Raw genomic sequence first — 52,184 nt, 5'->3', positions numbered from 1 at the left:
GCGCTCTCGGACTTCCGGGGAAAACTTGGTTACCTTCTTGTTCATGGCTCCATTCTCTCAAGAGTTGGAGCCTCCACAAAACCCGGGGCGGTTCAAACCATCTCAGCACGATCTTTGCGCGGCGCCCACCCAGCGAATTTCCACCTCTAATCCAGAACAAGCTGAGTATTCGACCATCCTCCATCGGTGCGATCGGTCGCGTTTTGTACGGTCCAAACCTCAGATAGTTCGAAGAGAAAGGCATGCTGCAGGCCAAAAATGCAGAAGGCCGCACCGAAAGGTGCGGCCTTGATTGAAAAGGCATGTCGACGCTGTCGCGGTGCTCGTCCTCTAGAAGCAAGCGGAGCGGCGCTTAGGATTCGCTTACCTAAATGTTGCTCCTCCAGCGACTATCGTAGAGTCGACGATCTACGTGGCTGTCACGCTAAATCGGTCACCCCTATATTCATTCTCGGTCGCAAGAGCATCTTCTTCCTTCACGTTCGCGATCAGCCTTGCGGCCGTTCCGATTCATAAAGTACGCGAATACGCAAAGCAGGAAAGTAATTCCTAATATAAAAAATCCCAATCCCATCATATTCCTCCGTCTGCCGACGTTAGTAGGCAAAGAGTATCACTGAGGCCTGCGGTGCTTCGCCGCCGGAATTGCCGCCCGTGATGTCATGGTGCGGCTCACCAAATTGCACTCGTCAGCCGGCGAGTCGCTTAACACTTCCTAGCGGGTAGTGAGCCTGTATCCAAGGTAGCCGAGTGCAAAAAGTATGATCAGACCAAACATATCCACTCCTTATTTCGAGGTTATCGATCGAATCCGAATCGCCATCTTCTAAGCCACTGGTGCTGCGTCTGCGTCACAGGCGCCTGCACTGCTTAGGCCAGAAAGCTACATGTTTTGTCTAGCTTTCCGGTTGTTACATGTAGACGCCTAGGAAGCGCGCAACCAACACACCAAGATAAAAAATGCGCCCCGCAAGATGTACCAGCCTCCGACTGCGAAGAAACAGCCGAAGCTAGAGACGGTGCCCAATAACTCAGCAGCACCATGGAACCCCTCGCTGTAGATCCATGCTGAAGCGAGCCACATCAGGTAAAGGGCAAAGGCAATCACGGCTCGCTGCAAGAAGTGATGCCAGCCTCTGAACAAAAGCCATAGTTTCGCTAAACGGTTCATCGCTCCTCCTTCGCTCGCCGCGAAAATTCATACGTGATATCACCGAATTTCCAACCGGCGATCGCCACTGCGACGAGCGCGGTGAGATAGAGCCACGTGAGAGGTTCAGTCAGACGGTCACCGTGCAGAATTGCGCAAAGAAGTCTGTATTCCATGTCTGTTTCTCCTGTTGAGGTATATGCACCGGCGCGTAGCGCGATCGCGACGTCACAGATGCACAATTCAGGATTGCATGCCTGTTGCAAAGTCAAGTCGACGCTTAAGGAATTGCGCGCAAAAAATTCGATACTTCAACGGACATGGGTACGCGGATAGCGAACTTGGCTAACGCCAATGTGATATTTGCTGGAAGGCAATTGTTCGGACGCACGCTGCAATGGGGAGGACGACGCACGCGGGCTCATTGAGCTGAATTGATCGGTGGCCGCTAGTCTGTGCCAGCGCGAATCGGATATCCGGCTGCCTCTGCGAGTCGGGGCGACGCTACTGAGCTTTCACGTCACGAATGCAAGCAACGGGTGCTTGATGAGGAAGAAAGTTACGCGCGCTTGAGGGTTACCGAGATGTCCCAGCACAGTCGCGCGCGTCCTACGGCAGGTAGGCTTTTTTTATCGACCGGGTCACGATGAAAGCATCTCCATTCGGCGAATTTGAGAGGATGCGCCTCACCCTACAGGCAAAATCGCCACGACGGTGTACGAGCAAATCGTACTGCACCTCGCAAAGTATTTTTCGACATATCGAGTCCGAATCGACAGCTCATTGTCAATCGGCTAGAGCCATCGCAGTAGGAACGGCAGCAGAACCGGCACGACAAACGCCGTAAACACGCCGTTCAGCCCCATACCAAGTCCCGCGAACGCACCCATTTCCTCGCTCACCTGAAACGCGCGCGCGGTGCCGATACCGTGCGACGCGACGCCAATCGCGAAACCTCGCACCTCGGTTTCGCGCACGCCCACGGCATTCAGAATCCAGCGCGCCGTCACCGCGCCGAACACGCCCGTCGAGATCACCAGCACCGCCGTGAGCGAGGGAATACCGCCCACCTTCTCGGCGACGGCCATGGCGATCGGAGTCGTCACCGACTTCGGCGCAAGCGATGCCAAGGTCTGCGGCGTCGCGCCCAACAATTTCGCAATCCCCACCGCTGATACGATTGCCGTCAACGAGCCGGCCAGCAGACCACCCAGCAACGGCAGCGCGGTACGTCGCAATTTGTCCCATTGCCGATAAAGCGGCAACGCTAGCGCCACGGTCGCGGGCCCAAGCAGGAAGTGCACGAACTGCGCACCCTCGAAGTAGACGCGATACGGCGTAACGGTGAGCTTGAGCGCAATCACCACGATCGCCACGGCGATCAGCACGGGATTCGCGAGCGGATTGTGCTTCGCGCGCGCATAGACGTTCAGCGCGATCAGATAGGCGACCAGCGTAAGCGTCAGGCCCAGCAACGGCGACGCAGCGAGATACACCCAGATGGCGTCGAGCTTGTCGATCGGCAGATGCGAATTCACGATGCACCCTCCTCGACGTGACGACGTCGTTGCCGACGCAACAATGCGCGTGTGACGAGTGCAGTAACGGCGATACCCAGCGTCGTGCTCACGATGAGACTCGCGATCACCGCGAACGCTTCGCCACGCACAGCTTGCGCCGACACCATGATGCCCACGCCCGCTGGAATGAAGAGCAGCGAGAGATGGCGAAGCAGTTCGAGCGCAGTGGGTTCGATGGCCGTGGCGGCGGCGGGACGCATCATCGCAAAGGCAAACAACAACAGCATGCCGATGACGGGACCGGGAACGGGCAGCGAGAAAACGTAGGAAACGCTCTCGCCGAGACACTGGAAAATCAGCAGGACGGCAAGGGATCGGAGCATGGTCGGGGCGTTGCTGGACAGGCAGCATGAAAGCTTGCGATGCGCCGCCAAGTTTACAGGAACGTTGCACGCGCGGCAGCGTGCGCCCCATCTAATCAGCGCGGTGCGCGCGGATCGAAACGCATCCGGATCGATTCGAGCTCCGCAGGCAAACGCTTCGAACGCGGCTTGCGGCGCGGCAGATCGACAAAACCCAGACGCCGATACAGCGCCGCCGCGCGCGTATTGCTCGCCAGCACGTCGAGCACGATCTCGCGGGCGGGCGTATCGAGTCCACGCTCGACCTTGCCCAGCGCGTGCGCAAACAGCGCGCTGAACGCGCCAGTACCGCGCGATTCTTCACGCGTCGCGCAGTGTGCGATCAAAGTCTGGGCCCGCTTCGGCTTGGGCAATTCAGTTTCGAGCACGAGGCCGCGCAGCAGCATCGGCACCGTGCGCAGCAAGCCGAAGTGGCGCAGCAGCGTGAAGACCACATGCGGATCGTCGGCGAGAATGCGGCGACCGTCGTGCGCCGCCAGCACGGCGACGATCTCGCCGTTGGCATCGACGGCGACTTCATGACGACGCCACGAAAAGCGCCCACCGTTAAGCCCGAAAGCAAAGGCCAGAAACGTGATGCAGCGCTCGGGCGACACGCCCAGAAAGAACTCGAACTCATGCTCGCCCGAAGCGAACACGAGCGGCGCGCACACGAACGCGTCGCTCGCACGCGCGGGACGGAATGTGAGCGTCTGCGCCTGCGTCGCGATTGAAGCCGATACCGTTGTCATTGCAACGTTCCTTTATGCCCTGGCGAGGCGTGCAAGTGCCGCGACCGTACGCGTAATCTGCTCGGGCTCATGCGTCGAGCAGATGAAAAATCGCAGCCGCGCGGCGCGTTCTTCCACCGCCGGATAAAAAATCGGCTGCACGTTGATGCCTTCGTCGAACAGCGCGTTGCACCATTGCGCGGCCTTCAGCGAGCTCCGCGTGATGACCGGCACGACGGCGTAACCCGCGCTCGTGCCCGTATCGAGTCCGGCGGCGCGCGCTTCAGCCAGAAACTGATGACCCCGCGCCTTGAGCGACGCAACCCTCTGGGGCTCGGCCCGCAGGCGGTCGAGCGCGGCAAGCGACGCCGCCGCAAGCGTCGGCGCAAGGCCTACGCTATACAGAAAGCCCGGCGCGAGATGACGCAGCATATCGACCAGCGGCTGGCAGCCCGCGATAAAGCCGCCGCAACCCGCCAGCGTCTTGCTCATCGTGCCCATCCACAGATCGACGTCCTGCGGCGCGACGCCCGCATGTTCGCGGATGCCGCGCCCGGTTTCGCCGAGCACGCCCAACGAATGCGCCTCGTCGACCATCAGGAACACGCCGTGACGACGACGGATTTCCACGAAGCGCTCAAGCTCCGGAAAGTCGCCGTCCATGCTGTAGAGACCTTCGATCACCACCAGCACATTGCGATATTCGTGGCGCACGCGCGCGAGCAGGCTGTCGAGTTCCTGCCAGTCGTTGTGCGCGAAAGCGAGGCGCTTCGCGCCGCTCAGTTGCGCGCCCTGCACGATGCTGTTGTGCGCGAGCGCGTCGTGCACGATCAGATCTCCATGACCGAACAGCGCGCCGATCACCGTCACATTGGTCGCATGGCCGCTCACGAAGGCGACGCAATCGTCGGTTTCGTAGAAGTCGGCTAGCGCGCGTTCGAGATCGCGCTGCACGGGGCGCTCGCCCGCCACCATACGGCTCGCGGAAACCGACGTGCCATAGCGCGTGATCGCGCCTTGCGCCGCCGCCATCACCGCTGGATCGGAAGCGAGGCCCAGGTAGTTGTAGTTCGCGTAGTTGATGTACTCGCGCTCGCCGATGGTCGTGGTCGCGCCCGCCATGCCTTCGTGCACGCGGAAAAACGGCGACTGCACCTTGAGCGTCTCGCCCATCTCTTTCATCAGCTTGACCTGCTGATAAAGCGGCATGGCTTCGAAACGCACGCGCGCATCGAACGATGCGCCTTCTACGCTGGTCGCTTTCTGATGCGCGACAACGCCCGACGGCTGCGCCGCTTCGTTCGAGACGCGCTCCAGTTGGCGCTTGAGCGCCGCGGCAGCGAGTTGCTGCCGGATCTTTTCACCTACGCCCATCTGCGCGCGATTCCTTGTTTGATTTGCGTGCGCGCCGCTCAGGCGTCGCACTCGGCCCATGTCCACGCGTCGCGCTCGGCGAGCAGCGCGGACAACAGCCGCCAGTTCATTTCATGGCTCGGGCGCAATGCACTCACGCGCGCCAGCAGCGGCGCGCCAGCGAGCGCGAGATCGCCCACGAGGTCGAGCACGCGATGGCGCACGAACTCGTCCGGAAGACGCATGCCGCCGATCACGCGATTGCCCACGATCGAGGCCGTGCACGACAGCCGCGCCCCGCGCAAAATCGGCGTGCGCTTCACGTAACCCGCCGCGATGGCGGGCAGCGCCCATTTCACGCGCCCGTACGAGCGTGACGGCGCGATCTCGCGCGCGAATACGTCGGGCGTGAGCGCGCCTTCCCAATGCATGTCGCCAAAACCCTTGAGGTCGTTGCGCACGCTAACTTCGTAACGCTCACATGGCTCGATGCGCATCTCACGGCGCTGCGAACCTTCGCCGTCGGTCACGACCACCGGCTTCGTCACGCGGATAAAGCGTTGCGGCTGCGCAAGCGCCGTGCGTCCGCAGGCGCGGATCGCGTCGATCCAGGGCGCTGCGCTGCCATCGAGGATCGGCACTTCTTCGGCGTCGAGTTCGACGATGGCGTGGTCGATGCCGCACACCAGCAGCGACGCAAGCAGATGCTCGACCGTGCGCACGCCTTCGCCCTTCGTCACACCATCGCGCGTGCGCAGCATCGTGCAAAGCGGCTGCGCCTCGCGCAAAGCCGGATCGGCGCGCAGCGTGGCGACTTCGCGGCCCGCTTCGACGCGGCGAAACACGATGCCGTGAGCCGCCGTGGCGTCGGGCACCGGCAGGATGCGCACGTTCACGCGGCGGCCCGTATGCAGACCGTGGCCCGCCAGCGTCAGTTCGCGCGCGAGCGTGCCCTGCGTGTCGCGCCAGCCCTCAGGCGCCCTCATTCGACCAGCTCCTCGACAGCGGGCGTGGCCGACGTCGAAGGCTCGACCTCGATCGCATGCTTGCGCGCGAGCGCCGCGGCCGCTTCGGTTTGCGCGGCGTTCTGCGCGGCGTTCTGCGCGTCGGCCTGCGCTTCGAGCGGCGAATCGGCGGATTCGGCGTCGGCCTCGATCGATTCGACGATGCGCGCCGCCAGCGAGCGCACCGTCGCGCCTTCCGCGATCGCCATCACCGAAAGCTTGACCTCGAAGGCCTCTTCCACCGCGAGGCCGAGCTCCATGCCCATCAGCGAATCCATGCCCATATCGAGCACGGAACGCTCCAGTTCCACCTTTTCCGGCGCAAGGTGCAGGATGCGCGCGATCTGTGTGCGCAGCGTTTCTTCCACCAGCGCGAGCGCTTCGGCATGCGGCAGCGCCGCGATGCGCCCGCGCAGTGGCTGACCGCCATCGCTTGCCGGTTCGTTCGCATTGCGCGTGCGCAGCGCCGCGTAACGGCGCGCGCTGGCCGCGGGCATACCGCGCGAGAGCGCCTGCCAGTCGAGGCGCACCACGGCCTCGCCCGCGCCGCCCGCCACCAGCACGCGTTCAAGCGCAACCAGCGCTTCATCCGACGAAATCGACGCGCCGCCAATACGCGATTGCAGCGCCTCGCGCGTTTTCTCGTTGCGCGCCAGGAAGCCGACGTCGTCGAGCGGGCCCCACGCCATGAAGGTGCCCGGCAGACTCGCAGCGCGTCGCATTTCCACCAGTGCTTCGAGGAAGCTGTTCGCAGCCACGTAGCTCGACTGGCCCGGATTGCCAAGCGCCGTCGTCGCCGACGAATAGACGATGAAGAAGTCCAGCGCGCAATCGAGCGTCGCGCGATGCAGATTCCACGCGCCCGCGAGCTTCGGCGCGAGCACGGCTTCGAAACGGGCGTCGTCGAGATTGCGCACGAGGCCGTCGTCGATATGCATCGCCGAATGCAGCACGCCCTTGAGCGGCGTGCCGCGTGCGGCGATCTGCGCGACCAGCGCCTGCACTGCCGCGGCGTTCGTCACGTCGCAGGACACCACATGCGTCTGCACGCCGTACTCGTCCTTCCAGCGTGCGACTTCGGCGAGTGCGGCGTCGTTCAGCGTGCCGCTACGGCTCGCGAGCGTGACATGACGCGCGCCGCGCGCCACCATCCAGCGCGCCGTCGCGAAGCCCAGACCACCCGTGCCGCCGATGACCAGATACGCGCCGTTCGCATCGCAGCTCAGCGCTTGCGCCGCGTGCGTCGCACCGCGCGTCGGCGCAGGCGTGCCCGCCGGATAACCGACCAGCACCTTGCCGATCTGACGCGCCTGCTGCATGTAGCGGAATGCTTCTTCGACGCGCGCCGCCGGGAACAGGCGATACGGCAGCGGATGCAGCACGCCATCGGCGAAACGCTGCATGACGGCTTCGAACAGCCGCGTCGTCAGCTCGGGCAGCGCGCCCATGAGCTGATCGGCGTCGATGCCGAAATAGCTGATGTTGTTGCGGAACGGCCGCAGACCGATGCGGCTGTTCTCGTAAAAGTCACGCTTGCCCAACTCAAGAAAGCGGCCGAACGGACGCAGCGTGTCGATGCTGCGCACCATCGCCTCGCCCGCGAGCGAGTTGAGCACCACGTCCACGCCCGCGCCGCCGGTCGCGTCGCGCACCTGATCGGCGAACGCAAGGCTGCGCGAATCGAACACGCGATCCACGCCCAGCAGGCGCACGAATTCGCGCTTCTCGCGGCTGCCTGCGGTCGCGTAGACCTCCGCGCCCAGCAGACGTGCGAGCTGGATCGCGGCGATACCCACGCCGCCCGCGCCGCCGTGCACCAGCACGCGCTCGCCTTCGCGCACGCGCGCCAGCTCGACGAGCGCGTACCAGGCGGTAAAGAACGTGGTAGGAACCGTCGCGGCCTCTTCGAACGTCATCGAAGCGGGCTTGCGCGTGACCGCACCCGCCCGCGTGACAACACGCGTGGCGAACGAAGCCGGCGCGAAACCGAGCACGGCGTCGCCAGCCTTGAACGTGGTCACGCCAGCGCCAACGCGCGTAATGCGCCCCGACAGTTCCATGCCGACGGTCGCGCCCGCAAAGCCGGTTTCAACGGCTTCGTCGGAAAGCAGGCCCATCGCGTACATCACGTCGCGGAAATTCAGGCCGGTGGCGACCGGTTCGATTTCGACTTCGTCGGCTTCGAGTGCGCGCGGCACTTGCGCGAACCATTCGAGGTTGCGCAGCGAGCCCGGCGTGTCGAAGGCGAGCACGGAGCCTTGCGCGGTCACGCCCTTTTCCGGCGCGCGACGTTGCGCCTGCGCCGCATCCAGCATACGCGGCACGAAACGGCCACGCGCGTTGAGCAGCACTTCTTCTTCGACATCGCCCGCCAGCAGTTCCAGCGCAAGCGCTTCGAGGGCGTTTGAAGATGCCGCCGATACGTCGATCAGGCGGCAGCCCAGTTCGGGATGCTCGTTCGAGAGCACGCGGCCCAGGCCCCAAAGCGTCGCCTGTTCAGCGCGCCGAGGCGCGCGATTGTCGTCGCCTTCGAGCGCGAACGGCGAACCGTCCTGCGTGACGATGCTCAGTTGCACCGGCAGCGCGGACGCACCGAGTTCGCGCACAAGGCGCGCGAGTGCCACCGAAGTCGTGCGCTGCGCCTGCATGAGCGCGGTGCCGTCGGCATCGACGGGCAGCGCGGCATCGGGCGCGACGAACACGAGATGCAGCGGTGCGCCATCGCGCGCGGCGCTGATTGCGTGCAGTGCGGTCGCGACTTCGGTTTGCGCGATGAGTTCGACATCGCCGCCGTGTGCGCGCAGTGCTTCGGCGAGACCGGCGGCGCGAGCGTCCGCCACGTCATCGGCGTGGACCAGCAGCCACGGCGCTTTCGCCGGTTCTACCGCCACAGTGGTGTTCGTCAGCTGACGCATCGGTGCGCGCGCAACGATCATCGCGGGCGTACCTTCGATCTCGTAGCCCTGTTCCGCGAACGACACGACATCGGTGAAACCGGCGGCTTCCAGCAGGCGCACCAGATCGGCGGCATTCAGCGACGATGCCGCACCGGCACGCACCGGGCCGAAGACGATATCGGTAAAACGACCGCGACGCGGTTCCGCCAGCGCGACGAACGCGCCCGGCGCGAGCCAGCCGCGCAGCGCGGTGAGCGCCGCGAGCGGGTCGTTCTGACCGGCCAGCAGGCAGTTGGCGATCACGAGGTCGTAAGGGGCATCGTCGTCGCTTTGCAGCGCCAGACGTCCGCCCGGCTCGCCCGCAACCAGCGTGACGAGGCGCGCGCTATGACCGCCCTCGGCTGCCAGCGCCGCCTGTTGCGGCGCGGTGCAGGCGATGGCGTAATCGCAGCGCGCGAGCGGCAGCGCGACTTCGAGCGGACGCGGCACATCCACATCCGAGCGGCCGATCTCCAGCACACGCAAACGGCGCGGCGCTTGCCACGAGGCCACCGCGCGCGAAGCGAACGCGGCGATCAGGGCGCGCACATGCGACCACGTCGGCGACGCTTCGAAGAAGTGCTCGACCAGACTCTTGCTGGTCGGCGACATCAGCTTTTCGGGCGCCATCTCGCCCGAGAGCAGCGCGGGCAGCGCCGAGCCGCAATGCGCGAGCAGCGTGAGTTCCGCGACGTGCGCGGGCGACTGTTCGAGCAGGCTGTGCCAGAGTTCATCGACCGGCGGCATCGCCTCGCAGGCCTCCGGATCGCGCACGAGCAGATCGCCCTCAAAGTGCGCGAGACCGTCTTCGACCAGCATCGAGGCCAGACGCGCGGCCAGTTCCGGCAGCGGCCCGAACGCAAGGCCCGGCGTGCGGAATGCGCCGATCTTTTCGAATGCGCGCAGTGCATAGCCGCTGGCGAGCACGTCGACGAGCGGCAGCACTTCGGTCAGATGCATCGCGCGGCGCTTCTGCGCGTCCTGGCCGTCGTGGTTCGCCAGCACGCGCTGCGCTTCTTCGAGCAGCGCGGCGGGCGCGGGCAACGCAGACGCATCGAAGCCGCCGGGAAGCGGGCGCGCTTCGAGGTGATAGGTGTAGCGCGACGGTGCAGCATGACGGCGCGCCTGGAGATCGACGCGGCGGAAGCGGCACTGCGCCAGGCGCGCGACCACGCGCGCGGCGCTGTCGAGGAAATGGAACGAGACGACCACCGAATGCGGACTGCGGCGCTCGACCACGGCCAGCACCTGGCGGATCGTGTCGCCGCGCAGATAGTCGATGCGGCCGAACTGCACCGGCAGCCAGGCGGCGCGGTCGCCGTTGTTGGCGGCGGTCAGCGCGAACAGCGGATGGAAGCCCGCATCGAGCAGCGACGGATGCAGGTTGTAGCGCGCGAGATCGGCGTCATCGGCGAGTTGTGGGGCGGCGAGTTCGGCCAGCACCGCGTCGCTGGACGCACGCACGCATTGCACGCGGCGGAATTGCGGGCCATAGGTCAGGCCGATCGATTCGGTGGCCGCGTACAGCGTGGGCGCGTCGATGGCCAGTTGCGTCGACAGCGATTGCAGCAGGCGCGCGTCCGGCGCGGTGTTGGCATCGAGCGTATTGCCGCTCGCCAGCAGTCGGCCGACCACGTTGACCGACCACGCGTCGTCGCTCATGCGCTCGCGCGTTTCGATCGTGAACGCCGCCGTGCGCACATCGATGACGAGGCGGAACAGCTTGGCGTGATTCGCCTGGAACACCACCGGCTGACGGATTTCGACGTTTTCGAGCGCGCAGGTGTCGGTCGCGAAGAACACGCGCGCTGCGGCCAGCGCCATCTCCACGAAGCCTGCGGCCGGATAAGTCACGCCGCCATCGACGACGTGATCGGCCAGATACGGCAGGCGCGTCGGATCGATATGGTTTTCCCAGCCGAATGCGTGCTCATGCAGGCGGTAGCCCAGCAGCGGATGCACGCGATGGCGGTTTGCAAGGCCATAGCCTTCGACCGTCGGCACCAGCCAGTAATGTTCGTGCTGCCACGGATACGCGGGCAGCGCCACCGGATCGGTATCGGCGACGCACGGCACCAGACGTTCGCGATCGACGCGCGCGCCATGAGCTACTGCGGCGAGCACCGCGCGATGCAGCGTCGCGGCGCTGTCGTGCTGACGCTTGAGCGTGGGCAGCGGCGCTCCGGTCTCCTTGAGCGCGGCGAGCGTCTGCTTCACGTAGGTGCGCAGAATCGAATGCGGGCCGACTTCGACAAAGAGACGCACGCCCTCGCCCACCAGATGCGCGATGGCGTCGCCAAAGCGCACCGGCTCGCGGATATTGCGCCACCAGTATTGCGCGTCGAGTTCGTTGCCTGCGAGCGGTGCGCCCGTGACAGTCGAGACGTAACGACGCGTAGCAGCGCGCGGCGCGATATCCGCAAGACCCTCGCGCACCGGCGCTTCGATGCCGTTCATATGACGGCTGTGGAACGCGTAGTCGAGATCGAGCAGCTGATAGAAGCGGCCCGTGGCCTTGAGCGCGGTACCGATCACGTCGAGCCCCGCGAGCGAACCCGCCAGCGTCACCGACTGCAAGCTGTTGATACCGGCAACTTCGACATCGCCGGTCAAGCCTTGCTGCAGGATCATTTCGCGCGCTTCGGACTCGCTGATGCCGGCGGCGGCCATGCGGCCCGTGCCGCGCGTGAGCGCCTGAGCGCGGCTGCGGATCTTGACGACCTGCACGGCATCGGCGAGCGTCAGTGCGCCCGAGGCCCACGCAGCGGCCACTTCGCCGACGCTGTGACCGACGCATGCGTCATAGGCCACGCCATGCGCTTCGATCACGCGCACGATGCCAACCTGGATCGCGAACAGCAGCGGTTGTGCGTGTTCGGTAGCGGCGAGCGTTTCATTGTCTGCGCCCGCTGCGAGCATGGCTTGCAACGACGGGCTGCCGTCCGCGCACCAGAGCGCATCCACTTCTTCGACTGCCGCGCGGAACACGGCGTCTTCGGCAAGCAGTTGCTTGCCCATGCCCGCCCATTGCGAACCATTGCCCGAGAACACCAGCGCAATCGGTGCATCGTCAGCCACCACTTCCGCGTGGACCAGCGCGGCAGGCGCGATCTCGCCCTGCGCTTCTGCGTTTTGCGGATGCGCCAGCGCGGCGAGCGCCGCCTGCGCTTCATCGAACGTTGCGGGCGCAATGATCGCGCGATGTTCGAGCCATTGGCGACGATGTGCTGCTGCGGCAGCCAGCGTGCCCCACGACTGGCCTGCATCGAGGCGTGCGAGATAGCGCGCGGCGAGCGTTGCGAGTGCGCGCTCCGAACGTGCGGTGAGCACGAGCGGCGCGAAGCCTTCTGCTTGTGCTTGCAACTTGATTTCAGCTTGCTGAGCGGGCGCTTCCGTCAACACGACGTGCGCATTCGTACCGCCAAACCCGAACGAATTCACGCCGACCACCAGTTCGCGGCCATGCGCGCCAATCGGCGTCATGCGCTCGACCACGCGCAGATGACCACCCGCGAAATCGATATTCGGATTGGGCTTTTCGAAATGCAGCGAACGCGGCACCGCACGATGCTTCAGGCACAGCACGGCCTTGAGCAGCCCCGCCATGCCCGAACCCGTTTCCAGATGGCCGATATTGGTTTTGACCGAACCGATCAGCAGCGGCGAATCCGCATCGCGGCCCGCGCCGACCACATCGGCGAGCGCGCGCGTTTCGATCGGATCGCCCACCGCCGTGCCCGTGCCGTGCGCTTCCAGATAATCGACGGTGCGCGGATCGATCTGCGCGCGCGCGTAGACCTCGCGCAGCAGCGCCGCCTGAGTGGGCGTGCCCGGCACGCTGATGCCGCCTTGCGTGAAGCCGTCCGAATTGACGCCGCTGCCTGCGATGACCGCGTGAATCGTGTCGCCGTCCGCGAGCGCGCGCTCAAGCGTCTTCAGCACCACGACCGCGCCGCCTTCGGCGCGAACATAGCCGTCGCCGGTGGCGTCGAACGCGCGGCAACGCCCGCGAGGCGACAGCATCGACGCCTTCGAGAAGCCGACAAAACCGTAAGGATGCAGCAGCAGATTGACGCCGCCCGCGAGCGCCATGCTGGCGTCGCCGGTTTGCAGCGCCTTGACGGCCTGATGCAGCGCGACCAGCGACGACGAGCACGCCGTATCGATCGACATGCTCGGCCCGCGCAGATCGTAGACCCACGAAATGCGGTTCGAGGCGATGGAGAGCGTGTTGCCGGTGGCCGAATACGGATCGACGGTGTTCAGGTCGTCCATATTGCGATTGCCGTAGTCCATACTGGCCACGCCCACGTAGACCGCGCAATCGCTGCCGCGCAGCGCTTGCGGACGCATGCCGGCGTCTTCGAACGCTTCCCACGTCAGTTCGAGCAGCAGACGCTGCTGCGGGTCCATCTGCGTGGCTTCACGCGGCGAAATGCCGAAGAAAGCCGCGTCGAAACCGGCGACATCGTCGAGCACGCCTGCAGAGAACGTGTAGCTCTTGCCGGGCTCGCGCTTCGACGGATGCTGATAGAACTCCGTGCCGAAACGATCGGCGGGAATCTGCGTGACGGCGTCTTGCTCGTTTTCGAGCAGACTCCAGAATTCGTCCGGCCCGGTGACCCCACCCGGGAAACGGCACGACATACCCACGATTGCGATCTTGCTGTTCTTCATAGCTGCTCTGTTCTCTCGGACATGCTCGCCGCGACCTCGCGCCCGCCCGCCGACTCCATCGTGTGGAGCAGCGCGGCGCCGAGATCCTCGACGGCTCTGTCTTGCTTCCTGGCCGGCCGATCTCCGAAATTCCGCCAGATGAAGTAATGACTGCGGCTCGGTACCGTGCCGAGCCGTTCGAATACGTGCGGTAACGCGGGAACATGATCGCCGTAGAAACACAGCACGGTGTCGCGGCGGCGCGCGCGCAAATGCGCGAGCAGCTTGCCGATCATGGCGTCCGCGTTCGCGATGTGACGCAGATACGCGGTGAGATCCTTGTACGCGGGATCTTCCCCAAGGGTGTGATAACGGCCGGATTCGCCTTTTTCTACAGTTTCCAGATGAAGCGGACCGTGATTTTCCATCGTCATCGCGAAGATGAACGCGGGTTTCGAGCGCGACGAGTCTAGCTCCTTGACGATGAGATCGGTAACACTGTCGTCCGAAATATACGGCCCAGCGCGACGAGCGCTGGCGAAGGCGCGGATGTCCAGGAAACGGTCGAAACCTAGCAGCGGGAAAACGCGCTCGCGGCCGAAGAAGTCGGCGTAGTACGGGTGGATGGCGACGGTTTCGTAGCCAGCTTTTTTAAACCCGTTCGCGAGCGACGCGCAGGCGCGGCGGACGAATGCGTACGGGTAGAAGCGCGCGTAGCCGAGTTTCGACGATGAAATGCCGCTGAGGAGCGCGAATTCGGAGCGCATCGTATTGGCGCCCCACGCAGGGACTTCCAGTTGGCCGTGAGTGGCCGATTCTCGCAGCGCAGCGTCGAAATGGCTGTAGAGCGAAGGTTCGATTGCCGTGCTTGACTCGCGCGCGTCGAAGAAGGATTCGCTCTGGATGACGATGATGTCGGGACGGTTCTTCGGCTCGAAGGCTTTTGCGAATGGGCTTGTAAGCACTGCGCGTTCGAAGGCGCGGAACGTCGCGCGGCGCATGCCGTTGAGCAGGTACGCGACGAAGACTGCGAAGAAGCCGTGGCGGTGTTGGTCTTCGAGCGGATCGAGCGTAAGACGCAGGCGCGCTGCGAGTGCGTAGCCGAGTGCGAGCCATAGCGCCGCCGTGGCCGCAGCGCCCGCTGCAATGGGCGCGCTCGCCGCCGGATCGAAACAGAAACCCGCCGCCACGGCCCCGACGCCCACGACGATCGCCACCACCGCCCCCGCGCTCAAAAACGGCAGGTAAAGACGCGGATGCGCGAAAAGCTGGCTGAAAAGACTTAAATCGGTAAAAACAAACGGCTCGCGCAGCGAAGCGTATTTGGCATTGCTCACGGTGCTCACGAGCGCAACCAGCGCGAGCGCCATGAACGCCGAAAAATGCGGGCGCCAGGTGAGCGCTAAAAACAGGCTCGCGAGGAAAAGCACGCTGGTGATGTGCAGCGAAATGGCGAGCAACGGGCGGCGCAAGGCGGCCCGCGGGAGCGCGATCGCGTCCGCGGCGAACGACAGCACGACGGCTGCCGCAAAGGTGATCGCGATCGACAATGCCACGCTAGCGCTCCTCGCGCGGCAGATAGGACAGGCGGCCGAGAATGGCGTCGGCAAGCGCGGCCGGCAGCAGCGTGAGAAGGCGCATGCCGAAGGCGAGCAGGCCGGGGAACGCGATTTCGGCGCGGCCTTTTTGCAGCTTGCTCTGGATGTGGTGCGCGGCTTTTTCAGCCGACCAGAGGAAGGGTTTTTCGCCGGGGAAGACGTCGCTCATGGCGGTTTTGACGAAGCCTGGGAGCACGATCGAGACGCGGATGTTCTCGCGGGCGAGGACCGGGCGCACGGAATCGCCCCAGGCTTTTAGCGCGGCTTTGCTGGCGCAATAAGCTGGGGAGATCGCCATGCCGCGTAGCGCTGCGATCGAGCTGATGAGCGCAATGTGGCCGTGGCCGCGCGCGCGCATGCGCTCGATGACAGGCAAGGCTGCGTTGAGCGCGCCAGTGAAGTTGGTGTCGACGATGTTGGCGGTGCGCTCGCGCCCTTCCCAGTCGTTGGCGTGCGCGAGCGTGCTCGCGACTCCGGCGTTGGCGATTAGCAGGTCGATGGGGTGGTTTTTGTCGAAATCGGTGAGCCAGTGCTCCATGGCAGCGGCGTCGCGGACGTCGAGTGCGGCCGTGATCACCACCGCGCCCTTCGCGCGGCAAGCCTCAGCGCATGATTCAAGACGATCGGCGTTGCGGCCGACAAGCCCTAGTGTCACGCCAGCAGTTGAATAGGAAACTGCAAGGGCACGCCCCAAGCCCGCACTAGCGCCCGTAACGACGACATGACTGATCGCGCCGCTAGCCATGCGCCGCCTCGAGACGGTGAACCGCCCCGGCCGTCGCCATTTCGATGCCCGATCGCGTATAGAAATCGCCGTTAATCTGCGTGTGATGTACGACGTAGTCGAGAAACGCCTGGTAAAGGTTCAAGTCCGGCATCGACGCACCAATCCAGAAGTCGTCGAGGTCGCCCTGCCAGGTCAACCCGGACATACTGTAAATTGCCGCGCCAAGTGCAATTACTGGACGGCCGTGATGAAGCGCCGACAGACCAACCGTGCTGTTCACGACCACCACACCCTGTGCGCGATCGAGAAGCGTAGGCAAATGGCCGGCCTCAATGAAACGCAGACGATCTTCGAAATCCAGCTCACGCGCGAGTCGCTGCGCATAACGGCGGTAGTCGATTATGCCCGTATCGAGGGGATGGTTCTTGATGACCAGCAGCGCGTCGCTGGGAGCGTAGCGCGCAAACGATTGCACGACCCTGTCTATCGCCGCACGCACACAGTCGAATGGTGAATGGACAATGATCTGTGCGTCGGAATTCAGTTGCAACGGGAAGAGGTAGTACCTCCGACCGGAATCGCAAAGCTCCCGCGTCACGCGCTCCGCTTCGCGATGATGTTGACGCTGACGTAGTGCACGCGCAGCCAGCCCCCCATACTCAAACAAACCGTTTCTCGGGCGGTGGCTATGGTAATACGGAAAGCGCAACGCATAGAGCGCGTTCGCTGCTCGGTAGCGAATATCGTGACTACCCCGATCAAACAGGTTGTAGCCTGTAGAACGGCCAGCGGGACTCGGCGGCGTGATGCTCCGCTGGTCAAGATACCAGTCCGGATTGCGCGGAAGTAACGAACGGCCGTTGACGCCATGCTGCTCAAGCGTCAGCCAGTGCGGACGAACATAGCCCTCCTCGAAAACATGCACCCGCAGACCAAACGCCTGCGAGACCGGATGCATGTGTCGATGAACCTCGCGACAATCGCCGAACATAATTACGTCCGTGAAATCGCCTGTTCGCGCAACATTCGTGTACCACTCGGGTAGATCCGCCAGTTTCCCGCGGTAGTTCCAAGACTGCCCGCCCCCCCCATAAAGCAGATCGCCCCCGCAGAAATTTACCCTGCGCAGACTGTGTCCGCGGTCCCGTAGAGCGTCGGCAAGCCGACTGAAAAATGGAGAAGCCGTGCCCTGCAAGGCAAGGAATGAGCGAGGCATGTATTTTTTTTAAACGACGCGTCGGGCCTTGCCGAAAGGCATCTGCTGTTTCCGCGATGCCTTCTGTGAATGAACCCCGTGGATGTCACCGGATGTTAGCGGATACTACCTAGTCTTACCGAGTTGCGAAGAATACATCATTGCAGCGAAAACTAAAATCAAGACAAAGAAAAACTTAGAAATATGTTGTAAGAGGCACGAGTATAATGGTGCCGCGCATGTCGGGTGGTTAGAATCGGCCGCCCGTATGCCGTCTCCACGCACATAAATGCAAGTGAAAGCTCACCGAACACATGCTAGGTGCTTGAAGCGCTGCGCGCGGGGCGTGTAAAAACAGGTAGGCCGCCGATCCGATGAAAGCGTTTTCGTGGTTTCGGCGGTGCAGTTTTACGGATATTTTCACTTCTTTGTCGTACGACGCTACCAACAGCGAAATATGCAAAGGGGCTAACGAGCCTGGGAAAAAGTTGGAAAACGTATCTGGCAGGACGGCGACGTTGGATTCGCCAACAAAAAAGCGAAAAGGCCTGATCGGGCGTGTCAAAGGAATCAACCGGCTCTTTGCGTTGACGGTGCTGGTCCCAACGACGATCGCGATAGTCTATTACGGGCTTATCGCCTCGGACATCTATGTATCGGAATCCCGCTTTGTCGTACGCAGCGCACAGCGCCAATCCCAATCGAGCGTGGTCGGCGCCTTGCTGCAAGGCACTGGCCTATCGCGCGCGCAGGACGATACCTACCCGGTCATCGATTACATCCGTTCTCGCGATGCATTACACAAGCTGAACGACAAGGACTATATCCTCCAGGCATACACTAGCCGCGGCGACTTCGGAAGCCGCTTTCACCAAAGCTTCGACGACAGCTTTGAGGCGCTTTGGAAGTACTACGACGGCCACATCGTGACGGTCGACTTCGACTCGTCTACGTCGATCACGACGCTCAAAGTCCGCGCATTTACGGCACACGATGCTGCACACATCGACGAGCTCCTGCTCCAGTATGGGGAACAGCTCATCAACCAGATGAACACACGTGCCGCACAGGACGCGATCACGTTTTCGCAGCAGCAGGTTGACCTCGCCGCAAAGAAGGCCAAAGATGCAGCGGCGGCACTCGCGTCGTACCGCAATTCGGAAACGATATTCGATCCGGACAAGCAATCAGCGTTGCAATTGCAGCAAATCGCGGGCCTTCAGAAAAACATGATGGACGCGAATACGCAATTGGCGCAACTCCTTTCGATCGCGCCAGCGAACCCTCAAGTTCCAACATTGAAAACTCAGATCGCGACGCTGCAAATGCAGATTGCGACCATGACGAACGCAGTTGCGGGTAGTCGCGGCTCGCTTTCCGACAAAGCTGCAAGCTACGTTCGAATGCAACTTGACGCGGAGTTTGCGAATAGAGAGCTTGCGTCCGCCATGACTTCGCTCGAAAACGCGCGGGCCGAAGCGCAGCGCCAGCAGCTCTATCTCGAGCGGGTCATCCAACCGAGCGAGCCCGATTCCGCCATTGAACCGAAACGCTTGCAGTCGATCGCGGCTACGTTCCTCCTCGGCATCGTGGCGTGGGGCATTCTGACGATCTTCATTGCGGGCGTCAAAGAGCACAAGGATTGAGACTCGCGATGAATACGGAATCGTCGTTCCTTCGATCGCTGAAGATTCAGCTCCGAGTGATGGGTGCGCTGATCATGCGCGAAATCATCACTCGCTATGGCCGCCACAACGTCGGCTTTTTGTGGCTGTTCCTCGAACCGATGCTTTTCACCCTCGGCATCACGACGCTTTGGACACTGCTCAAGGCAACGCACGGCAGCAACCTGCCAATAACAGCGTTCGCCGTAACAGGATATTCCTCACTAATCTTGTGGCGAAATTGCAGTAACCGCTCAGTCAAGTCCATTGAGGTCAACCTTGCCCTGCTCTACCATCGCAACGTGCGTGCGTTCGACGTCATCGCTACTCGCATCATCCTCGAAATCATTGGCGCGACAACATCGCTGATTGTTCTGACGATCACTTTCTCCGCAATTGGTTGGATGAGCTTTCCCGAGGACATTTTCACCATCCTGATTGGCTGGTTCCTGCTCGCATGGTTCGCATTTTCTTTGAGCCTAGTCGTTGGCGCTCTTTCGGAACGGTCTGAAACTATCGAACGTGTCTGGCACATCATCACCTATTTGATGTTTCCGCTGTCCGGTGCAGCGTTCATGGTCGACTGGCTACCGGAAAAATTTCAACGCTTGATCCTCTGGGTCCCAATGGTTCACGGGACAGAGATGATTCGCCATGGCTTCTTCGGCGCTGCTGTACATACTCACGAGCAGCCCTGGTATCTCATAATCTGTAACATGGTCCTGTTGCTCATTGGCATGGCTTTGGTCAGGGAAACCGGCCGGAGGGTGGAACCCGAATGATTGTTCTCGACAACATCGTCAAGACTTATCACACTCGCTCCGGCTCGCGCATGGTGCTTAAAGGCATCGACCTGACGATTAAAAAAGGCGAAAAGGTTGGCATTCTGGGCCGTAATGGAGCGGGTAAATCGACGCTAATTCGTCTCATTAGTGGCGCGGAATTGCCGACCAGCGGACGCATCCATCGTGGAATCAGCATCTCATGGCCACTCGCGTTCGGAGGCGCGTTCCAAGGAAGCTTGAGCGGTCTCGACAACGTGCGTTTTATTTGCCGCGTCTATGGCGCTCCGATCCAACCTGCGATCGAATTCGTTGAACATTTCTCCGAACTCGGCATCTATTTGAGAGAGCCTGTTAAAACCTACTCGTCCGGGATGCGTGCTCGACTCGCCTTCGCCATCTCGCTCGGTGTCGAATTTGATTGCTTTCTTATCGACGAGATCGTCGCCGTCGGCGACAGTCGCTTTCACGAAAAGTGTCACATCGAACTGTTCAAGAAGCGCCAGGATCGTGCAATGATCATCGTGTCACACAATCCGGACTATATCCGCGAGCATTGTGATCGGGCCACGGTGCTCATAGATGGTGTCTTGCACGATTTTGGCACAGTCGATGAGGCACTTCATCATTACCACATTATGGCTGGATGAAGTAGCAGTGTCGCGCATCTGGCCCAGACGCTCGATATGTCGTCCCGAGGTCTCTCGGTACGAAGTCGTGGTCGATCAATGCGATACGAAAGCGATCCGGTTCATCGGGGCATTGCGACGCCAATATGGCGAAAATATCAAGCATGCATGGTGACCCGTCACTACAAAACCACCACTTTAATGAGCAGCGCAAATGGATAACACTCGTCCTTCGCTGAGCACGATCATAGAGTTACATCGAGGCAACGCGCTCGACAAATGGAAGAGCTACATTACTGCTTATGAGCAGCTATTCGAATCGTATCGCGACGAATCGATCAGCCTTCTCGAAATCGGGGTCCAGAACGGAGGATCGCTTGAAATCTGGAGCAAGTATTTCGCGAGCGCGAAGTGCATCGTTGGATGCGACATCAATCCGAAATGCGCGGATCTCGTTTTTGACGACGAAGCGATACGTTTTGTCATCGGCGATGCGAATGCCAACGACGTGGAAAATCGCATCCTCAATGAATCGGAGCGGTTCGACATTATCATTGACGACGGGTCACATACGTCAGGTGATATCGTGCGCTCGTTTGCGAAATATTTTCCGCACCTCAATGACGGCGGAATCTTCGTGATCGAAGATCTTCACTGCAGTTATTGGCTCGATTTTGAAGGGGGATTGTTTAATCCGACTTCGTCGATGTCGTTCCTCCGGATGCTTTCCGACATCGTGAACTTCGAGCACTGGGGGACGGCACAGTCACGTCGCGCACTGGTACATACGTTTGAAAAAACGTATCACACAGTGTTCGACGAGGTTACACTCGCACACGTTCATTCGATCGAATTCCAAAACTCCCTCTGCATAATCAGAAAAGCTGCACCGACGGAAAATATCCTCTATTCCCGCGTAGTGCGCGGCACAAACGCAACTGTCTACGCCGAGGCCCCTTCGCTTCACGGTATGCGTAACTACGCGCCACCAGACCAAAGCGCCAGTCCATGGTCCGCTAGGGTTGATCTTGATGGTCTGCTCGGCGTTCGCACACAGGAAATTGAAGCGCTGAAGGCGGCACTAATCGATCAAAAAAGGCAGCACGACGAAGCTCTAGACAAGTGCCACCAAACGCTCGCTGAGCGCGACAAACTTTACGCTGATCGCGAGCAATACCACGAACGCCGCTACACGGAGGCGCTCGAAAGCTACCACCACTCACTCGCTGAACGGGACAAGCTTAGCGCCGCTCGCGGGTTCGACCACGAGAGCTGCCTTGCAAGCATACGACTTGAATACGAACGTCGTGGTAAGGAGCGCGATGCGCTACGGACTCAGCGCGAGCAGTCTTTGCTCGAACAACTGTCTCGCTCACACGAACGCATCAAGCAGCTGATCGAAAAGCAGATCAAGCGCGACCGTGAATACGTAATTGACATGTTGGGCAATTCCTTCGAAGACGACAATACTCAACGTTAAACCTTAATCGCCGTGTTTACCGATCGCATTGAAACCGTGCCTTAAGGTAGCCGGTCGCACCGATTCGTTGGTCGAATCCTGTCCGCGCGACCACTCGAAACGAATTTGCCGGACGCTAATACCTAATCTTTTGACAATATGCTGCGGGTTTGATCAATGATTGAAAGCCTCACCATCTCTTGGGGAATTTGATGAATACTCCCGACAACGATTTCGAAGTTAGCGATAGCGCTCAGTCGATTGGGCTGCAGGCTATTGCAGCATCGAATGAAGGCGATGCTTCGACACGAATGCACGAAAACGAGTGCAGCGTTCCTGCGGATCGCGACGACGGTGAGTGGCAGACTAACTTTGAACGAGAAGAAGCACTGCTGGAGCAGCTTGCGGCAGCACGCCAGCAACTCGATGACGACCTTACTTCACTGGCAGACAATGAGAGTGACTTTTCTCGGCAAATGATCGAGAGTGTCAAGGAGCTCGTCGCAGGCCAGCGACGACACGCGGCCGCACGTGAAGCGGCGGCCCTCGCAGAAATAGTGCGTGCGAGCCAAAGCCTTGAATCCCGCGCAGACGCCCTATCAGCTGCACAGCGCGCACTCGCAGTGGACCTGGACAAGTCCCGCGCGCTCGTAAAAGAACAGGACAGCGCGCACAGAGTCCTGATAGCAACAACTCGTGATGCACTTGAGGCGCGGTTGGCCTTGCTCGAGAATTGGACAAGTGAGCAAGCGGCACGTACAAGTGAGGTTCACGAGCAACTCGACGGTTATATGTTGCGCCTCGAAACTCGCGAGTGCGAGTTCGCGGAGCGTCTCGAATCATTAAATTGCGAGTGGCAGCGCCGGATCGACGACGATCGCGCCGTCAATCGTGAGCTTACCCGCGCTAACGCCAACTTGATTGAGCAGACGCAGCAACGCATCGAGCTCGCATTTGGCAAGCTCGTGGCCCGAGAAGCCGAACTCGCTGGGCTACTACACGAACTGAAGCGCGTATCCGAACACCATCGACAGGATCGCGAACAGTACTTTGCATTGCAGCTTGAAGGCAAGCAGCGGGCAATTGACGATCTGCAAATCAAACTGACTGTCAAGGAGCAGCATCATGAAGCTGCATACGCCCAGCTTGCTGGGCAAGTCTCTGCGGCTTGCTCGGCGCTGCCATGGCGATGGATGCGGCCAATGCGTGCACTCCAGGCACAACTCGCGCCACAGAGCGGGATAAAACGAAGTACGGCCAATGATGAGGACGCTGGAACAATTGCGTCATTGACGCAGCCACCACAGCGGATCATCCGCCACGCTATATCAGACTGCACGAAGGCCGCCGCAGCGGCCCGACCTACCGGGGAAACCATTCCGATGATTCAAACGCACAGTCCCGCATCCAGCCTGTCTGAGCTGATCGCACTTTATGACGAACGTTTCGTGACGGTCGCGTATCACACGCTACTGCGCCGCGCACCGGACGTCGAAGGCATGCGGTATTACCTCGCGCGCCTGCGTTCAGGCATCAGCAAAGCCGAACTGATTGCGCAGCTCCACCTCAGCCCTGAAGGTCGATCGGCTCGCGTCAAACTACCCGGTCTGGATCGTCTGATGCGGAGCTACAGGCGCGAGAAATTGCTGTCACCCCGGAACTGGTTCCGTCAAACGTCCGTGACACGCGCACAGGAAAGGGACAATTCGATTCGTGCGATCGAAAACAAACTGAATGTGCTGAGCGAAGCAATACAGTTTCAGTTTGCGGAAATGAATCGCAATCTCTCGCATCTGAACAACGTCGTGGCAACAGGCGCGCTCGGTGCTTCCCAGGCTGCCCTCGCCCTCGAGGCGCCCGCCGAATCCACGCCGTCAACAGTTCACGATCCGATCGCTCGCCGCTACGAGGCGATGCTCGCATTGATCACGCCTCGTTTCACGGCTCAGGCGACGGAACTGTCAAGTCTGTCGACGGAAATTCGAATCTCGATTCTGATGCCGGTATATAAGGTGCCCCTTAAATACCTTGCTAAAGCAATCGAGTCCGTGCGCTACCAGAGCTACTCCAACTGGGAGCTTTGCGTCGTAGACGACGGATCGAATGACCCGGCCCTCGCTCAGTTCTTGCGCGACGCCGCGGCACGCGACACACGCATTCGGGTTTCGATAGAGAAGACGAATCGAGGCATCGCTGGTGCCACGAACATCGCCCTCGCAATGGCATCCGGTCAATACATTGCCTTGCTTGACAACGACGACATGCTGACCAGCGACGCACTGCATTGCGTCGTCTCGGCGATCAAGGCGAACCCGGATGTTGAGATGCTTTACTCGGACGAGTGCAAAATCGACGAGTATGGGATGCCGACCGAGCTGTTTACTAAGCCAGACTGGAGCCCGAGCATGCTGTTTAACTGCATGTACACGGGCCATCTATCCGTCTACCTTAAGACGATCGCGGATCAAGTCGGCGGTTTCCGCTCTGCGTACGATTTTTCGCAAGATTACGACCTCGCACTGCGCGTTGCAGAAGTTGCCAAGTGCGTGCACCACATCGATCGCGTACTTTACGGCTGGCGAATGATTGCGGGCTCCTCCGCACAGGGTGACAAACCGCACGCACGCACGACCAATGTTGCCGCGTTGCGCGATGCGGCCAAACGCCGAAATCTGGTAGGCGAGGCATTTGGCGAGCGTGCCGCCAATCACTTCCGGGTGCTGGTTAGCGCGTTGAAGCAAAAAGTCTCGATCGTGATCCCATCGGACAACCTCGACAACATCAAGGAATCGATAGCGTCCATCGTTGACCAATCGCTCTATGGTAACTACGAGATCCTTGTCGTCACCAATTCGAAGTTGATCAGGAAGCTCGATACACCCGACTTGCCGAACTGTGTGCAGTTAGTGTCGTTCGACCGACCATTCAACTTCTCGTTGAAGTGTAACGAAGGGGCTGCGCGCGCCACCGGTGAGATCGTCATTTTCTTCAACGACGATGTACGCGTCGTGAGCCGGGATTGGATCGAAATGATTATCGAGGGTTTTGCGATCGATCCGAATGTCGGCGTGGTCGGGCCAAAACTTCTCTACGAGAACTACCTGATTCAGCACGCAGGAATGGTGTCTGGTGTGCGCGGCCTTGTCGGCACGGCGTTCCATTGCCTGCCGCACGAAACGGATCGGCATTTCAGCATGGCGCAGTGGATGCGCGAGGTCTCGCTTATCTGCGGCGCATGCCTCGCCATGCGAAAGGACGTATTTGACGAGCTCGGGGGTTATGACGCGGTCAATGCACCGATTTCTCATTCGGATGTAGATCTGTGTTTCCGCGTACGCGAATCAGGTCGGACTTGCCTCTATACCCCGCACGCGACGCTCATTCACATCGGCCATATGTCTATCAGCGAGACCGAGAAGGCTGAGAAAGCCGAAACTCGTCGCGGCACAAAGCCCAAAAAGGACAAATCCGATATCTTCCTGTTGCGACGCTGGGGGAAAGAGGTCTCCTACGACCCTTATTTCCCGCCCGCAATGCGCGACATTCTCTATCACGACTCGCCGGACGCGTGGCAGTTGTACGCCGATGTGCCCCAGAGCCCAGAGGGCGGCAAGGATATTCTGCTGGTCTCCCATGATCTGTCGGGCAGCGGCGCACCGCGCGTCGTCTTCGAGATGGCACGCGTGCTACGGGAGGCAGGACATTTCGTTGTGGTGGCCTCACCGACTGACGGTGTATTCCGCCAGCAACTGAACGACATCGGTGTGCCCGTTATCATCGACGAGCTTTTGCTGCTCCAGCATCCGTCAGTAGAGAGATTTGCGAAGAATTTCGACACGGTGATTGCCAATACGGTCGTCACGTGGCCGGCCGTCATGCAATTGAGCCACGTGGTCGACACATACTGGTACATCCACGAAATTTCCTTGCTTGAACACCTCCTGAACGTGCAGCCAGGCATCAAAGGGGCATTCGACGCTGCGACCGGCGTTTGGGTCGGCAGCGAGCATGCTGCAGTGCTGGTTAAGCAGTTTCGGCGCAACGCAGAAGTGCTCAAGTACGGCGTGCAACCCCATCGCGCCGACCCTGTCGTTCCGATGAAAGTTAGCTTCCCGCTAAATGTATCACTGATGGGTAGCTACGAGCCACGCAAAGGGCAGGACCTTGCTGTCGCAGCGTTCGGCTTGCTGCCTCCCGAATATCGCGCAAAGCTTCGGCTGAATCTTTATGGCCGGATACTTGATGACGCGTTTTTCCGTGCTGTCGAGGCTAGCGCGCAGAAACTGCCGGAGATCTCTATTTTCACGGAAATTCCGTATGAGCAGTACGTTGAAGAGTTGTCTGCTGCAGATGCGATCCTGATTGCCTCGCGCGACGACACGCTGCCGCTGGTCTCGATTGACGCGCTCGGTGTCGCAAAGGTCTTGATGTGTACGAATACGACTGGCACGTCGTCATATATTAAACATGGCGAATCCGGGTTCATTTCACGGTCCCCGAGTCCACTGGACATCGCCGATATGCTGCGTGAAGCTGTCGACCGGGCGAACGACTTGCCCAATATCGCCATGCAAGGCAAGCAAGTCTTCGACGAGCAGTTTTCGACCAAGGCGTTTACGAAGGCGTTTTTCAACGCTTGCGGTGTCCCTGCTGTGATGGTGACCAGGACCGAATATGCACTTGCATGAGCAAAACCTGTCGCGGCTGGCTGGCGCCCGCTGCGCCGTGCTGGGAGCGAATGGGTTCATCGGGACGAATCTCTGCATCGCGCTACACTATGCCGGAACCACCGTTGTCGGCGTGGGTCGCTCCCAGCGTGCTCGCGATGTGCTTGTGGACAAGGTCGAGTGGCGTCGCGCTGACCTGGCCACCGGGAGCGCATTCGAGCACGCTGTGCGGGACTGTGACTTCGTCGTTCACCTCGCAAACACGCTGCTGCCGACACCGTCAAATGCCGAGAAGGTCCGCGACGTCCAGGAGAATCTCATCGGTACTCTCACACTACTGGAGAGATGCCGTGAACTCGGCGTGGGCAAGGTCATTTACGCTTCGTCTGGCGGGACTGTGTACGGACCTCAGACAAATACTCCGATCAGCGAAGACGTGTTGCCGCGTCCGATTTGCTCCTACGGCGTCGTCAAACACGCGGTCGAAGGTTACCTTCATCTCTATCGGCAATTGCATCACCTCGACTACGTAGCGCTACGAATCGCAAATCCGTTCGGGCCGCACCAGATGCCGCACGATCAAGGTCTCGTCGCTGCGCTGTTCGGCAAAGCGCTGGCTGGTACGCCGATCAGCATTTGGGGCGATGGCAGCGTCGTGCGGGATTATGTCTATATACAGGACGTCGTTGACGCGATCATCGCTGCGATGGTGCTTAACGAACCCGATGCTCCGCGTATATACAACATCGGCAGCGGCGTCGGCAGGTCTGTCAACGACGTCATAGCGTCAATCCAGGCTATACACGGCGAGTTGCCCGAAGTTGGTTATCAACACGCCCGGGCCGCCGACGTTCCAGTGAACGTGCTCGACATCCGCCGCGCTCAGACGTATTTGGGCTGGAACCCTGCTACACCTTGGCACGACGCATTGCGGGCCACATATATATGGCTTCATGACGCTCTGGGCGCCTCCGCAAAGGCGCAATCCTATGCAATCGTCTAGGTGGGCCGCTGTTACACATTGGTTCGGACGCTGGCGCTGGAAAAAGTCGTCACTGCGACCCACCACGCCATCGACAGAGCCAGGTTCAGTATTCCGCCTCGGGGGAACTGTGCGCCCGGGATGGTACATGCTTGAACTGCAGGTCGTTCTGCCGAAAACCCGCACGATCTGCGGTATCAGGACACCTGCTGCACGCGAAGATCACGTTGATCTTCCGTTCACGGTCTATTCGGGGCGCCTCGGCAAAAGACTGGTCCGCGTCAATCAGAACGGACCGTTGGAGTTGCATTTCGACCTCCCCTGCACGGATGTCTGCATCGCCCATTTCGCTTTAGTGCGCGTTACGCAGCGCTTCGCGACTTCCAGGATGCACAAACGCCTGATGACGTCGCATCCTGCATACAGAATTACCGTCAACCGGACAAGCGCGCCTCTCCCGACGGACGCACTGTGGCACCATTACTGCGACGTATTCGAAGAGGGTAGCGATATTGGCGGCTACACGAAGTGGGTTCAGGCATTTGGCACCCTGAGCGAAACCGAACGCGATGCCATCCGCGTCGATATCGGAACGCTCGCCAGCACGCCACTGATCTCCGTTGTCATGCCGGTCTACAACCCGCGCATCGACTGGCTCCGAGAAGCTATCGAGTCGGTTCGCGCGCAACTCTACGACAACTGGGAGTTATGCATCGCTGACGACGCGTCGACAGATTCGCAAGTGGGCGACTTACTCGACGAGTATCGCTCGAAGGATTCCCGCATCAAGTCCGTCCGCCTGCCCATCAACGGCCACATCTCCGCCGCGTCGAATGGCGCGTTGGAACTGGCGACTGGCGAATGGGTCGCATTTCTCGACCAGGATGATCTACTCGCCGAACATGCTCTGTTCGAAGTGGTCAGCGCAATCGGTCACACGCCCGCTGCGCGAATCATCTACTCCGACGAAGACAAAATCGACGAAGCGGGATTGCGCTCAGATCCATACTTCAAGAGCGAGTGGAACCCCGATCTATTCTACTCACACAACTTCTTCTGCCATCTTAGTGCTTACAAACGCTCACTGATTAGCGAGATCGGCGGCTTCCGTATCGGCTTCGAGGGAGCACAAGACTACGATCTCGCCTTGAGATGCATCGAACGCACTGCGGCGACAGAAATTCATCACATCCCCCGCGTCCTGTACCACTGGCGCGCACACTCGTCGAGCACGGCATCTCAAGTAGAAATCAAGTCTTATGCACTCGATGCCGGCCGGCGTGCGCTTCAAGAGCACTTCGCAAGGCGCGGCATCGCAGCGGAGATCGAGAACGATGGAGTTGCCTACCGGCTACGCTATCGACTGCCGGACGTATTGCCGCTTGTGAGTCTCGTAATACCGACACGCAATTCGCTGCATCTGTTGCAGCGCTGCATTGAATCGATTCTTAAAAAAACAACCTATTCACCGTACGAAATCCTCATCGTCGACAACGGTTCCGACGACCCCTCCACGCTTCGGTATTTGCGCAAACTTGCAGACGAGAAGCAAATACAGGTCATCCGGGACGATGAGCCATTTAACTACTCCCGACTCAACAATCTCGCCGCCCGCCATGCACGTGGCGCCATCTTCGGCCTCGTCAACAACGATATTGAAGTAATCACGCCTGACTGGCTCTCGGAGATGGTCAGCCACGCAGCGCGTCCGGAGATAGGCTGCGTTGGCGCACGGTTATGGTACCCCGATGACACGCTTCAACATGCGGGTGTCGTGCTCGGCATACATGATATAGCGGGGCACGTTCATCGGTTCTTTCCGCAAGGACATCCCGGCGCGCGCGGACGAGCGTCCGTCATTCAGGCATTTTCGGCTGTAACAGGAGCCTGTCTTGTCGTGCGCAAGGATGTATTCGAAGAGGTCGGAGGCCTGAACGAAAGGGAACTTGCGATCACCTGCAACGATGTGGATTTTTGCTTGCGTGTACAGGCAGCGGGATACCGGAACATTTGGACTCCGTATGCTGAGTTGTACCATCACGAGTCGGCCACTCGCGGCCACGACGACACGCCCGAAAAGTGCATACGCACCGCTCGCGAAGTAGCATATATGAAACAGATGTGGGGCGACTTGCTGCACAACGACCCAGCCTACAACCCAAACCTGACGCTCGAAGCCGAAGATTTCGGATACGCATGGCCGCCACGATGCCAAGCATCAGGCGCGTCGAGCAAGACCGTCGGCACTGGCGCGCACGTTACCCTGACATGAGCTATTCCGTCTTGCCCTCTACCCAAAAGCTTCGCACATTGCTGGAAATGCGTCCGGCACTCGACGGATTCGCCGGGATACCACAGGAAACCCGGTTGTTGTTCCGTGCTTTCTGCGATAGTCAGTCGATCGACATAACAGGTCTGCTGCAGACGTCACTGCGCTTTCTCATAGCCGGGACGCCACGCGAGTTGAACTCTCGTGAAACTACGCGCGAGCCTGACAGCAAGCGTTACGATCGCTACTCCCGCTTGATCGTCAGTCTCGACACAAAGCCGAGCGGCAAGTTATTCGACGAAATACGGTTGTACCTGAAACGCCGACGCGTGGCCTACCGACTGATGCTTTCCGCCGTCCTCGGCGGCAATCGCAAATTAGTCAGACTCACAAAGTTCGAGCCTCGACATTTTGAGGAATACGTCTGGCACGCGCTATTTGAAAAAACGCTCCCGCCAGAGGACTTTGAACCCGTAACGAGTCGCGATCACCTTGTCTGTCAAGTGCCTTGGAATATCCTACAATCCGCAGGATTGCTGACGCGCAAGTGGCGAGGCCGTCCGGTTTATCCGACGCTTGATACGTCTGGCATCGACATCTTCGTCGCACAGACGCCTTACCCTGGACGCGTCACAAAAAACACCAAACTTGTCATCCGATATCACGACGCGTTGCCAATCTTCATGCCTCATGCGTTCGCAAACAAGGCCCGGCACCAGGCAACACATTTTCAGGCTCTGGCAGACAACGTCGCTAGCGGTGCCTATTTTGCCTGCGTCTCGGAGACCACACGCCAAGCCTTGATGACCGTCTTTCCGGAAACCGAAGCGCGCAGCGTCACGATCCATAACATGGTGTCGCACCATTACTTCTGCGAGAATCCTCCCCCCGCACGAGTCGCGCAAATCGTCCGTGCTCGCCGCAATGCAATTGTGCACGACGGGGTGAGCACGCCCCAGGATGTCGACACGACCGACGATGCCGGCATGAAGTATCTATTGGTTGTCTCGACAATTGAACCGCGCAAGAATCACAGCCTCCTAATCTCCGCGTTCGCTGCGCTACGAACCGAATATGACAGCACTCTCAAACTTGTGATCGTCGGCAGCAACGGATGGGGAGCAGACCAAATCGTCCGTGACATGCGGCCGTGGATCCAGCAGGGCGCGCTATTCGCGCTTGATCGTGTACCTGCAAGTGAATTACGCGTGCTTTATCGACACGCAGCAGTGACGGTCTGCCCTAGCCTGGCCGAAGGCTTTGATTTTTCGGGAATTGAGTCAATGCGCAGTGGCGGCGCTGTTGTCGCGTCGGACATCGCAGTACATCGCGAAATCTACGGCGATGCAGCCGAGTACTTCGATTCTCACTCGGACACCAATCTGAAGGCCTGCCTGCTGCAAGTGCTCTCTGACGAGAATGCCAGCGCGCGACGCAAGATGATGATCGAGCGAGGCGCCGCTGTATCGGCGCGCTATTTGCCCGAAGCAATCTTGCCAAAATGGGAGGCGTTCCTGACGCAAATTGGTCGGCAAGACACGTAAAAATCTGAAGAACACTATCCTCGAAAGCTAAGGCCGCCCGTTAAGAGATCAAGCGGGTTTGTCCACGGGGCGCGGAATAGCTATGCCAACAGAAAGGCAATCTCGAACACGACAAGCAGGCTCTTAAATCAAGGAACTATTACGCCTCGAACAGTTGGCTGTCGATCGAAAAATGTACAACGTTACATTTTCGATCGATGCAAACAGTAAGAGGATCCACTTGAGGCGTTCTTGATTTCTTTATCGACGTAACCACGAACGAGACTGGCGTTTATTCCGAAGTAGTACCTTTCACCGTGGTCGCCTCTGAAATCAAGCTTTCGAGCTTACCAATCTGACGCTGGAGACTATGGCGCCGTAACGTCGCCCGATGAAGTTCCGCATTGGCTTCAGCGTACATTGACAGCGTCTCCTCGGCACGAAACCAGTTTTTATCCACGTAAGCCAGCTTTTCTTCAATGTTATTTTCGTAAATATTCGCACTATCCAAAACAGGACTCATTTCCTCTGCGTCACCGTCGACTTCTTTGCCATCGATTGATGATTCAACCTCAGCCTGAGTGGCACGCAGTTTGTCCAGCTTGTTTCCAAGATGCTTAACGATCGCATCGGCTTTGCTACTGTCTTCCTCCAAGAGTCGCGTCATCTCCCGCATCTGGTTCACCCGCGGGGGGACAAGCGACTCTATGATCCCAATGGAATCGATCCGATTATCAACCTCCAGATTAAGTCTTAACTCCTCTGCGCGGTCCACATCCGCACTGACGGCATGGTAGCCACCTTCGGCGTGAAAAAATGCCGTTGCTTTGGCAGCTAACTTTCCGTCTGGATCTGAAATACCAAGAAACTCCCTCAGATCTTCCACCAATTGACGAGGTGATTCGTTAACTTCGTCAAAATTAAAAAATGCGAGTGGATATGGGCATCGACTGGTGAACTCAGCGATCGCTGAGAATACTGGCGCTATATCCCGCATGGTAACTGCCATTGGCAGCTTATTGTGACGACCAACAGATTGACAAACAGCAATTGGATTCCGCAGGGCAATAATAAAATGCGGATTGCTGAGGTAACACGCCAGCTTGTCGACAAAGAAGACAGCACGTGGTGATTTCCAACCCCACATCTTATATTGCTTATCTAGATCTTCAACACGATGAATGATTGCCTGAGAACTATCATTCTCATGGAACAAATCAATCTCGTGCTTTAATGCGTGAGCGTTGTCTCCCATAAAGACACCAAATTCCCTCAGCATTCCGGAAATTAGCGAAGTGCCGCCCCGCGCGAACCCGAGGACAACAATCGTTTTATTTTCCACCACCGCGTTGCCGGGAATCATAGTATGGAAGCTTCGACTCATTTTATGCCCTTATTTAATCAAGTAGATATTCTTCTGCTTCAACCCAAAGGCCGCTCGTCATTCACGCGGCACTGCTTGCGCCGTCAACTGACCGTTCCGTTTTTATTAAAAAAATGCCAAGGATAACTGGAATTAACAACAAGCGTTGAACCTGATTTTTGAGACTGCTGACCAGTTCGCTGGCAACGATATTGGTGATCCGCGGCTTCGAGAGGGTGGTCCGTCGGTAGTGCTTCCTTCGCAACCTACGTCACTACGTGACGTTGCCGGCGCGCTTCTTCAGTATTCCGATTTTTTATGAACGCAATTCAAACGAAAGAACCTGACGTCGAATCGCGGCGAAGCGGAATCGCTCCGTTCGCCGCGTAACAACAGCAACATTTATCTGAACGTTTGGACGCCAGTCACCACGGGATATGCGACTGAAAAGAACAGATTCAAAACCTTTTGCCACTCGCTCACTGGGGCATTCGAGACGTACAGAAGGTCCTTATTGTCCATCATGAAATTTTGCGCAACGAAGAACGAATTGGCGTCCCGCAAATCCACTCGATAAATCACAGGCACCTTTCCATCCGCGGTGGTGCGAACCGGCTTAGTCGGCCATGTCAGCGCGCTCGCATCTTCGAATCGGAAAATGAATACACCCCGGACGTCCGAGCGAGAATCTTCCAATCCACCTGCGCGAGCCAATGCCTGAGCAAGCGAGACCCCTTGAGCCTCGAAGTTAACTTCCTGATTCTTGCCTGTCGCGCCGAGCACCGTGAAACTATAGGGCTGGAACACCGCAGTCACGACATCGCCTGCGTGCAACGGCACGTTTTGCCGTGGATCACGAATGAGCGCCTGCATGGGGAGTGAGGCGACAACATCGCCGCGTGTCACCTGAACAGTCACCTTGTCGACCGATTCACGCGCGCCACCTGCGAACGCGATGGCATCCAACACACGTTCGCCACGAGCGCTCAAAGGCATGCGCTTGTTGGCCGCGACATCACCAACAACTGTCACGTACGACGTAGCGTTACTCGCAAGCCGCACAAGCACCTGCGGATCATGCGCGATACCGCGCAAACGCCCCACGATGTCTCGTTGAAGCTGGCTTGGAGTACGTCCCGCAGCCTTCAATGCGCCGATGAACGGGACCGTGATGTTACCGTCGCCGTCTACGAGTTGCTCTGGCAACGCTGTCACCTGGGACCCTGCCCCGATGCCTTTACCTTCCGCGCCAGATGCAGAAAATAACGTCGCCGGAGGTGCTTCCCAGATGGATACGTCAACGAGATCGCCAATCCCAAGTTGCTGCCTGAATTCCGTGTTGCCTCCAAGGGTCGTCGCAAAATCTGCGGATTGCCGCTCAGCGAACAACTTGCGCGCGACGCTATCGGTCAGATCGACAATCTGGATACCCGCGGCATCGGGGGCCGCCTGTACGTTATCAATCTGCGATCTGCTTGGACCGGAGGTTGGAATCGCCCCCGCGCAACCCGCCAGCATCACAGCCCCGGCAACATACGTTGCCCACAAAGCCCCATATGACAAACGCGACATCGCTTTCCATTTTGTAATTTCCTAGCGGCCAGAATTGTCGCACGATGACTCTTCAATTAGTATGTCGCCGACAAAAAAAACACGTGCCAATGATCTGCGAGGTCAGGCACGCCGGGCGATTCAGAGCAGAAAACCTCTTTGCCAGTCAAGATAAGCAAGTCAAGAATACGCAGCTTCGAAAAATTGCCGCACCCCGACACTTGAAATAGAATGGACGTATTAGAAAGTATTTGACAGTAACGTTAGAAGCCAGCGACTCCTGTCGCCAAGACCAGAACGCATCCTCGTGTCAAGAATTCTCCTGGACGTCACCCGCCTGTTGACACGCCTTTACGACGGTCTGCTACCCACTGGTGTTGACCGTGTCGGCATTGCTTACATCGAGCGTTATGGCGCCGGCGCGCACGCAGTCCTGAGCGAACGCGGTTTTTCGACGGTTTTATCTGAAAAAGACTCGCAAAACGCGTTCGGATTGATTATTTCCGGCGTGCGCAAACGTTATGCAATTCGCGAACTCGTAGCACGCGCCTGCATCAAGCATCTGGGCCCAAAGAACAGGGACAAAGGCGTCCTCCTCCACACCAGCCATAACGGCATGGAATTTCAGCGCTATTACAACGCGATGAAAAAGCGCGGGTTGCGCCCGGTCTTCATGGTCCACGACCTCATCCCGCTGACCCACGCCGAATTCTGCCGCCCCGGCGTCGACGCCGCGCACCGCCAACGCATCCACACCGCGCTCACCCACGCTGACGGCCTGATCGCCAACTCCCAGGACACGCTCGACGTACTCGCCGCCGAAGCGAAACAAGCCGGCCTGCCCTTGCCCGCCAGCGTCGTCGCCCGGCTCGCCCCTGCGATCACCACGCGCACGCCGCATCCCGCACCCATCGCACAACCCTATTTCGTTGTGCTGGGAACGATCGAGCCGCGCAAGAACCACTGGTTTCTGCTTCAAGTCTGGCGGCGCCTCGTTGAACGTCACGGCGCTGCAGCGCCGAAGCTCGTTGTGATCGGCCGTCGCGGCTGGGAATGCGAGAACGCCATCGACATGCTCGATCGCTGCACTCACCTGCAGGGCGCCGTGATCGAACTGCACGGCTGCTCCGACGAGGACTTGCGCACGTGGATGCAACACGCGCAGGCCTTGCTGTTCCCGTCGTTCGTCGAGGGCTACGGCATGCCGCTCGTCGAAGCACTGGCGCTCGGCGTACCGGTGATTGCCAGTGATCTCGGCGTATTCCGCGAGATCGCCGATAATATCCCCGACTATCTCGACCCACTCGACGGCCCGGGCTGGCTGGCCAGCGTTGAAGCCTATGCAGCGCCCAACAACGGCGCGCGCGCGACGCAACTCGTGCGTATCGAGCGATTTAGCGCACCTAGCTGGGCGGATCACTTCGAGGCCGTCGATCAGTTCCTCGCCTCGCTGAACTAGCGTGAACCGTCCGCCGTCCTTTTCCGCCGCCTTGCACCTCGCTGCGCTCAAGCGCTGCACCCGCGAGCTCGGCTGGCTCGTGGGACGATCCAACGTCCTCTGGTGCGACAGCATCGCAGGACGCATCGCGCTCACTATCGCCCAATTGACGCGCCGCCGTTTCGAAGCCGCGTGGCAAAGCCCACTCTGGACGCGCGAGACTCGCGAAGCCCGACCGCTCGCCTGGTTTAGCGTGCCACGCGCGAACGGGTCGCCGGCCTCATTCGCCCGCGCGATCGACGCAGCATTTCTATGCAATCAGCATAGAGACGCCGCGCCTGATATCAACCGTCTGATGGCACGCGTTCGCCTCACGCACGCGCTCGACCCGGCTCGGCGCACTCCGCGGCCCGCGACGCCGCTGCAACTCGCCGATGCCAGCACCGAACGCGTATTGCTCATCGACGAACGTTCATCGAGCACGCACGACAGCCTCGGCGCGCGCGCGAGGCGCGCGGCGTTCGCGCGGATGGTGGCATCGGCCGAAACCGCTCACCCGCGTGCGCAGTTCTGGCTGATCCGATCGCGCGCCAACGGACGCGGATGCTGGCTTTCGCAAGCATGCGACGCGCTGCCGCACGGCATTTTCCACGCCTCAGCCGACAGCACCGCCTGCGCCACAATCGATCAAGTCGACCGCGTCTATACATTAGCCGCGCCCGAAGGTCTGCACGCCCTGCTGGCGAACGTGCCGCTGCATGTCTTTGGCTCGCCGTGGTATGCGGGCTGGGGGATCACGCACGACGAACACCCGCAGCCAGCCCGACAATCGCGCCCAACGCTTGCGGCGCTTTTCGACATCGCGTTTCTGCACTTCGGCCGTTATCTCGATCCGGCCACACACACGCCGGGCACCCTCGACACCTTTCTCGACAGCCTCGAACTGCAACGCCAGGTCGCGGCCCGCTTCGAAGCGCTCGGCGATGTCGTCGGCGTGCGCTTTCAATGGTGGAAGCGTCCGTTCGCCACGCCCTATCTGGGCGCTGGCGGCCACGCGCTGCGCTGGGCCGATTCCACAGCCGAAGTGGCACCGCACGAGTGCGCTGCGCTCTGGGGCGCCCGCAGCGCCGAAGGGCTCGCCAGCGGCGTGCGCCAGATCCGTATCGAAGACGGGTTCCTGCATTCGCTCGGCCTCGGCTCCGACATGAACGCGCCCCACAGCCAGGTGATCGATACGCGCGGGCTTTATTTCGACGCGAGCCGCCCGAGCGATCTCTCGATGCTCCTCAACGAAACGTCGTTCACCGACGACGAACTCAAGCGCGCGGGCCGCCTGCGCGCGCAGATCGTGGCGAGCGGCCTGACGAAATACAACCTCGGCCGCCGCAAGCCGCAGTGGCAAGCGCCAGCGGGCAAACGCGTCGTGCTGGTGCCCGGCCAGGTCGCCGACGACGCCTCGATCCGACTCGGCACCCGCGCCATTTCAACGGCGGACGCGCTGTTAAAGGAAGTGCGCGCGCGCAGGCCACACGCCTTCATCGTCTACAAGCCGCATCCGGACGTTATGTCAGGCAATCGCAACGGGCTGATCGACGCACAGCGTCTCGCTGATATCGTCGACACGCAATCCGATGTGCTTTCCCTGATCGAAGCCTCCGACGAGATCCACACGCTTTCCTCGCTGGCCGGTTTCGACGCGCTGCTGCGCGGCAAAGAGGTGCACGCCTACGGCATGCCGTTCTACGCAGGCTGGGGCCTGACGCACGATGCGCTCGCGCCACTCCCATGGCGCGAGCGCACGCTCACACTGGACATGCTCACGGCCGGCGCGCTGCTTCGTTATCCGCTTTATTGGGACTGGGATCTCGGCATTTTCACGACACCGGAAGCCATCGCGGCACGCCTGGCCCCCGGCGCGGCGCGCCCGCTACGGTCCGTCCAGGGCGATCGTTGGCGGTTCTGGCGCAAGGCGCGACGCTGGACGCACAATGCGCTCGCACACCTCGCCTGGCGCATCGGGCAGCGCGTCGGGCAAACTCGCAACGGTTAATTCGGGCCGTATATTGCAGCGCGAATCGTTCGGATAGAATGCGGAACGACACGCCCGACGCCGCGTACGGGGAGCCCCGGGCGTGAGCCAGTCAGGCTGCCCGTCTTACAGATTCCTCAGACGGCCGCGCCTTCCGTCACAGCACGAACGAATATCCGCGGCGCCACTTCGTCGGCCGCGTTCCGCGATCCAATCGATAATGACCATCCATCCGGTAATTCTTTGCGGCGGAAGCGGTACCCGCCTGTGGCCGCTCTCGCGCGGCAGTTATCCCAAGCAGTTCCTCAATCTTGCCGGCGAGCGCACGCTCGTTCAGCAAACTGCGCTGCGCGTGCGTGATATCGACGGCATGGCTGCGCCGATCGTCATCGCCAATAATGACCAGCGCTTTCTGGTGGCGGAGCAACTGCGCGAAGCCGAGGTAAAACCCACTGCCATCGTGCTCGAGCCGCTCGGGCGCAACACCGCGCCCGCCATCGCCGTGGCGGCGCTGATCGTGCTCGACAAGTCGCCCGAAGCGCTGCTGCTCGTGCTGCCGTCCGATCACGCGATTCGCAACGACGCGGCGTTTGCCCAAGCCGTGCAGGCCGCCGCTCACGCAGCGAGCGACCAGTATCTCGTCACGTTCGGCATCGAGCCGACCGAACCGCATACGGGCTACGGTTATATCCGCCTTGGCGAGTCGCTTGGCTACGAAGTGCCAGCATGGCGCGTCGACGCTTTCGTCGAAAAGCCAGATGCACCGACCGCCCAGTCCTTACTCGCCGATGGCCGATATCACTGGAACAGCGGCATGTTCATGCTGAAGGCGTCGACCTTCATGGATGAACTGCGCCGCTATCAGCCCAAGGTCGCCGAGCAGGCGGAACAATCGCTCAAACTCGCGCGCGCCGACCACGACTTCCTGCGTCTGGACGAGGCAGCGTTCGCGGCTTGTCCGAGTATTTCGGTTGACTATGCCGTGATGGAGAAAACCGACCGGGCCGCCGTGATTACCGCGAACGACATTGGCTGGAGCGATATCGGCTCATGGTCCGCGCTTGCCGAACTCGCACAAACCGACGGCGCGGGCAACGCGGCGCTGGGCGACGTCTTCCTGCACGATGTCGCGAACAGCTATGTGCGCTCGGAGCATCGTCTGGTGGCGGCAATCGGCGTGGATGATCTCGTTATCGTCGAAACCGCCGACGCTGTGCTCGTAGCCCATCGCGACAACACGCAGGATGTGCGCAAGATCGTAGAGCATCTGACGAAGGCGAAGCGCAGCGAGTCGATCACGCATCCGCGCGTCGTGCGTCCGTGGGGTTCGTATGAAGGTGTCGATCAGGGCGAGCGGTTTCAGGTGAAGCGCATCGTCGTGAATCCGGGCGCGCGGTTGAGCCTGCAGATGCACCATCATCGCGCCGAGCACTGGATCGTCGTAAAGGGCACCGCGCTCGTGACGAATGGCGATCAGCAGATCATGCTCAGTGAAAATCAGTCGACCTATATTCCGCTTGGCGTGACGCACCGGCTCGCGAATCCCGGCCGCATCCCGCTCGAACTGATCGAAGTCCAGTCCGGCGCTTATCTAGGCGAGGACGATATCGTGCGGTTCGAAGACAACTACGGCCGCACCGGTTCGTAATATCGCGAAGGGGCTTTTTTAAAAAAACGCCCCTTTTTTCATCTTTGCGTAACAGATTGTGGGTTTGTCGCGACACCATCCGGGCCGCAAACGTTTGAAAGCCCACCTTTGTAAACGATTGTAACGCAATGATTAAGGAACTATTTCCAAAACCTTACAGTTCACTCTAAAATCGTCGCCGGAATAAGCTTTCAAACCAGACGGATAGGCGCAGGCTCCGTCAGACTCGAATCGAGCCGAAATCACTGTCAGCGCAGCAAAATCAAGATCAGTTAGCGCGTGCGCCCAGGTGCAAGAAAAGCGCGCAAAACACTAGACCAAATGAAACGAGAGCCAATGCAGATCGTCGTTGAGAGCCCGACGAGCATCCAGCCATCGGACCGTGCGCGCATCAAGGGGCAGCGCGCATTCGTCGTTTGGCTGACAGGGATTTCCGGGGCGGGGAAATCCACCCTCGCCAATCTTCTCGAACAAAGCCTGTACGCGCGTGGCCTTCATACCGCGCTGCTCGACGGCGACAGTCTGCGTCTGGGGTTGAACAGGGATCTCGGTTTTTCCGATGCGGATCGCAGCGAAAATATTCGCCGCGCCGCTGAGGTTGCCAGGCTGATGGTCAACGCAGGCCTCGTGGTGATCGTCGCGACGATATCGCCAATCCGCGCCGCTCGCGAATCCGCTCGCGCGCTCTTCGCTGAAAACGAATTCTTCGAAGTCTTCGTCGATGCTCCGCTCGACGTGGCGGAAGCGCGCGACGTAAAAGGTCTCTACGCGCTAGCCCGCCAGGGCACAATTCGCCAGTTCACCGGCATCGGTTCGGCTTATGAGCCGCCTGTGCAGCACGACGTCCATGTGCAGACCGCGCATATGAGCAAAGAACTCTGCATCGACGCGATCCTGCAAAAGCTGCCGATTCACCACGCCTGAAATACTGTGTCCGTCGCCGTTCACGCGCGACGGATGATCGGCGCCGGTCTGCGTCTCGAAGGCGCTGCGCCGTCGGTTAGAATGCTGCACGCCGCAACAAACCCGCTTTTTTAAGCGCGTTTGCGCGCATCGCACGCACTCTGCCACGCACCCGGATCGTCCCGCCTGTGAATTCCCGCGCCAAAGACCACGCTCTCCACATCGCCCTCGTCTGTAACACCGCGTGGGCGATTTACACCTATAGACGCGGACTTTTGCGTGCGCTCACGCAAAGCGGCGCACGCGTAAGCATCATCGCGCCGCGCGATCGCACGTTCGAACCGCTCGCGCAGATGGGTTGCGAGTGCATCGATCTGCCGGTGGCGTCCAAAGGCACGAATCCGCTGCACGATCTGCGCACCTTGCGCGCGCTTTACCAGCACTATCGCGCCCTCAAACCCGACGTCGTATTCCACTACACGATCAAGCCGAACATCTACGGCTCCGTTGCGGCGTGGCTGGCACGCGTGCCTTCGTTGGCAGTGACAACGGGTCTGGGCTACGTGTTCATCCAGAAAAGCCGCGCCGCGCAGGTCGCCAAGCTGCTTTATCGCTTTGCGTTCCGCTTTCCGCGCGAAGTGTGGTTTTTGAACCGCGATGACGAAACCGCTTTCCGCGAAGGCAATCTGCTCGCGCATCCCGAACGCGCGCGCCTGCTGCACGGCGAAGGCGTCGATCTCGAAGACTTTGCATTCGAATCGCTGCCCGAGCGCAACGAATTCTCTTTCGTGCTGATCGGCCGATTGCTGTGGGATAAAGGCGTAGGCGAATACGTCGAAGCCGCGCGCCAGTTGCGTGCGCGCTATCCGAACGCGCGTTTCAAACTGCTTGGCCCAGTCGGCGTCGATAACCCCAGCGCGATCACGCGCGAGGAAGTGGCCGCGTGGGAGCGCGAAGGCGTGATCGAGTATCTGGGCGAAACCGCCGACGTGCGCCCCTATATTAGCGACGCCGATTGCGTGGTCCTGCCCTCTTATCGAGAAGGCGTACCACGCACGCTAATGGAAGCCAGCGCTATGGGCCGCCCGATCGTTGCGACCGATGTACCGGGCTGTCGCGAAGTGGTCGCCGATGGCGAAAACGGCCTGCTCTGCCAGGCGCACGAAGCGGCCTCCCTTGCGGCGGCGTTATCAAAAATGCTCGATATGCCCCCATCAGAACGCGCGGCGATGGCCACGCGCGGCCGGAAAAAAATCGAGAAAGAATTCGATGAACGGGTTGTGGTACAACGCTACCGGGACTTGATCCAGGACATTACTGGATCGACCTTCTAACTAGATTGAGAGCAAACGGGAATACAGCATGGCAGCGACTCACTCCAAAGGCACGATCCTCGTCACGGGCGGCGCGGGCTTCATCGGCTCGCACACCTGCGTCGAGCTGCTCAACGGTGGCTACGATGTGGTCGCCGTCGACAATCTCGTCAACAGCCGCGAGGAGTCGCTCGCCCGCGTCGAGCGCATTACGGGCAAGCCGGTCGCGTTCTATCACGCCGATGTTCGCGATGCGCAGGCGCTCACGCGCATTTTTGAAGCGCACAAGATCACAGGCGTGATCCACTTTGCTGCGCTCAAGGCCGTGGGCGAGTCGGTCGCCAAGCCTATCGAGTACTACCGTAACAACCTCGACGGCCTGCTCGTCATGCTCGACGTGATGCGCCAGCATGGCGTGAAGCAGTTCGTGTTCAGCTCGTCGGCGACGGTGTACGGCGTGCCCGAGCGCTCGCCCATCGACGAGACTTTCCCGCTTTCCGCGACCAACCCGTACGGCCAGTCCAAGCTGATCGCCGAACAGATCCTGCGCGATGCGGTGATTTCCGATCCATCGTGGCGTATAGCCGTGCTGCGTTACTTCAATCCGGTGGGCGCGCATGAGAGCGGCTTGATCGGTGAGGATCCGGCTGGTATTCCGAACAACCTGATGCCGTTCGTCGCTCAGGTTGCGGTGGGCAAGCTGGAGAAGCTGCGCGTGTTCGGCGGCGATTACCCGACGCCGGACGGCACGGGCGTGCGCGACTACATCCACGTGGTTGATCTGGCGCAGGGCCACTTGAAGGCGCTTGATGCGCTGGTGGCGCGTGACGAAGGCTTCACGGTGAATCTGGGCACGGGTCGCGGTTACAGCGTGCTGGAAGTGGTGAAGGCGTTTGAAGCTGCGTCGGGCAAACCGGTGCCGTATGAGATCGTGGCGCGCCGGCCTGGCGATATCGCTGAGTGCTATGCGAACCCGGCGACGGCGGAAAAACTGATCGGATGGAAGGCCCAGTTCGGCATCGAGCGTATGTGCGTCGATCACTGGCGGTGGCAGGAAAATAATCCGCGTGGGTTTGAGTAAAGCAGTTTTCGGAAAGCTTCATTGGTCAGACTCTGAAAGGGAAAAAATTAGAGCGAAACTGAGTAGTGTCGGGCAGGAGTGACATAATTCCGACACAGTCAGGACTATCCAAGAGGCTTTCCAATGAACCGCATGAACATCCTCGTCAGCTCCACGAGACAATGGAATCCTGGCGATGAGTTCATAAGAAAAGGGGTCGAAAGATTACTGCGCAGTATTCTGGGCTCTCGCCATAACTGGCTACTCTGGAATCGTAATCCCGATCTTTTTATCGATCGCTGGACTGATTGTCGGATGCGGACCGATTTTCTTACGAATTCGCTGCGCGATCCCGGCTTGGACATCGTTGATCTTGTCGTCTTCGCTGGCACACCGGAATGGCTGGGGCAGCCGGTTGAACAGATTTACCGCCGGTTGCTAACTGCGCCGAACATCCCAGTCCTTATCCTGGGCGCGGGCTCTGGAAGTTCGCTGCCCCAACTCGCTCCGCACGAACTCGAAGTCCTCAATCGCGACAACGTTTTTATCACTACGCGAAGCTCGGACCTCGCAGAATGTCTGAATAGGCAACTCGCAACGCCCAAAGCCATCTCCCTGCCGTGTCCCGCGTTCTACTGCGCACCCGAGTCCGACAGTGGGCCTGAGCAAAGCCGCGTCGGCGTGATCGTGCAAAACTCCTCGGTCGTGAATCAGAGCATTGGCGAGGATTTCGTACAGAGCCTGATAATGGCGCTGCGTGACGCTCAGGGCGAAATCGACCTGGATATCGTCAGCCTATATACCGACGAACACAATCGCTTCTCACGACTTGGTCTGAAGCACCCGTGCGTCTATAGCTACGAACCCGACCATCTGTTAGAGGAGCTCGCGGGCTATTCGACCATCATTTCGACGCGTTTACATGGCGCGCTTGCAGGGCTTTCTGCCGGCGTCCCATCCATTCTGCTCGCGGAGGAAAACAATTTCCGACTGCGGAGTACGCAAAAACTGTTTGGCGATTTATTACCGATTGTTACTCCGCGGGAAGCGTTTCGCGTCGCCGCCGGGACCACTCTGCAAGATGCGCGCCAACAATCCAAGGTGATCCGCTCATTCAGAAGCAGCGCATTTGGCGACTTGAAACGTCGAGTGGAAGCATTCCTCTCTGAAGCGCTTCCCGCTCGATAACGATTGATGCCTTCGGCAAGCGCCGTTGAGGTGCGATATCGCAGGACGGCCAGACAAATGACGGGCGCCACGCCGCGCGGTCACGACTGATCACCCGGACGCAACACGGCGCGCCCAGATTTCGGAGGCCACATTTTCTTGCGGAATCACCCCTACAGCCACAAACTCGACTCACTGCATACGCCCCAAAGTGCTTATGCGTTTTGGCGCTTTCTATCACAGACACATCAGAATTATGACTATTCTGAAGGCGATCCCCATCGTTTCCGAATACTTCGCTTCCGATGATGACCGCAACGCTGACTCGTGGCGCTCCGGACTCCATTCCGGCAATATCGGCGACATCGTCTATGCGTTGCCGACATGCCGCATGCTCGATGTCAATCATTTGATTCTAAATGTCTGCGCCGACCCTGGATTCGGCGGTCGAGTACTGACCGACCAAGCAGCCAAAGCGCTTGTACCGTTGCTCTTCGCCCAAAAATTCGTTCGACGCGTCACGATCATCAAGTCGGGCGTGCCTTGGGAGTTCGCCAACCCTGCCGATCTCGGCGTCGACTATATTCTCGATTCGTTCCGGGCCAGCTTCACCAATCCCCGATTGCATCTGGTGTATGCCCACGCCACTCCGTTCAATCTGATGATCGATGGCGCGAGGCCATGGATCACGATCGACGCGGCGCCGATTACGGACAAGGTGAAGCAGCAACCCTACATCGTTGTCGGTCTAACAAACCGTTATCGCCGGTTTGACCACGCCTATTACGAGTACATTTTCCGCGACGTACCTGCAGACAGGGTGTTCTTCGTAGGCGTTGGGAGCGATCAAATCGAGCGCAGAAACATCGGCGGAACGGTGTTTCAAACGGAAAGCTTTTTGGATCTCGCGAAGCTTCTGGCCAATTCCGCGCTATTTATCGGCAATCCGTCGTTCGCTTATGCCATGGCGGAAGGGCTCAAAGTCAACCGGCTGGTTGAGGTGCCAGAGGAAAACAACGTTTATCCGTTGGATGGCACAGGTTCGCTGATTCATATGACTTCCCCGGAAGCCGTACGCGCACGCGTATTCGAAGCGTTGCAGCTGGAGGACCACAGCCGCATTTCATGGGAAAACGCCCTGCCCGCTCAAATGCTAGCCAATATGCCATCTACGCAGCTGTATTTCGATTCCGGCTCAGGATTCAATGAAATCGAGTCGCTGCGCAGATCGGTGATCCGGGGCGCGCGTCGATATGTTTTCGGAGGTTTTCCGCAAAATGAAGCCATTCTGGCATTCCGCTTTGATCCCGTCGATGATCACACGATCGTGCGCATCAATAAGGTTTGCGTAACGAGCGAAGCCGGCGAGCTGGTGCTGAATGCCACTCCGTTGAATGCGACCTATGTTTTCGACGCTGCTGAATGTTGCTTTACGCATAACGATCCGCAGTTCATCGTGCACGTGCCAGCAGAACACCAGGTTGGCCTGAAGAACGTCATCGTCGACATGGAAACCTTGGCAATCGGTGCAACCGAGGTCATTAACCGCTTGTACCCTCGGCAATTTGAGCAGTTGACGGAGGAACTGAGCCAGCTAGCGACAACGAAAATCGAAATGATCCAGCAGTATGGACATCTGCTTTCAGAGCGAGATCAGTTAGTGAACGATCAGGGCAAGACCACAATGGAATTCCAGCATCTGCTGGCCAGGCTGGACAGCTTGACCATTGAGCGAGAGCAGCTTCGTTCCGAGCGCGATCACTTGCTCATCGAACGCGATCAACTGTTCGCCGAACGAAACACCATTTTGAAAAGCCGCTCCTGGCGAGTTACCGCCCCTCTGCGCCGTTTTCTACGGATGTTTGCCGCTTGATAGAGCGTTGACGGTGCAGATCGCGGGTCGCAGCGCCTAGCCTGCGATCCGCGCAACGCTCAAGTATCTGAACACCGTGGCGCGCGTTATCGGGCTGCCGTCAGCCCAGTCAAGCCCACGCTTTGCAGTTTCGGCCTGACCGCCGGCTGATACTCGGGCACCCACCGCCGCAGATCGCGACGCACTTCATCGTCGCTCGGGACGCGATGCTGCATAAGCCACGGCAGCAGTTCATCCAGCAGATTATCCGGCACCTCGCGTGCGCGCGCGATGCGCAACTTAGGATGCGGCGTGCGCGTGGTCGTTTCATCGTCGGCGAGCAGCTCTTCGTAAAGCTTCTCGCCCGGCCGCAGTCCGGTGAACACCACCCGAATCTGCTCTTCGGAGAACCCATACAGGCGAATCAGATCGCGCGCAAGGTCAACAATCTTGACCGGCTTGCCCATGTCGAGAATGAAAATCTCGCCGCCATGGCCCATGCTCGACGCCTGCAGCACGAGTTGCGACGCCTCAGGAATTGTCATGAAGAAGCGCGTGATTTCCGGGTGCGTCACGGTCACGGGACCGCCCTTCGCAATCTGCTGCTGGAATTTGGGAATGACACTGCCCGCGCTTCCGAGCACATTGCCAAAGCGCACGGTTTCGAACTGCGTGCGCTCACTCGTTTGCTGGAGCGCCTGGCAGGCCATTTCGGCCAGACGTTTGCTTGCGCCCATCACGTTCGTCGGATTGACGGCCTTATCGGTCGAAATCAGAACGAAATGGCGCACCTGATGCTTGATCGCGGCGCGCGCCACGCGATAAGTGCCCAGCACGTTATTGCGGATCGCCTGCCACGCGTTAAGCTCCTCCATCAACGGCACATGCTTGTAGGCCGCTGCGTGAAAGACGATGTGAGGCGTATAACGCGCCATGACCTGATCGAGCAGCAGGGCATCCTTCGCATCGCCGACAATCGGCACAACAGACAACTCGGGGAACCGCTCGCGGATCTCTTCCGTGAGCCGGTACATGGAATACTCGGAAAGATCGACCGCCACGAGCTGCGCGGGCGCAAAACGCAGGATCTGCCGGCAAAGCTCGGAGCCGATCGAGCCTCCAGCGCCAGTCACCATGACGACGCGCCCGCTCAGCAGTGCTTCGACGTGCGGCGTGTCGATCTTCACCGCATCGCGGCCCAGCAAGTCTTCAAGGTCGATATTGCGGACTTGCGACAGGAAGCCCTGCCCCGGCGTGAGTTCGGTGAGCGCGGGCAACATGAGTGCCTTGACGCCGGCGCGCACGCATTGCGTCGCAGCCCGGCGCTGAACCTCGGCCGACGCCGACGGGATGGCGATGATGGCAAACTCACAACGCAAGGTGCTCGACCAATGCTCGATGTCGCTGATTGCACCCAACACCTTGTAGCCGTAAATCTCTCGACCTTGTTTGGCTGGATCGTCATCGAGCAGGCCAACGAGACGCCATTCGGCCGAGCGAGACAGCTCACGTGCGAGACTCGCTCCTGCGCCGCCCGCACCGACAACGATGACGGGCTTGCCCTGCGCCACAAGGCCGCCATACAGATAGAACTCCTTGGTCGCTCGATAGAGCGCACGCGCGCCGCCCATCACAAAAAACAGCAGCAGCGGCGAAACGATCAGAACCGAACGCGGGATGATCGGCATCGGCTGCAACATGACCGAAATGATCATTACGATCAACGCCGCCGATATGATGGCTTTTGAAATACGCATCAGGTCCGGAAGGCTCGCGAACACCCACATCCCACGGTAGAGACCGAAGATGCGGAACATCATGGCGTAGGCGGGCAAGACCCAGATTAGCGTTTGAATAGCCCCGTGCCAGAACTCTGGCGGCACGGATGCGTTGAAGCGCAGGAAATATGCAACCAGCCATGCTGCGGCAACCGATCCGACATCAAATAGAAAGGCGCTAAAAGAGAGCCATGAGGCTTTATTGCGAATCATCGGCATTGACCTCAGGTTGTCTGGTTAGGGACTGAAAACTACGCCAGCGCGCATCGATTGCCGCGCCCATCAGAACAAGAACCACAGCCCAACCCACCACGATTCCCCACTGCAGGGCCGCAGAGCACCTCAAGGCCCAATGAGCAATTATTATGCCGACTAACATCACAAGATACCACTTCAGTGCCGTAGCGGCGTGACTAGCCCCAAGGCGAACCATGCGTTGATAGTAATGCTCACGATGCGCTTGCCAAAATTTTTCGCCCCGCGCGAGGCGCCGCAGCAAGGTGACCGAGGCGTCCCCAATGAAGGGCGAGAACACGAGCGCCGGAAACCAGATTGGCCATGCACCGCCACACCATCCCCAATAACCGAGCGCGCCAGCCAGGAAGCCTAACGGGATAGAACCAGCATCGCCCAGAAAAATCCTTGCCGGGTGAAAGTTAAAAAACAGAAAACCGATGGCTGCGCCTGCAATTGCCGCACTGGCCCAACCGAGTTCGTAAAGCGGATGCGGCCCGAACAAGGCTGCGCAGGCATAGCCGCCAAAGCCGAACAACGCCATGCCACCGGCAAGACCATCTGCGCCGTCCATGAAATTGTAGAGATTGACGAGCCACAGCATCAAAAACGCCAGCATCGCAGCACACCACCAAGGCGCGGGCGCAGGATAGGCAACAATGAGCGCCAGCACGGCGAGGAAATGGGCCGCGAACCGCACACGCGCAGGCAAGCCACGCCGATCATCAATTTGCGAGACAGCTGCGACGAAAACGGCGGCGATCGCAATCAGCCACAGCGAAGGCGCGAGCAGCAGCGTAGCACCGACGGCAACCGGGACCAGCCCCCAGCCGCCGACACGCGGTGTGGGCCGCACGTGCAATGAACGCTCGTTAGGGATGTCAGTGGCGAGCCGCCATGCAAGTCCGCTCTTCAACAATAAGCCTAGGATGGCCGCGCAAAGCGCCGCGCATACCACGACGGTCGACGCGAGCGTCGACCAGGGCGAAATCGGTACATTCAACGTCAATGTGTAAGGTCTCCGCGTAATCAGTGCGTCGCACGGAACCAATGCGCGGTCGCTTCGAGCCCCGAGTCCAGAGGCGTAGGCGGATACCAGCCGAGCTGTTCACGAATGCGCGAAGCGTTGACTTGAAGGCCCGTCGTCAGCCGTTCGATCTGGGCCGACCGCCCAAGGAGCGCGCCGGCCGCCCGAAGCAAGCTCACCGGCACCGGCAATAGCCGCGCGGACCGCCCCAGATGGCGTCCCAATGCTCGCAGCAACTCCGCGACCGAAAGATCGCCATTGTCCGCGACATGAAAACAGGAATTGGCGGCACGTCTGTCAGTCGCGCAGCGCATCAGCGCATCGGCGAGATTGTCCGTATAGACGAGACTTCGGCGCGCGTCGACAAGACCGAGCGGCAACGGCAAGCCGCGCGATACGGCGCTCATCATTTGCAAGAAATTAGCGCCCACTCCCGGCCCGTAGACGAGCGGCGGTCTTACCACGACGATCTCCATCCCGGTTTCGGCGCCGAATTTCCATAGTGCTTCTTCAGCCGCTCTCTTCGAGATCCCATAAGGGTCAAGCGGCATGGGCATCGTCGATTCGCTCAACGGCATGCCGGCATCCGACTCGGCGACCGCCTTGATGCTGCTGACGAACACCATCCGGGGTACGCCGCGCGCCTGAGCGGCTCGCGCCACGCGCAAAGTGCCGTCGACGTTGGTCGCCTGAAACGCCGCCAAAGGGTCCGGCGCCTCATCGTTCATGACATGAACGCGCGCTGCTAAATGCACCACGCAATCGGGCACGTAGCCCGGTGGCCAGGCTTGCTCCAGCCCCGCGAAATCCGCGGTGGAATAGCACCACTCGCGCGCGCCGGCCACCTGCACGCCATCGCGCCGGACAAGCGCGGTGACTTCGTGCCCCTCGCGCGTCATGGTCCGGCAAAGCGCGCGTCCGACCAAGCCGTTTGCCCCCGTCACCAGAACGCCGCTCACAACCACTTCCATCCAAATCGGTTATAGAACTTGAACGCCGACGCCAGGAACATGCGGATATGCGCCAAGCCCTTGCGCGACGCTCCGCCGCCGTGATGCAGCACTCGCACCGCGGGAGCATAAACAACGCGAGCCACATCATGCGTGCGCAAACTCAGATCGTAATCCTCAAAATAAAGGAAGTAGCGCACGTCGAAACCGGCCAACATTTTCAGCACGTCCGTGCGGAACAGCATGAAGCAACCGCTTACGATGGGCGGATCCCAGATCGTGTCGCTCTCATTGATCTGCGCGCGCATCTCGTACCGCGCAAGACGCGCCTCGAACGGACGGCGCGCGGCGCGCGGCAGGAAGCCTCGCACGAACAGATCGGTAAGTGCGGGAAACTGGCGGCACAGATACTGAAGTTTGCCCGTGTCGTCGATGATGGCAGGTGTAAGCAAACCCGCTTGCGGGTGCGCGTCCATAAATTCGATCGCCTCCACCAACGCTCCTGTCTCTATATCGACGTCCGGATTGAGGACGAGGTGGTAGCGGCTGGATACCTGCTCGATCGCGAGGTTGTGCCCCCGCCCATATCCGACGTTGCCATGGCCGGAAATCACCGTGCTATCGATGCCGGCCCGCCCCAAAGCGGCAAGTGTGTCGCCCACTTGTGGCATACCGCCGTTGTCCACCAGATAGAGACGAATCGAGATGCCAGGCTTGACTCGAGCGAGATCCGCGCCAGCAGCGGCGAGACTGTTGAAGGTTCTGGTTAGAAGTTGCTGGTCGGGATAGAACACGACCACCGATACGGATACCACGCCGTAATCCATGCTGGATTCCGCACTCATTGTCATCTAAACACGCGACGATCTGGCGCCCAATGCACCATCCGCACCAAGTGGGGGAGATAAAAAAGAACAGTTTGCTGAAAACTAACGGTTCCAGCAACCGGCTTTTACTTTTGTTACGGGGGGCTGACGTTGCGGGGTACTCCTCCTTTGAGGAAAAGCCACGCCGAAGTTGCATGGTCTTTCATAGAGGCCACTACTTATGTTGCCCCCCACAAATCCGGGCGTGGGAATGGCATCATTTCGACTTCCAAGGACAGCACAGAGCCGCCGACAAAAAAGGGCACGATCTACCTGCAAGCCACATTTTGTGGCCAATTCAGGTCCACTGCATCAACATTGATGCGCAAACGATAGAATTCTGTTAGTCCACAAACAATCGTCGTTCCGCTTCGAAGCCAAGGCTTCCTGTCCGATAGGGCACACCCTGTGCGATTCGGTGCGCGAAGCCTCGGGAAGCGGTACGGACTCGTGCAGAAGAAACCCGTATCACCCCATTCAACGCGGCTTCGCCCCAATGCCTCTGACTTCTACTGATATTGCACTTGGTTCGCTGCTTGCCATAGCCCTTGCGTTCCGAATCTCGCAGTTTGTCTGTCGTTCCAACACCTTTTACAAGAGTGCAATCAATAAGGAGATCGCCTCTGCGCGATTCCACGCGCTCGACGGCCTGCGCGGCTTTCTCGCGATAGGCGTAGTGCTTCATCACATTTATATCAATCACCACTTTTACCAGACCGGAACGTGGGAACTGACGACGTCCCGGCTTTCGACCTTTCTAGGCCGCGGCTCGGTTGCCATGTTCTTCATGATCACGGCATTTCTTTTCTGGGGCCGATTGATCGAAAGCAAAGGCGGCTTTGACACTATTCGATTTTTTGAGAACCGTGTTCGCCGTATCGCCCCTATGTACCTTGTAAGTGCGGGCCTCGTCGTCGTGACAGCATTGGCCCTCACTCACTTCAGACTCGATGTGCCCCTGCGCGATCTCTTTGTGCAAATTGCCTCGTGGCTGCTTTTTACCTTTCCAGGCGTACCACCAATCAACGGCTTCGCGCCAACGCCGCTGATCAATACGGTCTTCTGGTCACTGACCTACGAGTGGAAGTTTTATCTCCTCCTACCCTTGCTAGGCGCGCTTACGATACGCTGGGGTACGGCCATGGTCGCGTTTGGCACATGCGCGTGTATCGCGTTGTTCTCGTCCAGCCAAGTCGAGTGGTATTTCATCGCGGGCTGCGCGAGCGCGATGGCACTACGCATTTCCTCGGTCCAACGCTTGTGCAATGGCGTCGTACCTGCCGTGGTAGCGATTTGCTGCACCGTCACCGCAATCTACTGGCAGCCGCTGATCTATTCAGCAGGCGCAGCGGCCCTGCTTTGGGTGACGTTTCTGATCATCGCCGGAGGCAACACATTATTCGGCCTGCTCGCAAACAAGGCTGCTCGTCTATTAGGCTTGTTGAGCTACAGCATCTATTTGCTGCACAACTGGGTGCTTTATCTTGCGTCTCGACTGCTCAACCACATTGTCCCCATCGCTTCGCTTTCGCACCTTAGCTACATCAGTTTTGGCGCGAGCGTAGTCGGCATGACCGTGCTGCTCGCCAGCTTGACCTATCGTTACATAGAGTTTCCGCTGCTCCAGAACCAAAATGTGCCAGTTGCGGCGGACTGCGCATCCGCGTCTTGACGACCAAGCGGAGAGACAGCGCGGCCGCCGTCTCCTCCCGCGCAAAAAAAGACGCCGTCCCGGCTTCAACTCGCGCTGGCCGCAGGC

At 59.7% G+C, this 52,184-nt stretch carries 35 protein-coding genes (1 of these 35 running past the window's edge); 17 read left to right on the top strand and 18 right to left on the bottom strand.

Annotated features, from left to right (window positions below; translation table 11 throughout):
- Window positions 1–925: 925 nt before the first annotated feature.
- The 11 genes from F4827_RS34930 to F4827_RS14305 all read right to left on the bottom strand — a co-directional run bounded on the left by F4827_RS34930 (window position 926) and on the right by F4827_RS14305 (window position 17,292).
- Window positions 926–1,171 carry a hypothetical protein gene (locus tag F4827_RS34930; protein ID WP_221303683.1) on the bottom strand — a complete coding sequence of 82 codons (246 nt, stop codon included), beginning with the start codon at window positions 1,169–1,171 and terminating at the stop codon, window positions 926–928.
- Window positions 1,168–1,326 (bottom strand): hypothetical protein, encoded by a 159-nt coding sequence (locus F4827_RS14350; protein WP_183724598.1) that lies wholly within the window; start codon window positions 1,324–1,326, stop codon window positions 1,168–1,170. Before F4827_RS14350 ends, F4827_RS34930 begins: the two co-directional genes overlap by 4 nt.
- Before the next feature lie 618 nt (window positions 1,327–1,944).
- Window positions 1,945–2,688 carry an LrgB family protein gene (locus F4827_RS14345; RefSeq protein ID WP_311673432.1) on the bottom strand — a complete coding sequence of 248 codons (744 nt, stop codon included), beginning with the start codon at window positions 2,686–2,688 and terminating at the stop codon, window positions 1,945–1,947.
- Window positions 2,685–3,053, bottom strand: coding sequence for a CidA/LrgA family protein (locus F4827_RS14340; protein WP_183724597.1), 369 nt, complete (start codon window positions 3,051–3,053; stop codon window positions 2,685–2,687). The genes F4827_RS14345 and F4827_RS14340 overlap by 4 nt, the downstream gene beginning before the upstream one ends.
- Before the next feature lie 95 nt (window positions 3,054–3,148).
- Entirely contained in the window at window positions 3,149–3,823 is a 675-nt protein-coding gene (locus F4827_RS14335) for an N-acetyltransferase (RefSeq protein WP_183724596.1), read from the bottom strand.
- 12 nt (window positions 3,824–3,835) lie between these two features.
- The gene (locus F4827_RS14330) at window positions 3,836–5,176 is read right to left on the bottom strand and encodes an aminotransferase class I/II-fold pyridoxal phosphate-dependent enzyme (protein ID WP_183724595.1); all 1,341 of its coding nucleotides are present in this window, start codon (window positions 5,174–5,176) and stop codon (window positions 3,836–3,838) included.
- A gap of 38 nt (window positions 5,177–5,214) precedes the next feature.
- On the bottom strand, window positions 5,215–6,141 hold the full coding sequence (locus tag F4827_RS14325) for a UDP-3-O-acyl N-acetylglycosamine deacetylase (RefSeq protein ID WP_183724594.1): 927 nt from the start codon (window positions 6,139–6,141) through the stop codon (window positions 5,215–5,217).
- Window positions 6,138–13,772 carry a type I polyketide synthase gene (locus F4827_RS14320; RefSeq protein ID WP_183724593.1) on the bottom strand — a complete coding sequence of 2,545 codons (7,635 nt, stop codon included), beginning with the start codon at window positions 13,770–13,772 and terminating at the stop codon, window positions 6,138–6,140. The genes F4827_RS14325 and F4827_RS14320 overlap by 4 nt, the downstream gene beginning before the upstream one ends.
- The gene (locus F4827_RS14315; RefSeq protein ID WP_183724592.1) at window positions 13,769–15,307 is read right to left on the bottom strand and encodes an LTA synthase family protein; all 1,539 of its coding nucleotides are present in this window, start codon (window positions 15,305–15,307) and stop codon (window positions 13,769–13,771) included. The genes F4827_RS14320 and F4827_RS14315 overlap by 4 nt, the downstream gene beginning before the upstream one ends.
- Window position 15,308: 1 nt before the next feature.
- Window positions 15,309–16,094 (bottom strand): SDR family oxidoreductase, encoded by a 786-nt coding sequence (locus F4827_RS14310; RefSeq protein WP_183724591.1) that lies wholly within the window; start codon window positions 16,092–16,094, stop codon window positions 15,309–15,311.
- On the bottom strand, window positions 16,087–17,292 hold the full coding sequence (locus tag F4827_RS14305; protein ID WP_183724590.1) for a capsule biosynthesis protein: 1,206 nt from the start codon (window positions 17,290–17,292) through the stop codon (window positions 16,087–16,089). Before F4827_RS14305 ends, F4827_RS14310 begins: the two co-directional genes overlap by 8 nt.
- A gap of 467 nt (window positions 17,293–17,759) precedes the next feature.
- Here F4827_RS14305 and F4827_RS14300 point away from each other — a divergent pair, with 467 nt between their 5' ends.
- The 8 genes from F4827_RS14300 to F4827_RS14265 all read left to right on the top strand — a co-directional run bounded on the left by F4827_RS14300 (window position 17,760) and on the right by F4827_RS14265 (window position 31,267).
- Complete coding sequence (locus F4827_RS14300; RefSeq protein WP_183724589.1) at window positions 17,760–18,917, top strand: hypothetical protein; 1,158 nt, start codon at window positions 17,760–17,762, stop codon at window positions 18,915–18,917.
- Window positions 18,918–18,925: 8 nt separating this feature from the next.
- Window positions 18,926–19,717, top strand: a complete 792-nt coding sequence (locus F4827_RS14295; RefSeq protein WP_183724588.1) for an ABC transporter permease — start codon at window positions 18,926–18,928, stop codon at window positions 19,715–19,717.
- Window positions 19,714–20,367: an ABC transporter ATP-binding protein gene (locus F4827_RS14290; protein ID WP_183724587.1), complete on the top strand. Its 654-nt coding sequence runs from the start codon at window positions 19,714–19,716 to the stop codon at window positions 20,365–20,367. The genes F4827_RS14295 and F4827_RS14290 overlap by 4 nt, the downstream gene beginning before the upstream one ends.
- A gap of 193 nt (window positions 20,368–20,560) precedes the next feature.
- Window positions 20,561–21,826, top strand: coding sequence for a class I SAM-dependent methyltransferase (locus tag F4827_RS14285; RefSeq protein WP_183724586.1), 1,266 nt, complete (start codon window positions 20,561–20,563; stop codon window positions 21,824–21,826).
- A 191-nt stretch (window positions 21,827–22,017) separates the two neighbouring features.
- Window positions 22,018–26,493, top strand: coding sequence for a glycosyltransferase (locus F4827_RS14280; protein ID WP_183724585.1), 4,476 nt, complete (start codon window positions 22,018–22,020; stop codon window positions 26,491–26,493).
- Window positions 26,486–27,475 carry an NAD-dependent epimerase/dehydratase family protein gene (locus tag F4827_RS14275; protein WP_221303681.1) on the top strand — a complete coding sequence of 330 codons (990 nt, stop codon included), beginning with the start codon at window positions 26,486–26,488 and terminating at the stop codon, window positions 27,473–27,475. Before F4827_RS14280 ends, F4827_RS14275 begins: the two co-directional genes overlap by 8 nt.
- 127 nt (window positions 27,476–27,602) lie before the next feature.
- Window positions 27,603–29,726: a glycosyltransferase family 2 protein gene (locus F4827_RS14270; RefSeq protein ID WP_260175198.1), complete on the top strand. Its 2,124-nt coding sequence runs from the start codon at window positions 27,603–27,605 to the stop codon at window positions 29,724–29,726.
- Window positions 29,723–31,267 (top strand): glycosyltransferase family 1 protein, encoded by a 1,545-nt coding sequence (locus F4827_RS14265; RefSeq protein ID WP_183724583.1) that lies wholly within the window; start codon window positions 29,723–29,725, stop codon window positions 31,265–31,267. Before F4827_RS14270 ends, F4827_RS14265 begins: the two co-directional genes overlap by 4 nt.
- Before the next feature lie 271 nt (window positions 31,268–31,538).
- Here the strand turns inward: F4827_RS14265 and F4827_RS14260 are convergent, their stop codons facing one another.
- Together F4827_RS14260 and F4827_RS14255 are read right to left on the bottom strand one after the other, a co-directional pair.
- Window positions 31,539–32,609: a hypothetical protein gene (locus F4827_RS14260; RefSeq protein ID WP_183724582.1), complete on the bottom strand. Its 1,071-nt coding sequence runs from the start codon at window positions 32,607–32,609 to the stop codon at window positions 31,539–31,541.
- Between the two features lie 402 nt (window positions 32,610–33,011).
- Entirely contained in the window at window positions 33,012–34,181 is a 1,170-nt protein-coding gene (locus F4827_RS14255; protein WP_183724581.1) for a polysaccharide biosynthesis/export family protein, read from the bottom strand.
- Window positions 34,182–34,467: 286 nt separating this feature from the next.
- Between F4827_RS14255 and F4827_RS14250 the strand changes: the two genes are divergently transcribed.
- From F4827_RS14250 to F4827_RS14215, 8 genes are all read left to right on the top strand, one after another.
- Entirely contained in the window at window positions 34,468–35,619 is a 1,152-nt protein-coding gene (locus tag F4827_RS14250) for a glycosyltransferase family 1 protein (protein ID WP_183724580.1), read from the top strand.
- A gap of 334 nt (window positions 35,620–35,953) precedes the next feature.
- On the top strand, window positions 35,954–37,648 hold the full coding sequence (locus F4827_RS14245) for a capsular biosynthesis protein (RefSeq protein WP_260175197.1): 1,695 nt from the start codon (window positions 35,954–35,956) through the stop codon (window positions 37,646–37,648).
- Between the two features lie 199 nt (window positions 37,649–37,847).
- Window positions 37,848–39,275: a mannose-1-phosphate guanylyltransferase/mannose-6-phosphate isomerase gene (locus F4827_RS14240; RefSeq protein WP_183724579.1), complete on the top strand. Its 1,428-nt coding sequence runs from the start codon at window positions 37,848–37,850 to the stop codon at window positions 39,273–39,275.
- A 336-nt stretch (window positions 39,276–39,611) separates the two neighbouring features.
- Window positions 39,612–40,199, top strand: coding sequence for an adenylyl-sulfate kinase (gene cysC / locus F4827_RS14235; protein ID WP_183724615.1), 588 nt, complete (start codon window positions 39,612–39,614; stop codon window positions 40,197–40,199).
- 167 nt (window positions 40,200–40,366) lie between these two features.
- Window positions 40,367–41,512, top strand: coding sequence for a glycosyltransferase family 4 protein (locus F4827_RS14230; protein ID WP_183724578.1), 1,146 nt, complete (start codon window positions 40,367–40,369; stop codon window positions 41,510–41,512).
- A 28-nt stretch (window positions 41,513–41,540) separates the two neighbouring features.
- Entirely contained in the window at window positions 41,541–42,572 is a 1,032-nt protein-coding gene (gene galE, locus F4827_RS14225) for a UDP-glucose 4-epimerase GalE (RefSeq protein WP_183724577.1), read from the top strand.
- A 123-nt stretch (window positions 42,573–42,695) separates the two neighbouring features.
- The gene (locus F4827_RS14220) at window positions 42,696–43,739 is read left to right on the top strand and encodes a polysaccharide pyruvyl transferase family protein (RefSeq protein WP_183724576.1); all 1,044 of its coding nucleotides are present in this window, start codon (window positions 42,696–42,698) and stop codon (window positions 43,737–43,739) included.
- Window positions 43,740–43,974: 235 nt separating this feature from the next.
- Window positions 43,975–45,591, top strand: a complete 1,617-nt coding sequence (locus F4827_RS14215) for a hypothetical protein (protein WP_183724575.1) — start codon at window positions 43,975–43,977, stop codon at window positions 45,589–45,591.
- A gap of 86 nt (window positions 45,592–45,677) precedes the next feature.
- On the opposite strand, the gene F4827_RS14210 is transcribed toward F4827_RS14215, so the two are convergent.
- From F4827_RS14210 to F4827_RS14195, 4 genes are read right to left on the bottom strand one after another with little or no spacing between them, the layout of a single operon-like run.
- On the bottom strand, window positions 45,678–47,561 hold the full coding sequence (locus F4827_RS14210) for a nucleoside-diphosphate sugar epimerase/dehydratase (RefSeq protein WP_183724574.1): 1,884 nt from the start codon (window positions 47,559–47,561) through the stop codon (window positions 45,678–45,680).
- Window positions 47,548–48,585, bottom strand: coding sequence for a glycosyltransferase family 4 protein (locus tag F4827_RS14205; RefSeq protein WP_183724614.1), 1,038 nt, complete (start codon window positions 48,583–48,585; stop codon window positions 47,548–47,550). The genes F4827_RS14210 and F4827_RS14205 overlap by 14 nt, the downstream gene beginning before the upstream one ends.
- Window positions 48,586–48,611: 26 nt before the next feature.
- Complete coding sequence (locus F4827_RS14200; RefSeq protein ID WP_183724613.1) at window positions 48,612–49,568, bottom strand: SDR family oxidoreductase; 957 nt, start codon at window positions 49,566–49,568, stop codon at window positions 48,612–48,614.
- Window positions 49,565–50,386, bottom strand: a complete 822-nt coding sequence (locus F4827_RS14195) for a glycosyltransferase family 2 protein (RefSeq protein ID WP_311673424.1) — start codon at window positions 50,384–50,386, stop codon at window positions 49,565–49,567. The genes F4827_RS14200 and F4827_RS14195 overlap by 4 nt, the downstream gene beginning before the upstream one ends.
- 535 nt (window positions 50,387–50,921) lie before the next feature.
- On the opposite strand from F4827_RS14195, the gene F4827_RS14190 reads away from it, so the two are divergent.
- Entirely contained in the window at window positions 50,922–52,097 is a 1,176-nt protein-coding gene (locus tag F4827_RS14190; protein WP_183724572.1) for an acyltransferase, read from the top strand.
- 65 nt (window positions 52,098–52,162) lie between these two features.
- Here F4827_RS14190 and F4827_RS14185 read toward each other — a convergent pair whose 3' ends face one another.
- Window positions 52,163–52,184, bottom strand: partial view of a glycosyltransferase family 9 protein gene (locus tag F4827_RS14185; protein WP_183724571.1) — the final stretch only. 1,922 nt of this gene lie beyond the right edge of the window; only the last 22 of its 1,944 coding nucleotides appear in the window; the start codon falls outside the window, past its right edge; its stop codon occupies window positions 52,163–52,165.

Source organism: Paraburkholderia bannensis, from assembly GCF_014200455.1.
Taxonomy (GTDB): domain Bacteria; phylum Pseudomonadota; class Gammaproteobacteria; order Burkholderiales; family Burkholderiaceae; genus Paraburkholderia; species Paraburkholderia bannensis_A.
Note: the sequence above shows the minus strand (reverse complement) of the source record. Positions and strands in the feature narration are given on the sequence as shown.

Excerpts from the sequence above, each read along its gene's own strand:
- F4827_RS34930 (WP_221303683.1), bottom strand. The coding sequence starts at position 1,171 with ATGAACCGTTTAGCGAAACTATGGCTTTTGTTCAGAGGCTGGCATCAC.
- F4827_RS14350 (WP_183724598.1), bottom strand. The coding sequence starts at position 1,326 with ATGGAATACAGACTTCTTTGCGCAATTCTGCACGGTGACCGTCTGACT.
- F4827_RS14340 (WP_183724597.1), bottom strand. The coding sequence starts at position 3,053 with ATGCTCCGATCCCTTGCCGTCCTGCTGATTTTCCAGTGTCTCGGCGAG.
- F4827_RS14335 (WP_183724596.1), bottom strand. The coding sequence starts at position 3,823 with ATGACAACGGTATCGGCTTCAATCGCGACGCAGGCGCAGACGCTCACA.
- F4827_RS14330 (WP_183724595.1), bottom strand. The coding sequence starts at position 5,176 with ATGGGCGTAGGTGAAAAGATCCGGCAGCAACTCGCTGCCGCGGCGCTC.
- F4827_RS14325 (WP_183724594.1), bottom strand. The coding sequence starts at position 6,141 with ATGAGGGCGCCTGAGGGCTGGCGCGACACGCAGGGCACGCTCGCGCGC.
- F4827_RS14320 (WP_183724593.1), bottom strand. The coding sequence starts at position 13,772 with ATGAAGAACAGCAAGATCGCAATCGTGGGTATGTCGTGCCGTTTCCCG.
- F4827_RS14310 (WP_183724591.1), bottom strand. The coding sequence starts at position 16,094 with ATGGCTAGCGGCGCGATCAGTCATGTCGTCGTTACGGGCGCTAGTGCG.
- F4827_RS14305 (WP_183724590.1), bottom strand. The coding sequence starts at position 17,292 with ATGCCTCGCTCATTCCTTGCCTTGCAGGGCACGGCTTCTCCATTTTTC.
- F4827_RS14295 (WP_183724588.1), top strand. The coding sequence starts at position 18,926 with ATGAATACGGAATCGTCGTTCCTTCGATCGCTGAAGATTCAGCTCCGA.
- F4827_RS14290 (WP_183724587.1), top strand. The coding sequence starts at position 19,714 with ATGATTGTTCTCGACAACATCGTCAAGACTTATCACACTCGCTCCGGC.
- F4827_RS14285 (WP_183724586.1), top strand. The coding sequence starts at position 20,561 with ATGGATAACACTCGTCCTTCGCTGAGCACGATCATAGAGTTACATCGA.
- F4827_RS14280 (WP_183724585.1), top strand. The coding sequence starts at position 22,018 with ATGAATACTCCCGACAACGATTTCGAAGTTAGCGATAGCGCTCAGTCG.
- F4827_RS14270 (WP_260175198.1), top strand. The coding sequence starts at position 27,603 with ATGCTTGAACTGCAGGTCGTTCTGCCGAAAACCCGCACGATCTGCGGT.
- F4827_RS14265 (WP_183724583.1), top strand. The coding sequence starts at position 29,723 with ATGAGCTATTCCGTCTTGCCCTCTACCCAAAAGCTTCGCACATTGCTG.
- F4827_RS14260 (WP_183724582.1), bottom strand. The coding sequence starts at position 32,609 with ATGATTCCCGGCAACGCGGTGGTGGAAAATAAAACGATTGTTGTCCTC.
- F4827_RS14255 (WP_183724581.1), bottom strand. The coding sequence starts at position 34,181 with ATGTCGCGTTTGTCATATGGGGCTTTGTGGGCAACGTATGTTGCCGGG.
- F4827_RS14245 (WP_260175197.1), top strand. The coding sequence starts at position 35,954 with ATGGCACGCGTTCGCCTCACGCACGCGCTCGACCCGGCTCGGCGCACT.
- F4827_RS14240 (WP_183724579.1), top strand. The coding sequence starts at position 37,848 with ATGACCATCCATCCGGTAATTCTTTGCGGCGGAAGCGGTACCCGCCTG.
- cysC (WP_183724615.1), top strand. The coding sequence starts at position 39,612 with ATGCAGATCGTCGTTGAGAGCCCGACGAGCATCCAGCCATCGGACCGT.
- galE (WP_183724577.1), top strand. The coding sequence starts at position 41,541 with ATGGCAGCGACTCACTCCAAAGGCACGATCCTCGTCACGGGCGGCGCG.
- F4827_RS14220 (WP_183724576.1), top strand. The coding sequence starts at position 42,696 with ATGAACCGCATGAACATCCTCGTCAGCTCCACGAGACAATGGAATCCT.
- F4827_RS14215 (WP_183724575.1), top strand. The coding sequence starts at position 43,975 with ATGACTATTCTGAAGGCGATCCCCATCGTTTCCGAATACTTCGCTTCC.
- F4827_RS14210 (WP_183724574.1), bottom strand. The coding sequence starts at position 47,561 with ATGATTCGCAATAAAGCCTCATGGCTCTCTTTTAGCGCCTTTCTATTT.
- F4827_RS14195 (WP_311673424.1), bottom strand. The coding sequence starts at position 50,386 with ATGGATTACGGCGTGGTATCCGTATCGGTGGTCGTGTTCTATCCCGAC.
- F4827_RS14190 (WP_183724572.1), top strand. The coding sequence starts at position 50,922 with ATGCCTCTGACTTCTACTGATATTGCACTTGGTTCGCTGCTTGCCATA.